Source organism: Bacillus sp. ISO11 (genome assembly GCF_003458115.1).
In the GTDB taxonomy this organism is placed as follows: domain Bacteria; phylum Bacillota; class Bacilli; order Bacillales; family Bacillaceae_G; genus Bacillus_A; species Bacillus_A cereus.
On sequence record NZ_QXCO01000012.1, the window covers coordinates 57672 to 114091 of the forward strand.

Consider the following 56420-nt stretch of genomic DNA (forward strand, 5'->3'; position numbering starts at 1 on the left):
GAATCGTCAGAACAAGTGGAAACGAAGCAAGATGAAGAGAAACAAAAAGAAGCAGAGCAACAAGAAGTAGAACAACAAGAAGTAGCAAATAAACAATTGAATGAAAGAAAGATAGAAACGGAACAGGGAATTATTACAGTAAATAAGCCGGAGCTTAAAGTTGGCGAAGAAGTGCGAATTGCTGTAGAACCAAATGGGAAAAACATTCAAAGTATGAAAGGTATATTGCAGCTACAAAAAAATGGCGAGCAATATGCGCAAGAAAGAATACTATCTTTTGAGTATGATGAAGAAACGAAGAGCTGGGTTGCTAACTATAAAGCAGGGAATTTTGATTTGCAAGGTGATTGGAATCTTCAGCTCGTTCAAAGTTACAAAGAGAATGAGAAAGAAGAAATCGTAAAAAATGAAGTGAAAGTCCCGCTCATTCGTATTAAAAATGAAACGCCAACTATAGATAAAGAATTGCCAAAGTTACAGAAAGTTACTATTGATGAAGTAAAAGAGAACTTAGTTGAACGAAAACAGGGAGATTCTATACATATACGAGTAAAAGCGTCAGATATAGAATCGGTTGTAAAAGAAGTGCGCGTTACATTAAAAGGGAAAGAAAATAAAAAGCTTTCGTTTTTATTAGACTACAACAAGCATGATATGGATTGGCAAAAAGTATTTGAAATAACAGAAGCATTGCCGGCTGGGCCATACGAATTACTTGTAGAGATAATAGATGCAGCAGGTAATAAACTTGTTGAAGAAAGTGAATATACCATTTCTGTTTTGGCGCCAAAAAACGAAGATGATAAAAAGATAGAAGAGAAAGAGAAAGAGAAAGAAGAGAAATTAGATAATAAACTAGAAAATGAATTAGAAGATAAGAAAGAAAATGAGAAGCAAGAAGATTTGAAAGTCAAAAACCCGCTTCTAGAAGAAAAATTGCCGGTTGTTCAAATTCCGAAGCAAGATGAGAAAGTAAATAAGTTTATAAAAGAACCGTTGAAAGAGAAATTTACTTACGTTATAAAAGAGCCGTTCGAAGACAACAAGGAAGTACATAAGGCGAAGGACCAAAAAGAGAAAAATAACAAACAAGTTGTCTCTAAAAAGAAAGAACAAAAAGAAGAAACGAAAGACAAGGAAGAAGAAAAAGGTGAACAGGGAGTACAAGCTTCGGATGTATTTACTATCATGTCAGGTTTGTTCGTACTGTTTTTAGTTTTAAAGAGTAATAAAGAATGGGGCTAATTATTTCATAGTAGTGGAGGCGCTTAAATGGAGATTAAACGTACGACAATTGAAGATAAGACGCTACAACCATTAAAACAGCCTGCAGCTATTTCGGAACATGAAATCCAGAAAGAACGAAAGCGTAGCAATTTAGTGTTTACTGGACAGTCTAAAATTATTTCGAAAAATAATGAGATAGGTATTTTACTTGCAAGTTTAAGTGATGGAAAGATTATGAAGGAAATGCTTTCTAAAGAGATGGATACAGTGTTACAACTTTTTAAAAAGTTACATACGTTATCTGAAGAAGGAAAGCAATCAGAAAAAGTGTTTGAACAAGTAATTAGAAGCCTGCAAGGACTTATTAAGCAGGCGCATATAAAAGAACTTCCTTTGTTAGATGGAACATATGATTTCGCTGAAGTGCAACTATCATTTGGTAGAAAAGTACATATTCCTTTACTAGATGTAAGTGCACTCATCTCTAGAGTGGAAAGTGATTCTTCAGAAGGAAATATAAATTTGATGGTAACGGTTATTACTGCTTATATAACGAAATTGTCTAACGAAACGATTTTAATTAGCGTTACAGACCTCATTGCTAAAGATCGGGATGTAAGTGTATGGAGAGCGCTTGCGGAAATGAACATGACACAATTATCACAGGCATTGAAACAAACGATGCAAGAACATAAATGGTCTATGACGTTTCTTTTTCTCTTCATATGGATTGTCGGTATTATTTTAATTCGAGTTATGTAAAAAGGTCGTCACTCCATTGTGACGACCTCTTTTATATTTTTTCGTAGAAGAATGTATCAAATCGCTGAAGATTGTAACGTTCGGGTGTTAAAATTTGTTCCGTACTACCAACAAATAGCACACCGCCTTTTCGTAAAGAACGACTAAATTTTTCGTAAAGTTTTATTCTTGCTTCTTCTGTGAAATATATCATTACATTACGACAAATAATCAAATCATAATTTGTATCGAATGACTGCATTAAAAGGTCATGTTGTTTAAACGAGACGTTTTGTTTAATGTTTTGATGCAATGAATATAGACCATTCTCTTTTGTGAAATGACGTTCTTTCAAATCAGTAGGTAACTCCTTTAACGAACGTTCTGTATATTGAGCGCGTTTTGCGGTTTCTAAAATATGAAAATCAAGATCTGTTGCTTGAATTTCAAAACGGAATGGAGCTAGATGCTTTGATAAAATTAAAGAGAGTGTATATGGTTCTTCACCAGCAGCGCAAGCGGCACTCCATACCTTTAATTTTCCGCTATTTTGTTCGAGTAATTTTGGTAGTGCTTTCGACTCTAAAGTTTGCCATCGTTCTTTATTTCTAAAAAACTCTGAAACGTTAATTGTAATATAGTCAATAAAATTTAAAAATAAATTTTGATCAGCGCGTAATTTGTTTAAAAAATTAGTGTAGTTTTCGAAGCCTTTTCTCGAAATGAAAGCATCGATTCTACGGCGCATTCTATCTTGTTTATATGAAGCGATGTCCATATTGAATTGTTGTTTAAAACTCGCGATAAAATGATCATAATCTTGTTCAATTATCATATTTACAATGGGCACAATAATGGTATTGTGCCTCCCCCTTTACATCATACGAATTTTTTGTTCAAAGCTTTTTTTCATTTGCTTTTCATGTAATCCTGGTAAATCATAAATGACAGCATCAATACCTGCTTCTTTTGCAACATCGACAGGGATGACAGATGTATGTTTGTCACCATTATAAAAACAGAGAACTAAATCAGTGTCTTCAATAATTTGTTTAACAAAAAACATATAATCTGATCGGTAAATGGAGTCGGAAGGATGATCAAAAGCAACATATTCGGCTCCGTGTTTTTTTAAGTAATCAACGACTTCTTGAAATTCATCTGTTATTGCTGGCAATGGTTGCAGCGTGTAAAGGCATAAATTTTGAGCGAGTCTTTCATTCTCAACGAAAAAACGAAGAACCTCATTTTCAATAGATTTATAACATAATATGTAAATTTTATGTTTGTGAGCATAGTCAGTTAAAAATTTTTTAATTTCTTCTTGATCTAATGCTGTTAATTGATTTGAACCACAAAGGAAAATATTCATAGAATTGTGCCACCTCATGCTAAATTGTAACATATCTTTTATAAAAAATAACTGCAAAATATTACTGTTCAGAGTATAATTATAAATAACTGGATTTTACGATTAAGTTTAGGAAGAAATAAAAAAATAAATAGGTGATATATATGCTACGTTCTATCTCGCATAATCCAATTTTATCGCATATACCGCCTGCTACTCAAATGCCGAAAGAAGCAAATGTCAGGACAGGACTTGCATTTTCGGATAATTTGCATGCAGATCCGAAAAAAGATAAATTGCTAGAACAAATGGAAGCGTTTGTCGATAATATTGGAGAAATTAAAGAGAAAATTGAAATGGAATTAACGCTTGATAATGTAATGGAATACAAAAATACAGTAAAATCATTTTTGAATTTTTACGTTGATAATGTATTGCAGTATAAAGATGTCATGTCTCGTCACCCGCGTTACGGATATTCACAGAAAATGACGATTGTGAAACAGGCAGAAATGGGATTGAATGAATTAGAAGATGTTATGAATTTAATTAATACGAAAACAGGACATTTAGAAATGTTAAATCAAATTGGAGAAATCCATGGTTTAATTGTGAATTTAGTCTTGTAAAAGAAAGGAAGCTATATGTACATACAATTATATGAAAAACTCGTTATTATTCAAAAAGCGTATGAAAATATTCAAGCGCTTGGAGAGCAAATATATGAGAATTTAAAAAATAAAAATGTAAATGCAGTTCAAAAGTTGCAAGTAGAGCAATTGCAGTACATTGATGGTTTAAAAGGGTTATCAAGCTCATTTGAAGAAATGGTTGTTCAGTTCTGTAAAGAACAAGGGGTTGAATCGTTTCGTGTAAGTGCGTTATTTTCGTATTTTTCTCAAGAAGAAATTGAAAAAATGGAAGAATTACAAAAAAACGCAACTGAATTAGAAGAGAATGTAAAAATGATTCTTTTGAAAAATCAATATTACTTAAACGTACTATTAAAAACTACAGAAAGTATTGTGGATTCTGTTTCTGAATATAACTTAGAGCGAAACAATAATTCGCAAATCTTTATGAATGAACTATTGTAAAGGAGAAGTGAAGCTATATGAGATTATCTGATTATAATACACCGCTATCGGGCATGTTAGCGGCTCAAATGGGGTTACAAACAACGAAACAAAACTTGTCTAACATTCATACACCGGGTTATGTTCGTCAAATGGTGAATTACGGATCTGTTGGAGCAAGCAATGGTCATACGCCAGAACAGAGAATTGGTTACGGTGTACAAACGCTAGGTGTTGACCGTATTACTGATGAGGTAAAAACGAAGCAGTTTAATGATCAATTATCTCAGCTCTCTTACTATAACTACATGAATTCAACTTTATCACGTGTAGAGTCTATGGTTGGAACGACAGGGAAGAATTCATTATCTAGTTTAATGGACGGTTTCTTTAATGCCTTTCGTGAAGTAGCAAAAAATCCAGAACAACCAAACTACTATGATACATTAATTTCTGAAACTGGGAAGTTCACTAGTCAAGTAAATCGTCTTGCGAAAAACTTAGATACAGTGGAAGCGCAGACGGCAGAAGATATTGAAGCGCATGTTAATGAATTTAATCGTCTGGCTGCTAGTTTAGCAGAAGCGAATCATAAAATTGGACAAGCGGGTACACAAGTGCCGAATCAACTTTTAGACGAACGAGATCGCATCGTTACAGAGATGTCTAAGTATGCAAACATCGAAGTATCTTATGAATCTATGAATCCTAATATCGCGAGTGTTAGAATGAATGGTATTTTAACAGTAAATGGACAAGATACATATCCACTTCAATTAAATAAAGAAAAAGACCCAATGTCAGTTGAGATTTACGGTTCAGAAATCTCTGTAACTAGCGGAGCGATAAAATCAGCGATTGATACGAAAGCGAAGATTGTTGATTATAAAAAAAATCTCGAAGACTTAATGAGTTCAATGAAAAATCAAGTGAATACAGTGATGGGAAAAGATTTCTTCGTTGGAGATTATGCGAAAGAGATGAAGTTAAATCCAGAATTCCAAAAAGATGTTTCGAAAATGAAAATGTCTGCTGAAACAGCAAATAAACTAGCAGCAGTTACAGATGACGATTATAAAGAAGGTCTTTCTTATAAACAAGCATTAGACCAATTTATAGTTCGTGTTGCATCTGATAAAAGTGCAGTAAATGGTTATCAAAAAATTCATGGCGACTTACTAGAAGGTATTCAACAAGAAAAAATGAGCGTTGAAGGTGTAAATATGGAAGAGGAAATGGTAAATTTAATGGCCTTCCAAAAATATTTCGTCGCAAACTCTAAAGCTATTACTACGATGAATGAAGTGTTTGATAGTCTATTTTCGATTATTCGATAAGTGATAATAATTGATTGGAAATATATAAGGAGGAGATAGAAATGAGAGTATCTACATTTCAAAATGCAAACTGGGCAAAGAATCAGTTAATGGATTTGAATGTGCAACAACAATACCATAGAAACCAAGTAACTTCAGGGAAGAAAAATCTTCTTATGAGTGAAGATCCACTTGCAGCGAGTAAATCATTTGCGATTCAACATTCATTGGCGAATATTGAACAAATGCAAAAAGATTTAGCTGACTCAAAAAATGTATTAACACAAACTGAAAATACTTTGCAAGGTATTTTTAAATCTTTAACGAGAGCAGATCAATTAACGGTACAGGCATTAAATGAGCCAAATGGTGAAAAAGAATTGAAAGCCATCGGTGCAGAGATTGATCAAATTTTAAAACAAGTTGTATATTTAGCGAATACGAAAGAGCAAGGTCGTTATATTTTCGGTGGTGATAGTGCAGAAAAGTCACCATTTACAGAAGATGGTACGTACCAGGGTGGACAAAATGATGTGAACTGGCAACTAAATGACGGTTATGAGTTAAAGGCATTTCGTAACGGAGAAGCATTATTATCCCCGGTTATAAAAACGTTAAAACAGATGAGCGAAGCGATGCAAAAAGGTGACCAAAAAGCGTTACAACCGTTATTAGGAGAAAATAAGAAAAACTTAGATGGCATCATTAACCGTACAACTGAAGTTGGTTCAACAATGAACACAATGGAGACGTTTAAAACAATTTTAAGTGAGCAAAATTTAGCGCTTCAAGAAAACCGTAAAGAAATTGAGGATGTTGATTTAGCGGTCGCAATTTCTGACTTGGCATATATAAATGCGACGTATGAAGCGACACTTAAAGCAGTTAGTACGATGAGTAAAACGAGTATTTTAGACTACATGTAATCTACAAGGAGTGAGAAAAATGGCAGGAACAACGATGACAGGTATTGGTGGTAGACAACAAATTTGGAACCTCGGAAATAATATGATCGATACTTCTAACCTAGTAGAATTAGAAATGCAAGCGTTAGATATGAGAAAAACACCATATACGAAAGAAAAGAACGACCTTACAAATGATAAATTATTATATACAAGTTTGAAGTCAGAATTTAGTTCTTTCACACAAACGTTTAAAAACTTAGCGGCTTTTAAAGGAAATGAGAAAAAAGTAACGACAACACAAGACGGTTATATTAATGTAAAAGCAGATGGTGGTGCGATTGCAGGAACTTTTAATATGACAATTACACAGCTCGCGCAACGTCATCAAATAGCTTCTAATGAAATTAAAGATATAAATGCGAAACTTCCTAAAGATGAAACATTAAAACTAGGCGATAAAGAACTAAAAGTAACAACTGATATGACATATAAAGATTTAATTAACAAAATTAATGATGGAGATTATGGTGTATCAGCTTATACACTTGGAAATAAAATTTTCATGACCTCTAAAAAAGAAGGGGCAATGAATGAAATTAAATTAGAAAAGACACCGCCTAATGTACTTACAGATTTGTTTTATACGAAAGTGGAAGGTACAGATGAGAATAATCAACCTACGACAGAAATGAAATTAAATACTATTAACGAAGCGCTAGATGCAAAATATAGTATTAATGGTGTTGAGGGAAAAAGTGATAGTAATACAATTGACGCATTACCAGGTGTGAAAATTGAGCTATTGAAAGTAACGGAATCAAAGGTGGAAAATAAACCAGAAGATGGAACAGGTACAAATGCAGATCAAAAAGCAAAAGGTATAGATCTAAAATTTACAGTAAATGACTCAAACGTAACAGACGCATCGAATGTTATTAAAAAAATGGTAGCTGATTATAATAAAGCTGTTTCTACAGTAGATATCTTTGCTGGAAAAGGTGGAGCTTTCCAAGGTCAAGCTATTATGCAAAGTGTACGTCAGGCAATGAACAATGTCGTAACATTTTCTCAAGATGGTAATTATTTATTCACATTTGGTATTCAATTAAAGCAAGATGGAACGATGGAAGTTAATGATGAAAAATTAACACAAGCATTAAAAGAAAAACCCGATGCAGCGAAGCAATTTTTCTTTAGTTCTAACGGTTTAGGAAAAATGATGGAAGAACCGCTTGATAAACTATTCGGTGATAAAGGTGTAGTCGGCGAGAGAGTTAAAAACATTGACTCACGTGTAAGTGATTTAGATAAAAAGATTAAAGATATTGAGACGCAAAACTTGCAAAAGCAAGATGAAATCGTGAAGAAGTATCAAAAGCTAGAGAGTACATTGGCGGCGCTTGATAGCCAACTCAAAACAATTAAAGCAATGACAAAACAAAAAAGTGATGATTAATGAAAGTTGAGGAAGTGATCGTATGCAAGCATGGCAACGTTATATGCAAAATGATATTATGACGAGTAATCCGATTAAAAATACAATTTTTATTTATGAAAGATGTATTGTAGAGTTTCGTAATTTAGAAGAACTTTTACATACTTTTAAACTACAAGAAGGGGACGCACTTCTTGAAAAATTAGAACGTATTTTTGAAGAACTAAAGCTTCAATTAAATCCTGAGATTACGAAAGATTTATATGATAGTCTCTATGGTTTATATGATTGGATTAGCATTCAAATTCAAACGATGAAAGTAACGCGTGAAGCGAAAGATATTGATGCAATTGTGAAAGTGTTACAAGATTTAATAGACGGTTACCGCGGAGCACTTGAAAATGAACAATGATATTTATCGGACGTTTGTCAGCTGTTTTAATGAAATCGGTGAATTGCAAGTGTCAGACAGAGAGTTTGCTGAGAAGAGTGAGATGTTAAATCGCTGGATGATGACATTGGATGAAGAAACGCGTGCACAAGTTGCAGCAGAAGTAAGCCCGTTCATTATTAAGGCAGCACAGCATATTCGGGATAAGCAAAAGATTTTGGAAGAAATGATTATGACAAATGATGGGCGAATGAAGGCTAATTCATTTTACGGTAAATATTAATAATAACGTCTGGAAACAGGTTCCCCTTTTAAAAGGGGGTCTATTCCTTCGTTTACATAAAGAACCCGCTGATTGAGGTTTCATTTTATGACTGTGATAAAATAATAATTGTAATCTAAATAATAGAAAAATGGACTTTAGTTTATATATTGAAATGTTCTATAGATTACTGTGTGTATACAGTTTTTTGCATTCTTTTTTATATTTTTATATTTTTCTAAAGACAACAATGAAAAAATGGAATAAAATATGTAAGGGTACATAATAGTAAATATTTTAATAAATGCATATAAGAAAATAAATAATGAAGTGAAACTTCTATCAGTGGATCATTAAGTTAGAAAAGGAAGGGTGTGGAATATGCCAGATTTAGTGAGTGATGTAAGCCATTATATGAATTATTTAGTGACGAAACGAAATACGGTTTCTAGTAATATTGCAAATGCGAATACACCTGGCTATAAAGCACAAGATGTAACATTTGCTGAGCAGATGAATAAAAGTAGTGCATTATATAAAAACAATGCGGCTGATTTAAAGAGTAATCCAGATTTATATCAAACGAATGAAATGCACTTGCCGACAGTAAATACGAAAAATACATATGCAAAGATTCAAACAAAATCAATGCAAACGAATAAAGACGGAAATAGTGTGGATGTAACGACAGAAATGCTAGATTTAATGAAAGCAAATCAGTTATACGGTATTTCAGTTAACGCAATTAATACACAATATGCAATTAACCAAGCGGCACGCGGACGTTAAAAGTAGAAGGAGAGACAACGGATGTTTCAGGCAATTAATGCAAGTGGCTCAGGACTAACGACAGCGAGAAAGTGGATGGAAGTTACTTCTAACAATATTGTAAATGCAAATACGACGGCGGCTCCGGGGGCAGATTTATATGAGCGTCGTAGTGTGGTGCTAGAATCAAACAATAGTTTTGCAAGTATGCTAGATGGGGCTCCTACTAACGGAGTAAAAATAAAAAGTATTGAAGCAGACAAAACGGAAAATTTAGTGTATGATCCGACGCATCCGCACGCAAATGAAGAAGGATATGTACGTTATCCCAATATTGATGTAACTGCTGAAATGACGAATGTAATGGTTGCTCAAAAAATGTATGAAGCGAATACGAGTGTATTAAATGCGAATAAAAAAATGCTTGATAAAGATTTAGAAATCGGCCGAGGATAAGGGGGAAGATAGTAATATGAAAATTCAACCAATGTTACATACACAACCATTTGGAGCAATTCAGTCAATTGGTGCACCGAAAACTTCTCAAACATCTGTAGTTGAGGGGAAAAAGTTTATTGATTTATTGGAAGATATGAATCAAACGCAAAACAATGCGCAAACAGCAGTATATGATTTACTAACTAAAGGGGTAGGAGAAACACATGACGTTTTAATTCAGCAAAAGAAAGCTGAGTCTCAAATGAAAACAGCTGCTCTCGTACGTGATAATCTTATTGAAAATTATAAGTCACTAATTAATATGCAAATTTAGGAAAGTGGACGGGTGTGTTTAAATGGAAAAGATGAAAAATGTTATCCAATCGTTAAAAACGTGGCATAAGTTAGTAATTGGTGCTGCGCTTTTAGCGATTGTAACAGGAGCACTTTTATACTTCACCTTGCCAGATAAATATGTTGTTGTATATCAAAATTTAAATGATACAGATAAACAAGAGATTACAGCAGAATTATCGAAGTTAGGTGTCGATTATCAATTAGCGGCCGATGGTTCGATTCGTGTGCAAAAGAATGATGCTCCATGGGTTCGAAAAGAAATGAATGGGATGGGCTTACCGTTTAATTCGAAAAGCGGTGAGGAAATTTTATTAGAAAGCTCGCTCGGTTCAAGTGAGCAAGATAAAAAAATGAAGCAAATTGTCGGTACGAAGAAGCAATTGGAGCAAGATATTGTAAGAAATTTTGCGACAGTTGAAACGGCAAATGTTCAAATTACATTGCCTGAAAAAGAGACAATTTTTGATGAAGAAAAAGCAAAAGGAACAGCGGCGATTACGGTTGGAGTGAAGCGTGGACAATTGTTAACAGCTGATCAAGTTGCGGGTATACAGCAAATGATTAGTGCAGCGGTTCCTGGTGTGAAAGCAGAAGAAGTAAGTGTTATTGATAGTAAAAAAGGTGTTATCTCAAAAGGAGCAGATGAAGCACATTCTAGTAGTTCCTCCTCTTATGAGAAAGAAGTAGAGATGCAGCACCAACTTGAAGGTAAATTAAAGCAAGACATTGATGCAACGTTAATGACGATGTTTAAACCGAATGAATATAAAGTGAATACGAAAGTATCTGTAAACTACGATGAAGTTACACGTCAGTCAGAGAAGTATGGTGATAAAGGTGTACTTCGTAGTAAACAAGAGCAAGAGGAAAGCTCTACTGCGCAAGAAGGGGCAGATACGAAGCAAGGTGCTGGTATTACAGCTAACGGTGAAGTGCCAAACTACGGTACGAACAATAATCAAAATGGTAAAGTTGTCTACGATAATAAAAATGGCAACAAAATTGAAAATTATGAAATAGATAAAACAGTTGAAACAATTAAGAAACACCCAGAATTAACGAAAACGAATGTTGTTGTATGGGTAGATAATGATACGTTAGTAAAACGTAGAATTGATATGACAACTTTTAAAGAAGCAATCGGAACAGCGGCAGGACTTCAAGCTGATCCGAACGGTAACTTTATAAATGGTCAAGTTAACGTTGTAACTGTTCAGTTCGATCAGCCGAAAGCCGAAAAAGAGAAAGAGCCAGAAAAAAGTGGTATGAACTGGTGGTTATTCGGTGGAATTACAGCTGGCTTATTAGCAATCGGTGGTCTAGTATGGTTCTTATTAGCAAGACGTAAGAGAAAGAAAGAAGAAGAGGAATATGAAGAATACTTAGCAGAAGAGGAAATTGCTGCAAGTAATGAAAGTATCTTGGAAATTCCTGAAGAAAAAATAGTGCCAGAGCCAAAACCTGAACCAGAAGAACCGAAAGAACCAACGTTAGATGAACAAGTGCAGGATGCTACGAAAGAACATGTAGAAGGTACTGCAAAAGTAATTAAAAAATGGTTAAACGGACAGTAAGGGAGGAACAATGATGTTAGATGAAATCTCCTCCAAAGAAAAAGCTGCCATCCTTATTCGTACATTAGAAGAAGGGGTGGCAGCAAAAGTCATTGAATATATGACAGCTGAGGAAAAAGAAGTATTACTTCGTGAAATCGCAAAGTTTCGTGTATACAAACCAGAAACGTTAGAAAATGTACTAGGAGAGTTCTTATATGAACTAAATGTAAAAGAATTGAACTTAGTCACTCCAGATAAAGAATACATTCGTCGCATATTTAAAAACATGCCAGAAGACGAACTGGAAAAATTATTGGAAGATCTTTGGTATAACAAAGATAATCCGTTTGAGTTCTTAAATTCACTTACAGATTTAGAGCCACTTCTTACAGTGCTTAATGATGAGTCACCACAAACAATTGCAATTATCGCTTCTTATATTAAACCGCAACTTGCGTCTCAATTAATTGAGAGATTGCCAGATCATAAGCGCGTTGAAACGGTAATGGGTATAGCGAAACTAGAACAAGTTGATGGTGAATTAATTAATCAAATTGGTGAGTTGTTAAAATCGAAATTAAATAATATGGCATTTAGTGCAATTAATAAAACTGATGGCTTGAAAACAATCGTAAATATTTTAAATAATGTTTCACGAGGTGTTGAAAAAACAGTCTTTCAAAAGCTGGATGAAGTCGATTATGAGTTATCTGAGAAAATTAAAGAAAATATGTTTGTCTTTGAAGACTTACTTGGTCTTGAAGATCTTGCGCTTCGCCGTGTATTAGAAGAAATTACAGATAACGGTGTTCTTGCGAAAGCACTTAAAATTGCAAAAGAAGAAATTAAAGAGAAATTATTTACATGTATGTCTTCAAACCGTAAAGAGATGATTCTAGAAGAATTAGATGGCTTAGGACCGCTTAAGATGACGGATGCTGAAAAAGCGCAGCAAACGATCACTGGTACAGTGAAAAAGCTAGAGAAAGAAGGAAGAATTATCGTTCAAAGAGGTGAAGAGGATGTCCTTATTTAAAAACAGAATTCCGAAGAATTCTGTTTCTTTTTCTGAAGAAACGTATGAATTACAATTTCCAAAACCAGCTTCAGTTCAAATAGAAGAGGAAGAATTACAAGCTGATCATGCAGAACTTCGCGCCCAGCAAGAATCGTTACATATGGAAATGAATCAGCTAAGGCAAGAGAAGCAAATGCTAGAACGAGAGCGACAGCAATTATTACAAGATAAAGAACAATTTCAAATGCATATTCATGAGCAAATGGAACAGATGGAAGCAGCGCGTGTGCAATTTCAAAAAGAACAACAAGAAACAGCATATGAATGGACAGAGTTATTATGGGATCAATCTTTTCATCTAGCAGAAAAAATCGTGAATCAAGCGGTAGATTCACGATTGCTTGATGTGTTACCTATTTTAACCGGCATAGTGCAAACATTGCCAACTTCGTTTGAAAAATTAATCATTACAGTACATCCAGAAACGTTTGAACGTATTCAAGAAGAGAAGGAAAATACGAAAGAATATTGGTTACTACAATTAGTAGAATGGAAATATGATTTCTCCCTGCAGTTTGGTGAATTTGTTCTGGAAGAAGAGAAAGAATTCTTTGAATTTAAATTTGCACCTATATTTGTGAAACTTCGTCAGAAATGGGAAGAAGAGAAGTTATTTGAGGAGCAAAATGTATGAGCCGCCTGTTAATGAATGAGAACGAAAAATGGAATAAGTTCATTGAAACACCGCTGTATACGAAAGTAGGCAAAGTTCATAGTGTACAAGAACAGTTTTTCGTAGCAAAAGGGCCGAAAGCGAAGATTGGTGATGTTTGCTTCGTTGGAGAACATAACGTCTTATGTGAAGTGATTGCCATTGAAAAGGAAAATAATATGCTACTTCCATTTGAACAGACAGAAAAAGTATGTTATGGAGATTCAGTGACATTAGTTTCAGAAGATGTTGTTGTACCACGTGGTAATCACTTGCTCGGAAAAGTGTTAAGTGCAAATGGTGAAGTGTTAAATGAGGAAGCTGAAAACATTCCATTACAGAAAATAAAACTAGATGCACCACCTATACATGCATTTGAACGTGAAGAGATTACCGATGTATTTGAAACAGGAATAAAATCAATTGATTCTATGCTAACAATTGGTATCGGTCAAAAGATTGGTATTTTTGCTGGGTCAGGTGTTGGTAAATCAACTTTACTTGGAATGATAGCAAAAAATGCAAAAGCTGATATAAATGTTATTAGTTTAGTAGGAGAACGTGGCCGGGAAGTAAAAGACTTTATTCGAAAAGAGTTAGGCGAGGAAGGTATGCGAAAAAGCGTCGTTGTTGTAGCGACGTCAGATGAAAGTCATCTTATGCAACTTCGTGCAGCGAAACTTGCAACGTCTATTGCTGAATACTTCCGTGATCAAGGTAATAACGTATTACTTATGATGGACTCTGTTACTCGTTTTGCCGATGCACGAAGAAGTGTTGATATTGCTGTTAAAGAGTTACCGATTGGTGGTAAAACACTGTTAATGGAAAGTTATATGAAGAAGTTGTTAGAGCGGTCCGGAAAAACACAAAAGGGATCTATAACAGGTATTTATACGGTGCTTGTTGATGGGGATGATTTAAATGGTCCTGTACCAGATTTAGCACGTGGTATTTTAGATGGACATATCGTATTAAAGCGTGAGCTTGCAACGCTTAGTCATTACCCTGCAATTTCAGTATTAGATTCAGTAAGTAGGATTATGGAAGAAATTGTTTCGCCACATCATTGGCAACTTGCAAATGAAATGAGAAAGATTTTATCAATTTATAAAGAAAATGAATTGTATTTTAAGCTAGGAACGATTCAAGAAAATGAAGAAAATGCTTATATTTTTGAATGTAAAAATAAAGTAGAAGGCATAAATACATTTTTAAAGCAAGGTCGATCGGATAGTTTCCAATTTGATGATATCGTTGAAGCGATACAGCATATAGTATAAGGCCTCTGCCCAAGAGGTCTTATTTTTTTGTTTTTTAATATTTCACAGATTTTTTTGGAAAAAAACTATATAATAGAAAAAGAGAACGTTATAATAGAAAGGGGCTATGAAAACAGGTGGATAAACAGCAGTACGACACAATAAAATTGCAAATAAACCAAGAAAAAGAACATATTTTAAAAGAAGTGTATGAATTAACAGCTGAAAAAAGAAAAATAGAACAAAAAAAAGAATATGATTTATATGTTGTGAAATCGCGTAGTAAAGTCGTACAAACTGGGCAACGTATTATGGCTGGAATGCTTTCTTCACATACGTTTTCACCTGAAAGAATAGAAGAATGGAATCGAAAAATTAAAAAAACGGAAGGTTTTATTCAAAAAAATGAAAGTCTTTTAGAGCAAGTAAAAGAAAAAGAACGTGTCATTGATGAGATGTATCAAGAAGATTGCAAAAAGCTTGCGAAAGCACAAGAAAAGCTGGAAGAAAAAATGCTTCTGGATTTGAAAATGTGTATGAATGGATGAGGTGAATGTAGTGATACAGTCTGTATTACCGGTGCAACAAAGTTTACCTCCGCAAAAAGAAAAAGGGCTAGAAGTACAATCAAAAAATGAAGATTCTTCATTCGATCGTACGATGAGAATGGAAAATAAAAAACAGCCGCAAACGGAGAAAACGAAACGAGAAGAAGCACCAAAAGAAGAGAGAAAAGATTATATTCTTTCTAAAAAATCGGTAACGGAAGAAGAACCTATTGTAAAGAAAGAAGAAAAAAAAGAGACAGAACAGTTGTTATTAGCTGTATCTGAGCAAATGGTTGCAATTGAGCAATTACATGTGCAGCCGGAATTGTTATATCAATACATACAAAAAATACAAGAGCTATATAAAGAATATGGCAATATTAAACTTAATGAATTACCTGCAGCTGAATTACAACAATTACAAGAACTTCTTTCAAATATGAATATCAAAAATGCTATATGTTTAGAAGATACAATGCAAATGGTATTAGACAAAATGAAGATGCCAGAGCAAACGATGCAAGCATTGAAGGTTGTAGAAACAGAAACTTGTAATATTGCAAAGGAACAAGAAGAGTCTAAAGAGGTAGATCTTCCGAAACTTGAGAGCGATGATGCAAAGGTAGAGTTGCCAGAATTTGATGCATTAAACGATTCGAGCTCTGCAGGTGCAGAATTATTAAATAAAACGACGAGTACCGAACAAATAGGGAAATCAAATAGTGGTGCTGAGAAAGTTTCATTACCTGACTTAGGAAAGAAAATGGAAGCGCAAGTAGAAGCGCTGCAAAAATTTGTAGTGAAACAAGAACGTGTTTTATTCCAGTTAAATCCAGAAAAACTTGGTACATTAACAGTGTTTATGAAAAAACACGGAGATCAAATTGACGTTCACGTAGAAATGGAAAAACACGATGCAAAAAAACGTGTTGAAATCATTTTTGATGAATTGAAATTAAAGTTAAAAGAAAAAGAAATCAATATTCAAATTAGCTATTCAGATAAAGATGAAAATCGTAAAGAACAGCGAGAACAAGAGCAAAGGCAAAAACAGAAATTAGCAAATCCAAATCATGAAAAACAACAATCAACAGAATTTGCGGGATTATTGGAGGAATAAAGAGTGCCAACAGTTGGATTAAATACAACGAGTACAAATCATATTCCATTGCAAACACAGGTGCAAAACAAAGATGCTATTATGGTTAACGGAACAGGGCAACAAGTCCAAAAAGCAGATGGGACGAAATCAGTAAATACTCAACAAACACCTGGTGTAATGGGAAAGGATGATTTTCTAAAACTGTTTTTAAAAAGCTTAGAATATCAAGATCCGTTTAATGCAATGGATATGAATCAAATGATGAATCAAATGTCACAAATGTCTATCATGGAGCAAGTACAAAATATGACAAAGGCTGTAGATTCTCTTCGTACAACAATGCATACGACAGCGATTGATGGAGGAATGAAGTTTTTAGGGAAGTATGTAAGAGGTGTTGATAGTAAAGGCGAGAAAGTATCTGGTCAAGTTGATATTGTTCGTCTTGCTGAAAATAATGAGGTACAGCTTGTTGTTGATAACCATGTTATTTCATTACATTTTGTAGAAAGAGTCTCTGATAAGCCAATATCCGAAGTAAATCCAGAAGATCAGAAAATAGAGAACATAGATAAAACAGAAGAAACTATTATAGAAAAATAATAAGGAGTGTACATTAATTATGATTAAAGCGTTATATACAAGTATTACAGGGATGAATGCAACACAAAATGCATTAAGTGTTACTTCAAATAATATTGCAAATGCACAGACACCAGGGTATAAGAAGCAAAAAGCCATTTTTGACGATTTATTATATAATAATTCCACGGGTTCAAGAGGAAATGAAATGTATGCTGGCACAAACCCAAAAAGTATTGGTAACGGTGTGAAATTGAGTGGAACATCTACGGATTATAGTGGTGGATCTATTACAACGAATAATGGAAAAACGAATGTAGCAATTGAAGGTAACGGTTTTTTTGCTGTAGGTGATATGAACGGTGGAAATGTGCAATATACACGTAAAGGGACGTTTAGCGTATCGGAAAATTATTACCTAACAAATTCAGAAGGACAGTATGTTATGGCATACCCTGGGAACCCTGCTACAGGTGAGGTAGACTTTACTCGTGCACCGGGGCCTGTAAAAGTACCAATGGGAACTGCAGTAGGAGGAATCCAATCAACAAAAGGGATTTTAAAAGGTAACCTTGATACTACAACAAAAGGTGCGACACAAGAGTTAACAGTATTTGATAGTGCGGGGAATGCATTAACTGTGCAATTTGCATTTACAAAAGGGGCTGATCATAACTATTCATATACAGTAAAAGTTCGAAACGATTCAAAAGGGGACAAAGAGTTTAAAGAAATTGATAAAGGAAATTTAGAATTTAATGATGTTGGTCAAATTACAAGTGGACAAACAAAGACATTCCAATTTAATGGAAATCCATCGTTCACACTTGACATGAGTCAAATAACAAATCATCCAACCAAAACTACATTAGCTCCATCAGAGATTGATGGCCAGAGGGCAGCAATTGTTAAGGATTGTCAAATTACAGAAGGTGGTTATGTAACCGCGACATATGATGATGGTAGTAGTAGAATCATCGGCCAACTTGCTGTAGCTATGTACCCTAATGAAGGTGGATTAATGAAAGTAGGGAATGGTAACTATGTGGAAACACCAGCAGCAGGTAACCGTGTAATGGGCGTTTCAGGTCAAAATGGTGCAGGAACAATACGTGCGAACTCGACAGAAGGATCAAATGTAGATTTATCTGTCGAGTTCGTAGATTTGATGCTGTATCAACGTGGATTCCAAGGAAATGCGAAAGTAATTAAAGTTTCTGATGAAGTATTAAATGAAGTTGTAAACTTAATTCGATAATCTATTATAAAGAAAAATTGTAATGAGTGTAGAAAGGGTTTTTTATTCGTATGACAAGACAAGAGCGAATTTTACAATTGCCTTTTTTCGAAAATAAACGTGAACTTGCCGAGCAAGTATTAAAAATAGAACGAGAAGAGCATGTATATTTACCAGATCAATTTGAAATTAAGCAAGTGCCTCCGTATTCATTTGGCGAAAAACAAGCAATCATTGGCCGTATCCATGAGTTTTATTTCATAAGTGTTGGTAGCGATAGTGTTTGGAAGTATCAACTGTTTAAGGATGAGATGAAGTGTCGTGAGTTTTTTGTTATGTTGCCAAATATTACGGATCAGCAGATAGCGTTTTGGTTTAATAACATAGAGTTATTGAAAAGTTCTTAAAAAGATCTTAAAAGCTCTTTTTAGGGTTGGCGAGAGGACCCAGCGTTGTTTTGGAGCGGTTAGTGCCTAATAGGGACTCGACTGGTGTGTAAGGACAGAGTATGGAGAGTTACTAGGGTAGTATAAGAAGAGGTAAGCAAAGTTTAGTGTGGATAAAAAGTTATAATCCAGAAGAGCTCCTAGTTGTAAGAATAGAGCTATGGAGATGTACTGAGATAGTTGGGGATGAGATAATCATTTCATAGTAGGCCAGTGCCTTCTGGATAGTATGTGACGATAGATTTTTATAAAAGGAGAGGTGAGGAGGATGGCGCAAAATAAGTATCGCGTTACATTCATTTCGCCGAGTGAGGTTGAGCAGCGAACTGTAATGGCGGCGAATAGTCTGCCAGATTTAATTCGTAAAGTAGAAAGTATTATCGCAGATCCAAACGGTTATTTTGTGAATGATAAAAAAAATAATTGTTATTTTAAAGTGATTAAAGAAAATGTTACGTTTATTCAATATGAGTTACTATTTTCGGATAAGGAAATTCATATTGAAAAATTAAAACATATAGCACCGGTGGTATTAAAACGATTATTCGAAAAAATAAATGATCCGGAATTATATGCACTCGCGCTACTTGATGTTGATATAGCAACGAAAGAATATGTGCTAGCAGAAATGAATTCTGAGCTGAGAATAAGAGTAGAGAAAGAGCTTTCGAAAAAATGGGAAGCAATGCCGACGGAAATTGTAGGAGCACAAGAAGTTTTATTAGAGGCACTTGCTTCGTTTACACAAGATTAATTGTTTTTTAATAAAATGAATCGTTCGACTATCTATATTTTTTATATAGGTAGTTGACTTTTTCTCTTTTATAAAGCTTAATAATTAGATATACGGAATTAATGGAAGGGGAGCGACACCTTTATGTCACAAGCACAAAGTATTTTATTAGAAAGCGGAACAAATGAATTAGAGATTGTTACGTATACTGTTGGTGAAAACCTATTTAGTATTAATGTTATGAAAGTACGTGAAATCATTAATCCATTCCCTGTTACAACTGTGCCAGAATCTCATCATGCAGTTGAAGGTGTTGTTCAAGTACGTGGTGAAATTTTACCTGTTATTAACTTGGCAATGGCTCTTAATTTAAAGTCAACAAAGCCACTTGATCAAACGAAATTTATCATCTCAGAATTAAACCAAATGAAAGTTATTTTCCGCGTTGATGAAGTGCATCGTATTCAACGTATTTCGTGGGAACAAATTGATGAACCAGCTTCATTATCTATGGGACTAGAAGAAACGACATCTGGTATTGTAAAACTAGATGGCAAAATCATTTTACTATTAGATTATGAAAAAATTGTATGTGAAATTAGCGGCACTGGTTATGACAATAAATCAATTGCAGGGTTAGAACAAAAAACAGATCGAGCTGAAAAAGTAATTTACATTGCAGAAGATTCAGCGATGCTTCGCCAAATATTAGAAGAAACATTATCATCAGCTGGATATACGAAAATGAACTTCTTCAGCAATGGTGCAGAAGCGTTAGCGCAAATTGAAAAATTAGCGAAAGAGCAAGGCGAAAAAATGTTTGAACATATTCACTTGCTAATTACGGATATTGAAATGCCAAAAATGGATGGACATCATTTAACGAAAGTGGTTAAGGATAGTGAAGTAATGAATCGTCTACCAGTCATTATTTTCTCTTCATTAATTACAAATGAATTATTCCATAAAGGTGAAGCTGTAGGAGCAAATGCTCAAGTAAGTAAGCCAGATATTCAAGAGCTAATTGGTTTAGTTGATAAGTTAGTGCTTTAAAAGCTTCTTTTTAGCCGGAATAGAAGCTCTAGCCAAGTGTTGAGCGGTCAGTGCTTAATAGAGCCTTATGCGATTTTGAGACCAGAGATATGGAGTGGTTATAGGTAAGTAGAAGAGCTGGCCATCGAGACTCGGTTTGAAGAGCCGGTGTATAGCACTTTTCTATTTATTGGGAATAGAGGAACTACTTATGTAAGGAAGTTTTCAGTGCCCAATAGAGTCTCGAGCGATGTGAGTTCAGAGGTATGAAGTAGTTTTAGGTAAGAAGAAGTGAGACTTCAAATGAGGTTTTGAAGTCTCGGTTTACAATTCTATTCTTTTAGAGGAGGGAAGGAATTAGCCATGTGTAGCATTGGCTAGTTCCTTTTTAGTATTATATACTTTAAAGTGGTAGAAAAATGAAAGGTTTCTGGGGTGTTTGTCGCTGTATGTGTGAATAATCTTTATTTAGAGATTTTTGATTTAAAAATATAAGCGAACGTATTTTCGGGATTACTTTAGTAACATTTAGTGGTAACGCAAATTTTTTCGGTGAAAAAATATCCAAAATACCATATAATATAATTAAATGTAATTAATATGCAATTTTACATATTAATAAAAAACATTTTCCAAATTTTTATACTTTCTATACATTTTTGTATTTTTATTATTTGACAGATAATTTCGAACTGTTATAATATGGATATGTAAAAATTGCTATTTTCTTAAAAGACATGGGAGTCAGATGAGAATTGTGAAAGGATGAGGGGGAGTGGCACAGATTATGTATCACCACACAGCAATTAATGTATTAGGTCTTTTACAAAACATGTCAAATAATAAAATGAACGATATGCAACTAGAGGCGGAATTTAAAAAAATAGAAAAAGAATTCCAAGTAAAGTATGAAGAATTAGTTGATTTACATAATAGAATGGTATTATTCCAAATAGATATAGAAAAAAACGGCGGGATGCGAGCCTATGAAAAATCAGCAATTACATGGCTGAAGTCTGAACTAGAGCTACTGTATGAAGTGTATCAATTTTGTCAACGTCATGGTTTAAACATTTTAAGTATTTCAAAATACGTAAGTAAAAATGAACTAAATCTTTTTCCAAAAACAGAAAGTCAATTGCAAAATACGTATTATAAATTGAAAAAACATGAAATACCGTTTGAAAATATTGAAAAACAAAAACCAGGACGAAAGCGAAAATATATACCAGTAAAAGAGACAATCGTAGCAAGAAAAAAAGAAAACGAGTACGAATTCAAAGAAGAAATCCAGCACAAAGAGGATGAAAAAAGTCTTGTAACAGTTATATCTGGTATTGTTGATAACTTTGAAACAATTAATCAATGTAGTGAAAGGAAAGAAGACGAACTACATCAGTTTATGGAAGGTATTTATAAGCTTTCTAGCATGGCAGCAGGGCGTTCTAGAGAAGCGAAGAATACACGTAGCTTAGAAGGTGAATTGCAGTCGTTACAACTAGAAAACGAAAGGTTAAAACGAGAGAAAGAAGAGCTTGTGCAAGATATTAAAGGTATGACGCAGCTTTTAATTCATTTCATTACAAGTTCTGATATTGATCAAATTCGTAAATTACCAACTTTTGTACAAGATTGTAAAATGGAATTACATAAACTAGGGCTATATAATGCACAAGACGGAAAAATGAAAATAATGGTTGATCGTAGCGGACAAGTTATGACGGTAACACAGTAATAAAATTTGGGTACAAAATAAAAGGGAGATACATAGTTTATATGTATTTCCCTTTTATTTTGTGTGGAATCGTTTTAAAGAAGGAAGATGAATTCTTACGATTGTAGTAACTTAGAAACTCTTTGCGGAATTTGATTAGTTTGTGAAATCATACTAAGTGCAACTTCAGTTAACAATTTAAACTTTAAAAAATGACTCATCTCCTGTGCCATGTCAGTGTCTTCGATTTGAGAAGCAGCTGAAGCCATAGAAGAAGATTGGCTCTTCAGGTTGTTTATGTTAAAGTCAAGACGGTTTAACGTAGCACCTAGAGTTGCACGGTTAGATGCAATTGTATCTAATGCAGAATCAATTGATTTAATTGCAGCAGAAGCGTTTGGTGCAGATTTTTTAATATCGCCTGCTTTAATCATTGTATCAGGTGCAAAAGTAGTACCGATTGCTTGGGCCTTTGTAAGATCCGGTGCTTCTTCATATGCTTTAATTTTATCTTCAACAGCTTTAACATCTGTGTCAGACATGAAACCTTTAACTTTATCAAATTTTGTTTTAAAGTCATCAACTGCAGTTTTAATTTCTTCAGGAGTTGATCCTGCTACAGGTGCTTTCAATGCACCTAATCCAGTTGCTCCACCAGCAGCTTTAGCTGCATCAATGTCTGTTTTAGCTGCAGTAAGTTGTGCAGCTGTAATTGTTTGCTCACCAGTGCCCTCAATAGATAATTTGTCAATATTTAATGCTTTAGTAGATGAATCAGCAAGATTAATATTGATCTGTTTCGTTGTATCAGCGTTATCTAGAGTTTGAATAGCAATAGATTTGTTATTGCCATTTAATAATTTCTTATCGTTAAACTCTGTGTTTTTAGAAATGTAATCGATTTGATCTTTTAATGCAGCAAATTCTTTATCTAAAGCTTTTTGGTTATCGCTAGTGTTCGTACCGTTTGCAGATTGGTTAGCGATGTCACGCATACGAAGTAAGATGTTAGAAACAGAGTTTAAAGCCGAATCAGCTGTATGGATTAATGACATACCGTCTTGTGTGTTGTTAGCTGCTACTCTTAATCCACTTGCTCTCGCACGCATACGAGTCACAATAGCAACATTCGCTGGATTATCAGAAGCTGTATTTAATTTCTTACCAGTCGTTAATCGTTCTATCGCAATATTCATTCGTCTCTCATTCTCATACAACGAATGTCTAGCATTCATACTTAAAATATTCGTACCAATACGCATAATAGACACTCCTTTTAGATTGATATAGAGTTGGTGTTCTAAAACTAATAAATGGCTAAGAAAAGAAAAAAGGCTTATGCTTATCTCCTATTTGTGTTTTAACATGAGAGGGGATAGAGATAGGAACTGACCGCTACTATACATCGCGGGCGCTCTCTTTCACCTAAAAAAAGAAAGGTTTTACAAATAATTCATTTATATGGAAGAATAAACCTCTCCGCAAGCGGAGAGGTTTATTCAGGAAACTAACTCAAATGGATTATTGTAATAATTTAGAAACCATTTGTGGAGTTTGGTTTGCTTGAGAAAGCATGCTGATACCAGCTTCGTTCAAGATTTTGAACTTAGTCATTTCAGACATTTCTTTCGCCATGTCAGCGTCTTCGATTTGAGAAGCAGCTGAAGCCATAGAAGAAGATTGGCTCTTCAGGTTGTTTACGTTAAAGTCAAGACGGTTTAATGTAGCACCTAGAGTTGCACGGTTAGAAGCAATATTTTTTAATGCTGTATCGATAGATGCGATTGCACCAGAAGCATTAGCTTTAAGATCTGTAGTCTCAAGTTTTGTTAATGTAGCAAATTCTTTACCAAGTGCTTGTGCAGCAGCTTGTGCACCAGCATCATTTGCTTTATTGTAATCTTCAAGTTTCGTTTCAATTTTCTTTACATCGTCTGCAGACATGAATGGTTTAACCTTATCGAATTCTTTCATAGCAGCAGTTACATCTGCAGCAAATGCTGCTTTATCAGCACCTGTTTTTGCTCCAAGATCAGCAAATGCTTTTGTAGTTGCATCATATACTGTTTTTTCTACTTTATCAGTTCCAATAGATAAAGTATCAAGCCCTAATTCTTTAGTAGAAACATTAGATAAGTTGATGTTAATTTGCTTACTTGTATCAGCATTATCTAATGTTTGAACTGCGATAGTTTTATTTGAACCATCTAATAATTTTTTATCATTGAACTCAGTGTTTGTAGAAATATAATCGATTTGCTCTTTTAATGCATCAAATTCTTTATTTAATGCAGCTTGGTTTTCATTAGTATTTGTACCATTTGCAGATTGGTTTGCAAGGTCACGCATACGAAGTAAGATGTTAGATACTGAGTTCATTGCTGAATCAGCTGTACGGATTAATGAAATACCGTCTTGAGTGTTGTTAGCTGCAACACCTAATCCGCTTTCACGAGCACGCATACGAGTTGCGATTGCAAGACCTGCTGCATCGTCAGAAGCGTTGTTGATACGTTTACCGCTTGATAAACGGTCCATAGCGTTGCTCATTTTAGCTTGGTTTTGGCGCATGTACTCTTGAGTACGCATGCTGTTAATGTTTGTATTAATTCTCATGTTAAGAAACCCCCATTTTTTTATATTGACTTTTCTGCAAATTGAAAAACGGTAATATGCGAAAAAATCAATTTCGAGATTTATTGTAATCCTTGCCACAACGGGTGTCAACTAAAAATTCGAATTAATAAATATAAAAAAATAACAGTTTAACAATATATTCATTTTTTTATTACATAATTATTAAAAGGATTATTGCAAACTTTAAAAAAAAACTCTAATATTAGATTATCTTTGTTTACCGAAAAGGTGATAGTATGATAGTTGGAAATATAGTAAAAGAAGTGCTTGCATATAAGAAAGGGCAAATTCAGCAAAAGCTAAGTAGTCCACAAGCATTTGTTAGTAGTCGTTTTCAAGAGAATTTGCAGAGTGAACCTGCGAAGGAGACGAAGGCTACTACGCAGCCGGCAAAAGTAGAAGATATGAGTCAGCCGGTACAATCTACGAAAATAGAAGCGGTTGTTAATAAACCGGCAGAAACTATTAATAAAGTAGAGGAAGCGAGTAAGCCTGAAGAAAAGGCTGAAACGAAGAAAGCAGATGAAGTGCAAGTTGCGCAAAAAGAGTTTGAACGACGTTTCCCAGAAACGAAAAATGAGGCCGCTGATACGTGGGAATTAACGAAGAAGTATAATATTCAAAAAATACGTTCTTCCAATGAAGGCAAGTATGAGGATATTATTGATCGAGTAAGTCGTACATATGGAATTCCAAAAACGTTAATTCAAAAAATGATTGAAGTAGAGTCTAATTTTAATCCGAAAACGGTGTCACATGCCGGTGCGATGGGACTTATGCAGCTTATGCCAGCGAATGTGAAGGAGATGGGTGTGAAGAATCCCTTTTCACCAGCTGAAAGTATTGAAGGTGGCGTGAAAGAGTTAAGCGGTTATTTAAAGAAAAATAACGGCGACTTAGTATTGGCGCTTGCTTCTTATAATGCTGGCCCTGGGAATGTGAGAAAGTACGGAGGCGTACCGCCATTTAAAGAAACGCAAGGATATATAAAAAAAATATTAAATATCGACGTTTCAAAATAGGGAGTTTCATATATAGAGAGAACATGAAATTTTCGTGAACATGATATGGGAGTTGGCTAGATTTGAAATTACAAGATGATATTCCGTTAACAATTTATTTTGAAATCGGAAATACGAAAAAGAAAATTGAAGATCTGCTTCATATTACGAAAGGTACATTGTATCGTCTTGAAAATTCAACGAAAAATACGGTGCGTCTTATGCTTGAGAATGAAGAGATTGGAACCGGAAAGATTTTGACGAAGAATGGAAAGATGTACGTTGAAATCGTTGAATTGAAAAGGTAGGGAAGGGGATTGTCATGAGTGGCGAAAAATTAAGCCAAGAGCAAATTGATGCCCTGCTGAAGGCGGTAAATGAAGGCGAGGAAATGCCAGCTTTCGCACAAGAAGCAGGAAAGCAAGAGAAATTTCAAGAGTATGATTTTAATAGACCAGAGAAGTTCGGTGTTGAGCATTTACGTAGTTTGCAAGCGATTGCTTCTACGTTTGGGAAACAGACGTCACAGACGTTATCAGCGCGTATGCGTATTCCAATTGAACTAGAGCCTTCAACGGTTGAGCAAGTTCCATTTACGAGTGAGTATGTGGAGAAAATGCCGAAAGATTATTATTTATATTGTGTAATTGATCTCGGTTTACCAGAGCTTGGAGAAATTGTTATTGAGATTGATTTAGCATTCGTTATTTATATTCATGAATGTTGGCTTGGCGGAGATAGTAAGCGTAACTTTACGATGCGCAGACCGTTAACAGCATTTGAGTTTTTAACGCTTGATAATATATTCTTGCTTCTTTGTAAAAATTTAGAGCAATCATTTGAAAAGTGTTGTTGCGATTGAACCGAAATTTGTAACGACGGAAACAGATCCGAATGCATTAAAGATTACGACAGCGAGCGATATCATTTCATTACTTAACGTAAATATGAAAACAGATTTTTGGAATACGACGGTGCGTATCGGGATTCCATTCTTATCTGTTGAAGAAATTATGGATAAGTTAACGTCTGAAAATATTGTCGAACATTCTTCAGACAAGCGTAAAAAGTATACGTCTGAAGTGGAAATGAAAGTAAATCAAGTGTACAAACCTGTTCACGTTGCGATTGGTGAGCAGAAAATGACAATGAGTGAGATTGAACAAATTGAAGAAGGCGATATTATTCCGCTTCATACGAAAGTTTCGGATGAATTACTTGGTTATGTAGATGGAAAGCATAAATTTAATTGTTTTATTGGAAAAGATGGAACGCGTAAGGCGCTCCTATTTAAAAGTTTTGTAGAGTAGGAGGATCCATATGAAGCATGAAGTATCTCCCGTGTCATTAATGGGATTAGAAGATTTTGCAGGAAAGCGAAATGAAGCAGGTAAAGCACATATTGATACTGTTTCAGATATTTCGATTGAACTTGGTGTAAAGCTTGGAAAGTCATCTATTACACTTGGTGATGTAAAGCAGTTAAAAGTTGGCGATGTTCTTGAAGTAGAGAAAAACTTAGGACATAAAGTAGATGTGTATTTAAGTAATATGAAAGTCGGCATCGGTGAAGCAATCGTAATGGACGAGAAATTCGGTATTATCATTTCTGAAATTGAAGCTGATAAGAAACAAGCGGCGCTTATGAAAGCGCAAAGTCAAATGCAAGATAAAGAGTAGAGGAGGAGTCATATGTCGTATATGACGACCTTATTTCAAGTCGTTTTACTGTTTGGTGCGCTCGGTTACGGTGCATATTATATGACGAAAAAGACGCGCAAACAGCAGTTTTTTAAGCAGGGTGAAAATGGCCATATTCAAGTAAAAGACGGCGTTTATTTAAATCATCAAACGAGTGCCTTTTTATTTGAAGTGGACGGAAAGCAAGTGTTCACTGTTATTAGTAATAACGGTGTGCAGTCTGTGCAATTAACCGGAACAGGAAATCAGTTTCAACAAGCACTAGAAGACGCGGTGAAGAGTGAAACGAAAAAAGTAGAGGATCCATCATGAGAATAAAGAAACAGTTATCATTATTAGCCGTTATTTTCGTATTTTCTATCGTTTTTTCAATTATTTTTGTAAATCCAGCGTATGCGGCCCCGAACGGTTTTATTAATTTCGAAAATGGAAAAGAGTTTACGAGTAATTCAAGTGTACAACTATTTGCGCTCGTTACCCTTTTATCATTATCTTCTTCTATCGTTCTATTATTTACACATTTTACTTATTTTATGATCGTTCTTGGGATTACACGTCAAGGACTTGGGGTAATGAATTTACCACCAAACCAAGTGCTTGTTGGACTTGCATTATTTTTATCACTCTTTACGATGCAGCCTGTACTCGGGCAACTGAAGAGCGATGTGTGGGATCCGATGACGAAAGAGAAAATAACAGTAAGTCAAGCTGCGGAAACGACAGCTCCTATTATGAAAGAATATATGTCAAAACATACGTATAAGCATGATTTAAAAATGATGCTGAAAGTACGCGGAGAAGAGTTGCCGAAAGATTTAAAGGATCTTTCACTATTTACGCTCGTACCATCCTTTACGTTAACGCAAATTCAAAAAGGTTTACTAACAGGGATGTTCATTTATTTAGCGTTTGTATTTATAGATTTGATTATTAGTACACTTTTAATGTACCTCGGGATGATGATGGTACCGCCGATGATTTTAAGTTTACCGTTTAAAATACTCGTTTTCGTATATTTAGGTGGATATACAAAAATCGTCGACATTATGTTTAAAACGGTCGCCTGAAGCGTTTGATGCTATGTGATAGGAGTCATATAAATGAATACGTCACCAATTATAGATATTTTTCAAACCTTTTTTTATAAAGGGGTTATGATTTTAATGCCGGTTGCCGGCGTAAGTATGATTGTCGTTATTATCATCGCTGTCATTATGGCGATGATGCAAATTCAAGAGCAAACGCTGACGTTTTTACCGAAAATGGCGAGTATTGTCCTCGTTATTATCATTTTAGGTCCGTGGATGTTCCAAGAGTTAACGACACTTATTTTAGATTTATTTGATAAAATCCCCTCGCTATTGCGTTCGTACTAAGATAGGTGAACTGAAATGAATATGGAATTATGGGCGGCAACGTTTTTTGCGTTTTGCCGCATTACTTCATTTTTATATTTTTTACCGTTTTTCTCAGGACGATCCATTCCAGCAATGGCGAAGGTTACAGTTGGACTTGCTCTTTCAATTACAGTGGCTGATCAAGTGGATGTCTCTCACATCAAGACAGTTTGGGACGTTGCAGCTTATGCAGGAACGCAAATTGTAATTGGATTATCACTTTCAAAAATTGTAGAAATGCTGTGGAACATTCCGAAAATGGCCGGGCATATTTTAGACTTTGATATCGGTTTATCACAAGCAAGTTTGTTTGATGTAAATGCGGGCTCACAGTCTACTTTACTATCAACCATTTTTGATATATTTTTTCTCATTATTTTTATTTCACTTGGCGGCATTAATTATTTCGTTGCCACGATTTTAAAGTCGTTTCAATATACAGAGGCGATTTCAAAATTGCTGACGACTAGTTTCTTAGATAGTCTACTCGCAACGCTATTATTTGCGATCACATCAGCGGTTGAAATTGCTCTTCCGCTTATGGGAAGTTTATTCATCATTAACTTTGTTCTAATTTTAATTGCAAAAAACGCTCCGCAATTAAACGTTTTTATGAATGCATACGTAATTAAAATTACATGTGGTATTTTGTTTATTGCGATGAGTGTACCGATGCTCGGTTATGTGTTTAAAAATATGACGGATGTATTACTTGAAGAATATACGAAACTATTTAACTTTTTCTTAACGAAGTAGGGGGACGCGCATGGCAAAGGATAATAAAACAGAAAAGGCCACCCCGCAGAAGCGTAAAAAATCGCGTGAAGAAGGGAATATTGCCCGGAGTAAAGATTTAAATAATTTATTTTCCATTCTCGTATTAGCAGTTGTCGTTTATTTCTTCGGAGATTGGCTAGGGTATGAGATTGCAAATTCCGTAGCGGTACTGTTTGATCAAATTGGAAAAAATACAGATTCAACCGAGTATTTTTATTTAATGGGGATTTTATTATTGAAAGTATCGGCTCCGATATTAATACTCGTATACGCTTTTCATTTATTTAATTATATGATTCAAGTCGGCTTCCTATTTTCTTCTAAAGTCATTAAACCGAAAGCGTCACGTATTAATCCGAAAAACTATTTTACGAGACTGTTTAGTCGTAAAAGTTTAGTAGATATTTTGAAATCACTATTTTATATGGGATTAATCGGTTACGTCGCTTACGTTCTCTTTAAAAAGAATTTAGAGAAAATTGTCAGCATGATTGGATTCAACTGGACTGCATCACTTACTGAAATTATTAGGGAAATTAAATTTATTTTCTTAGCAATTTTAATTATTTTAATCGTTCTTTCTATTATTGATTTCATTTATCAAAAATGGGAGTACGAGCAAGATATTAAGATGAAAAAAGAAGAAGTGAAACAAGAGCATAAAGATAATGAAGGGGACCCGCAAGTTAAAGGGAAACGAAAAAACTTTATGCATGCAATCTTGCAAGGAACAATTGCGAAGAAGATGGATGGCGCAACGTTTATTGTAAACAACCCGACTCATATTTCGGTCGTACTTCGTTACAATAAACACGTTGATGCAGCACCAATTGTCGTTGCAAAAGGGGAAGATGAGCTCGCGTTATATATACGAACGCTTGCCCGTGAACAAGAAATACCAATGGTGGAAAACCGTCCGCTTGCTCGTTCTTTATATTATCAAGTCGAGGAAGATGAGACGATTCCAGAAGATTTATATGTAGCTGTAATTGAAGTTATGCGCTATTTAATTCAGACGAATGAACTTGAAGTATAATAGCGCGTTTGGAGGAGATCTCTTTGTTTAAGATAGATTCTGCAAGAACCTATTTTTCTATCTTTTTAGCAGCGTCATTCGTAGTGGCGCTCTTAATCCCACTTCCACCATTTATACTTGATATTATTATCGTTTTTCTACTAAGTATGTCAGTGCTTATTTATATGCGAGCGACAAGTATTAACGAGTGGGATGAATTAAAGTCATTTCCAACGATGCTGTTATTAATCGGGATTTTCCGCGTATCGATTAACGTTTCGACGACGCGAGCGATTTTGACAGATGGAAATGCTGGTCATGTTATTGAAGAGTTCGGTCAGTTCGTAATTGGCGGAAACTTATTAATTGGTATCGTTATTTTTACAGTATTAATCATATTTCAGTTTATCGTTGCAAACGGTGCGTCTCGTACAGCTGAAGTAGCAGCTCGTTTTACACTTGATTCTTTACCAGGGAAACAAATGTCTATCGATGCTGATTTAAACCAGCGTATTATTTCAGAAAAAGATGCACAAGCAAAACGAAAAAAATTAAATATGGAAACAGAGTTTTACGGGGCGATGGATGGTGCCGGAAAGTTCATTAAAGGGGACGTTATTTTCGGGATTGTCATTTTATTCGTAAACATTATTTTCGGCTTAATTGTCGGAATGATGCAGCAAGGGATGAGCTTTGCGGATGCAGCTCTTCATTATACACAGTTAACTGTCGGTGACGGAATCGTAAACCAAATCGGTTCGTTAATGCTTGCAATTTCAACAGGTATTATCGTAACTCGTGTATTTGACGGTTCACCGGATACAGTAACAGAAGGTATCTTTAAAGAGTTATTAGCGCATGAAGTCGTTGTATATGCGCTCGGTGGTTTATTTATCGCAATGGGTATTTTTACTCCGCTACCGTTTCTACCATTTGCACTCGTTGGCGGAACAATTATCTTCTTAGGTATTCGTAATAAAAATCGAATAAAGAAAGAAAAAGAAGACGAGCTTCAAAAAGAAATAGAAATGATCCAAGGCGAAGATGAGCAACTACAACAAGTGGAAGATTCATTCGGAGTATTTACGGATAAATATCCAATTATAGTAGAACTCGGTTTAGATTTAGCAGCACTTGTAAAGCAGAAAATTAACGGGGAAACAGCGCGTGATAAAGTTGTTCTTATGAGGAAGTCGATTATTACTGACCTTGGTATTAACGTTCCTGGAATTAACTTTAAAGATAATACGAGCTTTAGACCACGCGGACGTTACATTATTCGAATTAAAGGTGCGAAGGCGGCTGAAGGTGTTTTAAAATCAGGTTATTTATTAGCACTGAAAACACCAAACGTAATGGCTGATTTAGATGCAGAGCCAGCGAAAGATCCAATTTTCGGTGAAGATGGATATTGGATTTTAGAGCATATGGTGCAAGATGCACAAATGAAAGGCTATCAAGTGTTAGAGCCACTTAGCATATTAATTACACATTTAGATGTTGTCGTTAGACGTAATCTTCATGAATTAATTCAGCGCCAACATGTAAAAGACTTAATTAACTCGCTTGAAAATGATAATGGCGTTCTATTAGAAGAGATTAAGAAAAAAGAAATTGATTTATCACTTGTTCAAAATGTTATTAAACAACTTCTAAAAGAAGGTATTTCTATTCGTGATTTACCAACAATTATTGAAGGTATTATTGACGGCAAAGAAATTTATCAAAACCACGTGGATGGTGTAACATCATTTGTTCGTGAATGTATTTCAAAAGTTATTTGTGAAAATGCGAAAAATCCGGACGGAAAAATATATGCAGCGCTCTTCTCTGATTCAATCGAGTTAGATGCGGATGTTGTGAATAATTCATATCAAGGTTACTTATTAAACTGGGATTTAGATTTAGAAACACGTGTCGTTGAGCAAGTGCAGCGCGTCTTTAAGCAAGCACGTTTAATGGGAAGAGAACCAGTGTTATTAACACGTAGAAAAGATTTTAGATTTGCGATTGTAAGACTGCTAGAACGTTATCAAGTGGAAGCACAAGTACTTTGTATTAGTGAATTAGCACCAGAAATTGTTGTGGATCAAATTGCCTATATTGAATAGTAGGGGGTGAAGTAATGGAAAGTACAGAAAAGAAAGAAGCGTTAATGCGAATAAAAGCAGCTTCGAAAAATGAATTGTATCGAAAGTTATTTGACCAATATGGTACAGATTATTATTACGTTGTCGATGAAAGTGTAAAACGAAATATACCGTTTTTTTGGAAAAAGGATTATGAAATGTTAGTTGCATTTCCAGAAGAAAAACAGGAAGAAGTGAATGAAGGTACAGCTCAATTTCATGAACAATTAATGGATGTTGTGAATGATCCTTCAGAACAAATTGTGAAGGCGAATGGAATTCAATCAGTACTGCACAATTTAGAAAACGTAACGACTTCTATGTCATACGCGGCGATGCAAACAGGAAATAGTGAAGAATGGGCAAGAAAAAAAGAGAAACTATTAAAGCTGTTTGAAAAAGGAATCGTCGTTGTGAAACCGATGAAAGAAACGGAAGTAACGAAAAAGAAAAAAGTTGTGAAACAAGTCGTTCCAGTAAAGAAAGAAGAAGTAGCTCCAAAGAAAGAAAATCAAGAATCTGTACCGTTTATTATTCAAAAAGTAATTCGGATGCTAGAACAAAACGATGTGGAACAATATTTCATTCATGCATATGCTGAAAAGTTAAAAATAAAGTTTGAAAATGCAACGATGATTACGGAAGAAGAAGTTATCAGGTACATATTGGAAGATATGAAATCTCATTTTAATACGGAAAACGTCTTTGAAAAAGAAGTACAAACAATTGCATTAATAGGTCCAACTGGCGTTGGTAAAACGACGACACTTGCGAAAATGGCATGGCAATTTCACGGTAAGAAAAAAACAGTTGGTTTTATAACGACCGATCATTCGCGCATAGGGACAGTGCAGCAATTGCAAGATAACGTAAAGACAATTGGATCTGAAGTAATTGCTGTGCGTGATGAAGCTGCAATGACAAGAGCGCTTACGTATTTTAAAGAAGAAGCACGCGTCGATTATATTTTAATTGATACAGCCGGAAAAAATTACCGTACGTCAGAAACAGTGGAAGAAATGATTGAAACGATGGGACAAGTAGAACCAGATTATATTTGTTTAACGTTATCAGCTTCTATGAAAAGTAAAGATATGATTGAAATCATTACAAACTTTAAAGATATTCATATAGATGGTATTGTGTTTACGAAATTTGATGAAACAGCAAGTAGTGGCGAATTGTTGAAAATTCCAGCAGTATCATCAGCTCCTATTGTATTAATGACAGATGGCCAAGACATAAAGAAAAATATACATATCGCTACAGCTGAACATTTAGCAAAACAAATGTTACAAACATCGTAGAAAAGAGGTGAAGAATAAGGCGCTTGCCTTATTCAAACGAATATGAACGGTCTTTATATAGGTTCTATGGGCATGATGAATTACATGCAGCGCATTAATGTTCATTCGAATAACGTTGCAAATGCTCAAACGACAGGATTTAAAGCAGAAAATATGACGTCTAAAGTATTTGATGTACAAGACACATATCGCCGCGGAGATGGGGCGGTAACAAATATCGGTTCGGTCGATTACGCTGTAGTACCAGCTGCAACGCATGTGAATTTAGTACAAGGAAATATACAAATGACAAATAGCGCTACAGATTTCTTTTTAGATGACGGCGCGGCCGGCACAACATCATTTTTCGTTACTTCTAAAAATGATGAAACGTTTTTAACGAGAGATGGTAGTTTCACATTAAATAGTGATCGTTATTTACAAACGTCATCTGGTGCTTTCGTAATGGGAGAGAATAATGAGCGTATTCGTATTCCAGAAGGAGCAAAGGTTGCTGTACAAGCAGATGGTACATTATATGATGAAGTAACACAAAATAATATTGCTCGTTTACAAACAAAAACAGTAGATGCAGAAACGAATGCACGTCTCGTGCAACGTGAAAACAAAAGCTTTACACTAGCAGAAGGAAACATTGCTAATTTACCGAACGGAACAGGGATAGTAAAAAATCATATGCTAGAAAATTCAAATGTAGATATGACGAAAGAGATGGCAGATCTTATGACAGATCAAAAGATGATTCAAGCATCACAGCGTGTTATGACGTCATTTGATAAAATTTATGAAAAAGAAGCGAATGAAATATTGAGATAGTGGACTCCTAATAAAGGAGTCTTTTATGAATTTAAAATTTCAGAATTATCAATTGACTTTATGAAGCTTCTTTTTTATATTAGTAGGTATAACTATAACTACTAAAGAGGTGAGAGTATGACAACGGCATTATATTTAGAAGATGCATACAAAACGAGTTGCGAAACAGAAGTGATAAGAGTAGAAGGGAATAAAGTATTTGTAAAAGAAACAGTTTTTTATCCAACTGGTGGAGGACAGGAATGTGATACGGGTGTCATTGTACAAGATGGGTCTGTATTTGAAGTTGAAAAAGTAAAGAAGGAGCAAGGAGAAATAGTTCACTATATAAAAGACGAAGCACAAGTAAAGTTAGGTCCAGTTAAATTAGAGATAAATTGGGAAAGACGTCATAATTTAATGCGTCATCACTCTTTACTGCATCTTATCGGAGCTGTTGTTTATGAAAAGTATGGAGCTCTATGCACTGGAAATCAAATTTATCCTGATAAAGCACGTATCGATTTTAATGAGTTACAAGAGTTATCGAGCGTGGAAGTAGAAGAAATTGTTGAGGAAGTGAATAAACTTATTAAGCAAAATAAAGAAATTTCCACTCGTTATATGAGCCGCGAAGAAGCAGAAAATGCTGTAGGAATGATTAAAACAGCAATAAATCTCCTACCAACTACCATCCAAGAAATCCGCATTGTTACAATTGAAAATTTAGACGAACAAGCTTGTGGAGGCACACATGTGAAAAATACGAGTGAAATAGGAACACTTGTTATTGATAAAGTAAAAAGTAAAGGGAAGCAAAATCGTCGTTTTGAAGTAAGGGCGATTTAGATTGTGAGGGGTTACCGATGGATGAAATTATAAAGGAGTTACAAAAGTTAGGATTTTCCCAGTATGAATGTAAAGCGTATATTGGACTACTAAAACATTCCCCAGTAACAGGCTATGAAGTGAGTAAACAAACAGGAGTACCTCGTTCTATGATTTACGAGGTACTCGGTAAGTTAATGGATAAAGGAGCAGTGCATATTGTACCTTCTGAACCAGTTAAATATGTACCAGTACCAGCTACCGAATTAATGAATCGAATGCGAAAAGACTTTGAAAAGTCCTTTGAATTTTTAGATGAGAAATTAAATTGTTTAGAACAAGAGCGACAAATAGATGTAATTTCGCATATTCGTTCAAATGATCGTGTTTTGAAAGAAATATGCAATATAATTAGTAGAGCTAAGGAAGAGTTATGGGTTTCTGTATGGGAAGAACAAGTGCATGAAATTGAACCATACATTCATCAAAAGGAAGAGGAAGGCGTACATATATTTTCAATCTTATTTGGAGCTCCAGAAACAAAAATAGGAGCGACATTTCACCATAATTATATGACGCCCCACGTTGTTGAAAAGAGAATGGGTGGTCATTTAACTGTTATTGCTCGTGATGGAGAGGAAGTATTAATTGCGAACTTCTCAAATGATAGCACTTCATGGGCCGTTACAACGTATGACCCAGCGCTAGTTCTCGTTGCTACAGAGTATGTGCGGCACGATATTATGGTTGAAGAAATCACAAAGGAATTTGGAGCTGATAAGTTAGATACGTTATGGCGTGAAAATATAGATTTAGTTCATGTCGTAACAGGAAAACGAACTTTAGAAGGAATGGAGGATGATAGAGATGAGTAAAGCTCAGGCACATGTAGCTTTGCAGAGTGACGATACATTTCAGCAAGGAGTAAAAGATTGTTTACCAACTGTATTTGGTTATTTGAGCATCGGTATAGCAGCTGGTGTAATTGCAAAAACAGCTGGTTTCTCCATCATTGAAATTGCGTTTATGTCCACTTTAATTTATGCAGGTTCTGCCCAATTTATATTAGCTGGTATGTATGCAGCCGGTGCTCCTGCTTCCGCAATTATTTTTACTGTATTTTTTGTTAACTTGCGCCACCTTCTTATGAGTGCTGCACTTGCACCGTACTTTACGAAAATTCCTCTATTTAAAAACTTAATCATCGGTTCGCAAATTACAGATGAAACTTTCGGCGTTGCAGTGCAGCATGCTGCGCAAAAAGGATATTTAGGTGAAAGATGGATGATAGGGCTTAATGTAACAGCGTATTTAAATTGGATTCTTGCCACTATCATTGGCGGGCTATTTGGTGAGTGGATACCAGATCCACATACATACGGCATGGATTATGCATTACCAGCGATGTTTATCGGATTATTTGTTCTTCAGCTCATAAGTAGTAAACCGAAACTAGCAATTCATTTAAGTGTTGCAATTGTAGCGATTATTATCGCATACGTTTCACACCTATTTATGCCAGATAGTATAGCGGTTATTATCGCAACCTTACTAGCTGCGACGATTGGAGTGGTGATTGAAAAATGGAAATGAGATTAGATGTATTATTACTTTTACTAGCAGCAGGAGCTGTTACAATCGTGCCACGTATTTTACCTCTACTCGTATTTAGCAAACTACAAATTCCTGACTGGGGTTTAAAATGGTTAAATTACATACCAATTGCAATATTAGCAGCACTTTTAGCACAAGTTTTATTTATGCACGAGACGATGCAGTGGGATTATCTTATTGCAGCAATTCCAACATTTCTTGTAGCGATATATACTCGTAGTTTATTAGGTACAGTATTAACAGGAGTGATTGTGATTATTTTGTTACGTTTCTTTTTCTAAAAAGGATTACGCTCATATAATAGCGAAAAGTGTAATAACATGAAAAATATAGGGGTGGTGTTATGATACTTTTAACGATAGGAGCAATTTTGTTAACGTTATTTATTTTCTTTATTATCGGCTTTATTACGTTTATGATGTTTGTTGATAAGGCGACACCTCAAATATATTATACACCTTGTGAATCAGTGACAGTGAAAACTAAAGGTAAACATAGAAGGAAGAAAAGTTGAACGTTAGCTTTTCTTCCTTCTTCTATTACATCCCGGAAAGAACTAACAACAATAATCCAAATAAAAAACTAGTCAAGGAAAGAAAACCGATACATATGGAGAATACACGATTATTTCCCCATTCACGCCAGAAAGTTATAAAACCTAAAATACAAAGGAAAAACCAAATGGGTAGGAATAGGAACTCACTAATTTTCTCGGGAAGTAACGAATAAAAAGTTGTTACATATAAGATCCAATTAGTAAAAAATAAAAGGCAAACGATAATAGATTGTAAGTAGGGGCGGTTGAAAAATAGCCCTTTTTTTACGGTTTTAAAAATGATAGTTAGCGCTGAGATAAAGGCAATGAGTATGAAAACAAGTAAGAGTAATGTCAGCGTCATTTTGAGTTTCCTGTATAAGATTGTTTTTATCACGCATGGGCAGTAAGACCCACACCTTAAAACTCAACGTAAGAAAAGAGATTAGGTGGGGGATGAACCCCCCCACTGATTGAAGTTTCACTTTACAAGAAATGAATCTATTAAATTGTATGCTTGTTTTGTAGAGTGCCCGTTATATTTTTCAGTGTACGGATTTAGAAATCCATGTTCACCGTGTAGTTGTTTTATTTCTAATAAAGGATTCTTTTGTTGCTGCAATGTGTGAATTAAAGAGGATACTGAAAAACTAGCTTCTTTTTCAGGGAATATAAGTAATGTAGAGCATGTAGGCTTTATGTGAACATAGTCGCGTATACGAGAACCGTAACATCCGATAATAAAATCTATTTTCGGATTGTTACTACATAGCCATGAGATGGTAGCTCCAACACTAAAGCCGATAAGTCCAATATGTGTATAACTACTAGAAAGATGAGAAATGAATTCTTCAATTTGCTTTTTTCCATCATCAAATCCAATATGATTTACAAAATGTTCATATGCTTTTTCTTCATCACTGTAATGAAATGCATGTTGTAAGTGTAGAAGATTAGGACAGAATACATCTATATGAGATGAAGTAAAGTGCTGGGTAACGTGATGCATATGGTCGTTCACACCATATATTTCATGAACAATAACGAGAGCTAATTTTTCCTTCATAGTTATAAAGTACCTCTATGAAACTTAAATTCTTTCTCAACAAGACAAATACGCAGGTGGAAGTTTTCATACCATTGCTCACGACCTCTTTTTTTCGCTTCTTTATGTAAGGTGTTCTTCTTCCAATTTTCAATCGCATCAAGTGATTCCCAATAAGAAATTGTTATTCCGAGTCCAGAATTACCTCGTGCACTTTCTACACCTAAAAATCCAGGTTGTTGCTTTGCAAGTTTCTCCATTTCTTCGGCAACGGTATTATAGTCAGTTGTATTATTTGATAAATTAGAAGTGAATATAACTGCATAATAAGGCTGGTTTTTTTCTAAATTAGATGCCATTATTTTTCCTCCTTAATGTATAGTACGAATAATTAATCCATAGTTTGTATTTTAGCAGGTCACAAAAAGAAAAGAAGTAGAAAATTCTTATTTTTTCAGCTCATGTAAAATAAAGAGTTGAAGAAATTTATAATAAGTAATCTGAAAGAAGAAAAATGCCACTTCAAAAGAGAAGTGGCATTTCTTATATTTCCTCTAAGCTATTAACTGGAACAGTTAATTCGCGTCCTGGGTTTTTTACTTCATATATGCGGGCGGTTTCATTGCTTTCATCGACGTGTTGAATCATAACAGGCATGCCTTGAAAATTGACATTGGCTTGTTCTGCTGACATAGAAAGCTCTATTGCACGTTGTATATTCATTTATATATTCCTCCCATCATTATTATCTTTGCTAAAAAAGAGGAATAATATACCATTTAGAGACATTCTTAAAGTTTTTGTATTATTTGTAATGTTTCTTTAATAAATGAAGTGAATATGGAATCAGGATAGCTATCTATTGCTTGAACGGCTTCTTTTGCCTCTTTTAAGGCAGATTTTTTATCTTGAAGTTCTATATAGCAAAGGGCACGATAAGACCCAGCTGTTAATACCCACGATTGATCAAGTGGATGACTCATATAATCTGGTATGGTAGCGTGTTTTAATATTGCCAAAGCTTCCTTATAACGTTTTAAGCCATACAAAGATTTTCCTTTTTCAAGATAATATAATCCATCGTCTTGAAAGATTGGTTCATCTTTTAGTTTTTCTCGAAATTGTTCTAGATGTTTTAATGCGATTGTATATTCATTAGTAATTGTGTTGTAATAGTATGCTTTTAAAATATCAATAATTGCGATGGATAGAATATCTTCTGTAAAAATGGCAAATTGCTCAGATTTTTTTATGTAATATAAATATTGTTCTTTATCAGCTGTAATGACTTTTTGGTAAGATAAAATCCGGTAAAATTCATCTGTTTTATAATACACTTGATGCTTTTTTGAAAATGCAAGTGCATCTAAAATGACTTTTTCACATTTTTCATAATTGCCGTATGCGAGTAAAATAATGGCTTCTTTTAAGTATAGTTGTATATGTGTAATCAGATCCATTTCTAAATTCTTTGCTTTATATTCATCACGAATTGTAGCAATCATCTGTAAACATTCTTTATATTTTTTACGTTTGAAGAGCATATAGTAAAACAGTAGTTTCGTTTCAGTGCTTTCTCGATATAAAGTATATTTTTCAAATATAGAAACAGCAGTTTCAACGTAATATTCAATATGATAATCGTTCATAATAACTGCTCCTGTTAGGAACTGTTTATATAAGCGAGCTGTATTTAAAGTAGAAGGTAGCTCTGTTTGAACGATAGGTAGTAAAGTCTTGTATACTTCATCGCATTTATTTGCTTTTATTAATGGCTCCATTTTTTGAATGAGTTCTACAATTTCTCCTTCATCTTCTTCTAATAAAAAGCTCATTTCACATTCAAGTTTTTCAGCAACATATTGTAATGTTTTCATAGAAGGTGTAGCTTTTCCATTTTCAATTTGACTAAGCATACTTTTTGTCAGTTCCGAACCTACCAGCTCTGTTTGTGTAAGCTTTTTTTCTTTTCTTAATGTTTTAATTTTTTCGCCAAGAGTTGCCATATTATTGCTCCTTTATATTTAAAAAGTTAAATTATATTTAACTTTATGTTGTGGAAATCGGAAAGTTGATTATATAATAAGTTTAACACAATTTAACTTTTAAGGAGAGAGAGTCAAAAATGGGAGATATAAGTATAGGACAACATGATTCAAGAATGAAGATTGCAACGAGAAACATCATTTTAATGATGATTGGAAAAATGACGTCTTTATTAGGTGCAGGTATTTATACGTTCGCAATGGGGTTATACGTATTAAAGACTACTGGTTCAGGGATGGGGTTTGCAACTACGCTCGTTTGCGGATCACTTCCAAGGATGATCTGTGGTCCAATTGCTGGTGCTGTAGCAGATCGCGTCAATCGAAAATGGCTTGTCATTGGTACTGATTTATTAAGTAGTTTAACGATGCTTAGTATGTTTATTCTTGCTACTATATTTGGACCATCACTTCTTTTTATTTATATTTCAGCAGCATTATTATCAATTTGTGCAAGTTTTTATTCCGTTGCATTAACTTCGTCTATTCCGAGTTTAGTAGATGAAGGACGTATTCAAAAAGCGAGTGCTTTAAATCAAACGGCGGCTTCTTTATCAAATATTTTAGGGCCGATTATTGGCGGAGTTGTATTTGGTTTCTTTTCAATTCAGTCGTTCTTTTTGTTGAATAGCATTACATTCTTTTTAGCGGTTATTTTGCAATTATTTATTGTATTTGATTTATATAAAAAAGAAGTGGCTGAGAGTAAAGAGCATTTCTTGACGAGTATAAAAGAAGGTTTTTCATATATAAAACGAAAACATGAAATATATGGTTTAATGAAAATAGCATTGTGGGTAAACTTTTTTGCGTGTGGTCTAACCGTTGCACTTCCATACATTATCGTACATACATTACATTTATCTTCAAAGCAACTTGGTACTGTAGAGGGAATGTTAGCAGTCGGGATGTTAATTGGTGCGATTGCTTTATCGGTGCGTAAAGAAGTGAATAATCCGTTTCGTTCAATTTATACTGGACTGTTTTTGTTTGCAGGTTTAAGTTTATGTACAGTCTTTCCGTTGTTAGTTATCATTCCAAAAGTAGCAAGTTTTATTTACTATATTGCTTTTATGATGTTAACTGGTATAGCAATTATGATTGTAAACATTCCAATGCAAGTACATATGCAAAAAACGACAGATCCGAGCTACCTAGGGCGTGTGTTTGGCCTACTTGAAACAATTGCGACTGCAATCGCACCACTTGGTATGATTGTATATGGACTACTATTAGATATGTTGCCAACTAGCATTGTTATGATGACAATAGGTGGAGGTTTATTGTTAGTTGTATTAGTTGGAGTAAAGCAACATATGGCGAAAAAACAACTAGATGTGTCCGCTTAAAAATAAGAAAATAATAAAAATTTGACTTATCATTATAAAAATGACTAAATTAGTATTTTAGTTTTTGAAACTCTTTTTCATGTATGTTAAAGTAAAGTGAGCTTGCAAAGAAAAGGAGACAACAGCATGAAAAAATTAAGTTTTGTTATGCTTTTTCTGTTAGTCGTGATGGCTGGATGTAGCAATTATGACACATATATTGAAACAGGTATGCAATCATTGAAAGATGAAAAATATAGTGATGCAGCAATGTGGTTTGAAAAAGCAAAAAAAGAGAAGTCCGGGAATGAAGCGAAATCATATAAAGAAATGGCCGAGAAAATGGATCACGGAGCAACAGCATTAAAAGACGGTAAGTATTTAGAAGCGAAAGACATTGCAAATGAAGTGTTACAAATGAAAAAAGACGATGCACTTGAAAAAGCTGTAACATCAAATGCAGAGAATATGCTTCAAAAAGCAAAAGATGTGGAAGAGAAAGTAAATGAAAGAGTGGCAAAGCGTAGAAAGGTAGAAGAAGAAGGAATCGATAAAATTATTAAAGCTGTCGATAGTATAGATGAAGTGAAAGAAAAAGAGAAGAAAGTATCAGAAGCATTAGATAAGGCTGAAGAGGCGCAAGCAAAAATTGAGGCAAAGAAAAATAAATAGATTTATAGTTTAAAAGGCTGTCGTGCATAACGACAGCCTTTTAATTTTTTGTTGCAAATGAAGTGATGCTCTGTAATAAAAAAGAAATGATTTTAGAATTCCATCTGTCCTCATGATGAATCGTATAAATATTACGCTGAAATTCAAATTCAGGGATTGGTATATAGCATAGCTCATTTCGTTGTATTTCTTGTTCGATAGCAAGTTTAGAAATCAAGGCAATTCCATTACCATATTTTAAAATTTGTTTCATCGTTTCTAATGAATCTAATTCAATTTCTGATTGGAATGTAATGTTGTGCGCTAACGTCCATTGTGTAAGTAAATCTCTTGTTGTAGATGGGTTACGATGCAATAGTATGCGTTCCTTTTCTATATTTTGTAACGATACATTGTCTTTTTTTGAAAAATGATGTTCTTTGGAAAAGGCAAGAACAAGTGTATCGGGCATTATATTCGTTTGTTTTAAAAGTGGTTCATCAAATGGAGCAGCGGAAATTATCCCAAGATCGATTTCGTGATTTTGTAGCATCAATCGAATTTCAGGGGCTGTTTTAACTAGTAGCGTTATTTTTATATTGGGAAATTCACATTGAAATTGATGAACGACTGCTGGCAAAAGATAAGTCGCTGGTACATAACTAGCGCCGATTGTTATAGCACCTTTATGAAAATCTTTAAACTCTTGCGTGACACGTCTAGCTTCTTTCATAAGTGCATCTATTTTACAAGCATAATGGTGCAAAGCCTCACCAGCCTCTGTTAAGAAATACCTTCCAGAACGTAATTCGAATAAAGACACACCGAGTTCTTCTTCTAAGCTTTTTATATGAAAAGTAATAGTTGGTTGTTTAACGCCAAGTTTTTCTGCAACGATTGTAAGCTTTTTGTATTTCTTAATAAGTACTACAATTTCTAATTTTAAGAGATTCATTATGATGCCGCCTTTTTTATTTTAACTATAGAAAAAATCTATAGAAATAAATAGTTTATTAGAAGTTTTTTAATTTAATCTTTACAGTACATTAACATTCAGTATAAATCTTCCCTATAGAATGAAAGCAGGTTAAGAATGAGGGGAGAGAGGTGAGACGATGGATATTAAAATTAATGGATTAGAAAAAACATTTGGAAAAACACAAGCGTTAAAGCCGTTGCAGATTGTAATGAAACAAGGGGAATTCACTACACTTTTAGGACCTTCGGGATGTGGGAAAACGACTTTACTTAGAATGATAGCAGGACTTGAAGAACCGGATAAGGGAGAAATATATTTTGGAGACCAGTGCATGTATTCTGCTACAAAAAAGATAAAGACATCTCCTCATGAACGGAATATCGGTATGGTATTTCAAGATTTTGCTTTATGGCCGCACATGACTGTTTTTGAAAATGTTGCATTTGGTTTAAGGGCTACAAAGCAAACGAATCATTTAAGAGAAAAAGTAGAGGATGCGATAAAGCGAGTTCGCCTGCAAGGTATGGAGAAAAGGTATCCACACGAACTTTCTGGTGGACAGCAACAACGTGTCGCATTCGCTAGAGCAATTGTAACAAAACCTCATTTTATTTTGTTTGATGAACCGCTAAGTGCACTCGATGCAATTTTGCGAGAAGAAATGAGAATAGAGCTTATGGATATCGTTCATTCCATTGGTTTAACTGCACTGTATGTCACTCACGATCAAACAGAAGCAATGTCAATGTCAGACCAAATTATTGTCATGAAACAAGGAGAAGTATTACAAAAAGGAACACCGGAAGATATTTATGTGAAACCGTCTCATGAATTTGTTGCCAAATTTGTTGGTAAGGCGAATTGGCTTGTAGAGGGTGAAAAAATGATTCGTCCAGAGCATGTGAGTTGGACAAAAAATGATGTGTGCGAAATGTATACAGGTGAAATTCAGCACGTTACATACGTAGGAGAGCGTTATGAAGTGAAAGTAAATATGGGGACTTTAGGCATCTGGACAGCCTATTACAATAGTAAGCTAAGCATCGGGAAACCAGTATCGTTATATGTACCCAAAAAATGTATTCATCATATAGGGGGAGAATCGTATGAAGAAATTCAGTTCGCTTAAGTCTTTATTTGTATGTACTTTACTATTTTCTACTGTAGTAACAGGTTGTAGTTCAAAGACAGGTAATGCAGATGCAAAAAGTAAAAATACGAATGAAAAGAAAATTGTTGTATATAGTGCAGGGCCAAAAGGGTTAGCAGAAAAAATTCAAAAAGACTTTGAAAAGAAAACTGGTATAAAGGTGGAAATGTTTCAAGGGACAACTGGTAAAATTTTAGCGAGAATGGAAGCTGAAAAGAAAAATCCAGTCGTTGACGTTGTCGTACTCGCTTCCTTACCAGCGATGGAAGGATTAAAGAAAGAGGGTCAAACGTTAGCTTATAAAGAGGCGAAACAAGCTGATAAGCTGCGTTCTGAATGGTCAGATGATAAAGGCCATTATTTCGGGTATAGTACTTCAGCATTAGGGATTGTGTACAATACAAAAAATGTGAAGACGGCGCCTGAAGATTGGAGCGATATAACGAAAGGAGAATGGAAAGGGAAAGTGAATCTTCCAGATCCAGCACTTTCAGGTTCAGCTTTAGACTTTGTAACAGGATACGTGAAAAAGAATGGACAAGATGGATGGAATCTATTTGAGCAGCTTAAGAAAAATGAAGTTACAGTAGCAGGAGCAAACCAGGAAGCGTTAGACCCAGTTGTAACAGGTGCGAAAGATATGGTCATTGCGGGTGTTGATTATATGACGTATAGCGCAAAAGCAAAGGGTGAACCTGTTGATATCGTATATCCAAAAAGCGGAACAGTTATTAGCCCACGTGCAGCGGGGATTATGAAGGATAGTAAAAATGTTGAAGGTGCAAAAGAGTTTATTGATTATTTATTATCCGATGATGTACAAAAACAAGTTTCTAAAGCGTATTTATTGCCTGGTAGAACAGATATAAAAGCTGAAAATAGACCAAATGTAGAAGAGATTCCAGTATTAAATATTGATTGGAAAACAGTTGAGAAAGAGCAAGATGAAATAGGGAAACAATTTAAGAAAGTATTTCAATAAGATGGTGATTCCATGGTAAATCGATTCGTATCAGTAAGACAAGTTGGAATGACGGTAGCGTTATTACTTGTGGCGATGTTAATCGTCATTCCACTTTTTCTTATTTTATTTTCTAGTGTATATGAAAATAGCAGTTGGAATTTTTTAAAGCCTTTTGAAGTGATGCAGAGTGGTGGATTAGCGGGGATTTTTCTAAATTCGATGCTTCTAGGTGTACTCGTTGTAATAGGTGCTACAATATTTGCATTTCCATTGGCATTTATTATGAGCAAAACAGATGTAGGAAAGTATAGTAAGTTAGATATTGTTTTTATGATTCCATTTATGACACCGCCGTATATTGGATCGATGGGCTGGATTTTGTTCATGCAACCTAACGGCTATTTTGAACAATTTTTCCCGATGCTAAAGACAGTTTCATCATCGTTTTTTAGTTTAGGAGGTATGGTATTAATTATGAGTCTGCATTTATTCCCATTCCTTTATTTCATGCTGAAAAACACGTTACTTCAGATTGGGAGTAGTAAAGAAGAAGCTGCAGCAGTTCATGGCGGAAGTTTTTTCTATCGCTTAAGAAAAATAATATTGCCGTTATTAGTATCAAGTTATGTAATGGGTGCTTTACTCATTTTCGTAAAGACGATTGCTGAATTTGGAACACCGGCTACATTCGGACGTAGAATAGGATTCCACGTATTAACATCAGAAATTCATAAATTTATTTCGAGTTGGCCAATTGATTTCAGTAGTGCAACAGCATTATCTTCTTTATTACTTAGTGCTTGTATGCTCATTTGGTATATGCAAAATGTATTGAATCGAAAGTATTCATATGCAATGGTTAGTGGAAAAGGTGTGAAATCTAAAAGATATACTTTGTCTATATTTACGCGCGTTGTAGCATGGATGTATGTAATTGGTTTATTAATCGTATCAATTGGAATTCCATACTTTTCTATACTTATTGCTTCTTTTTCAAAATTAAGAGGCGGCGGTTTACATGTAAATAACTTTACAACAAGTCATTATGAGGCATTGTTTACAATGGGGTCTCCGGGATTAGAGGCTTTATGGAATAGTTTTCTTTTTTCACTCGTAACAGCGATTATTGCGGTAATGATTGGAGTCTTTTTGGCACTTATGATTCGAAAGGGGAAAAAAACCTCTGAAAAATGGCTTGATATGTGCGGTATGTTACCGAATATGGTACCAGGAATCGTTATGGTTGTAGGTCTTATTCTATTTTGGAATTCACCATATATGCCTATGTCAATTTATAATACACCAATCATGGTTATCGTAACGTATGTTGTTCTGTTTTTACCTTACACGGTGCAATATGTAAAATCATCACTCGGACAAATTGATGATTCTCTCGTGCAGGCAGGAAGTATTTTTTCTGGAAATTATATTTATATTTTTAGAAAAATAATATTGCCTCTTATTATCCCAGGCATTCTTGCCGGATGGGCGATGACATTTACAATTTCAATAAGAGAGTTAGTAGCATCACTTCTCGTATTACCTCCATCAGTAGAAACGTCAGCAACGTTTATTTTTGCTCAATTTGAACAGGGTGAAGTATCTATAGGAATGGCGATGGTCGTTGTTTCTGTTGGACTTACAACAATGTGCTTATTACTGCTGCAACATATGGAGCAAAAGCGAAAAGGGGTAGCATGATGAGAGTGGAAGTATGGGGAGGAGCAGGAGAATACGGTCGCTCTTGCTATTTTGTAAAAAATAAAGAGACGAAAATAGTATTTGATTGTGGTATTAATCGATCTTATGAGGATGGTTATCCAAAAATAGAGAGAGAAGCTGTTCCATTTTTAGATGCGGTATTTTTATCACATATTCATGAAGATCATACGATGGGTTTACCTTTATTAGCGAAGTATGGCTATAAGAAAAAAATTTGGACGACTCGTTATACGAAGGAGCAACTGCCGTTATATTATGAAAAATGGAGAAACTATAATGTGATGCAAGGATGGAATTTACCTTATAGCGACCAACATATAAAAGATTTAAATTATGTATGTATTGATGAGATTAGCAATCCAAATGAATGGTTACAAATTACTCCTACATTGCGGTTTCAGTGGGGGTATAGTGGGCATGTATTAGGAGCTGTTTGGTTTTTAGTTGATATGTGTAATACATACGTATTTTATTCAGGCGACTATTCAGCAGAGTCTAATATACTACGAGCTAATTTACCTGAGAAATTGGGCCACAATATAAAAGTTGCAATTGTAGATGCCGCTTATCACACAGATGATGTTTCGCAAAATGAAAGATTAGACGATCTATGTGCAGAAATTGAACGAGTTATGCAAAATGAAGGAATAGCATTATTACCGCTGCCACAACTTGGTAGGGCGCAAGATATAGTATTGTATTTATATGAACGATATAAAGAATTTCCGCTTATAGTAGATAAAGAAATTTTGGCTGGATTTGAAGAGATGTTCATATATAAAGGTTGGATAAAAAATAATGAAGAACTTAAATGGATTATGGAGAGTTTAAAAAGAAACATAATAGTTATGGATAATGACATTAGTATGCAAAATAGTTATGGAATAGTTGTAATGAGCGATGCGAATATGCAAACGAAACGAGCACAGTTATACTATGAACAGCTTCGGAATGAAAAACGGAATGCTATTATTTTTACTGGGCATATTGTGAAAGGGAGTTTTGCAGAAAGAGTTATGAAAGAACATGTAAGGAGTACATGTAGGGTGAAGCGAGTTCCGTATAAAGTTCACCAAAGTATAAGAGACGTTAAAGAGATGCTAAATACATTATTACCAGAACATACGGTGTTAGTGCACGCTTTGAAAGAGGATACGGATCGATTACAACAAAAGCTAAGTACAGCAGGGTATGAAAATGTATATTCACTTGCAATGGAACGTATAGAAGTGATTTGAAATGTAAAGGGGATAGGTATATGAAAAAAGTATTTGTATTCGTAAGCATTTTCTTTTGTTGTTTCCTTTATAACGTTAAGGAAGGGTTTGCAGCTAGTCCAATGAAACCTAGTTTTGAAGTAAAGTTATTATTGAAGCCAGAACAAGTATTAGGTGATAACAAAGAGATGAAGCAAGAGGTGCTAGAACATTTCCAGGCTGGTACAAAATATGAAAGAATACAAGTGCAATTTTTAGATACTGCGAATAAAAGTTTAAGCGAGGAAGGTTGGTTTGCTAGAATTCGAAAGAAAGAATTTAGTAAAGATTTCGAATTAACATATAAAAAAAGATATCCTATTCCAAATGGTGTAATTCAAGATGCACTAGAAGTAGCTAAAAAAGAAGGATTCGATAGTAATACGGATAGTTATGAGGCGGAAATAGATTGGGGATTTGAGAAGAAAACATTAAGCATTTCAAATAAGAAAAGTTACAGCGCTAAAGGATATGGGATACTTGATTTACCAAATGAACAAGCTGCTCAAAACATGTTAATAGAAAAATTACCAGGGAAAATGAACAAATGGTTGTATACAAATTGGGGAGAGGAAATGTTAAAGAATTCCCGTATTTACGGTCCTGTATTAATGAAACGATATACAGGAGAGTTTGAAAACATAAAAACAAATATTGAAATTTGGCCATTAAGTAATACCGGAAAATTAGAAGATGACTTCGTAATAGAAGTGTCATTTAAAACAAATGAAGAAAGTATTGCGACAAAGCAAAGGGAATTATTAATGGCGAGTTTAGAGAAAAAAGGCTGGTTGTTACCGAAAGATAGTTTGAAGACAGAGCTTATTTTTCAGTAAATGAGAAAAAAGGAATCCATATTTCGTGGATTCCTTTTTCCAATATATGAGTATTAAGCTAAGTCAGCTGACACGAACATATCACTATTTTGAAGGTTTTTAGAGCGTAAACTATAAGCAACTACCTTCTTTTTATATTGTTTTACAACATCAACATGCTCCTCGTGACTATAAATATAAAATGTAAAATTCTTTTTGCCACGTTTTGCATTGATAATTAAAGGCGTACCCTCATTGTGTGGTGGTGCATAATAGCGATCTAAAAATAAACCTTCGTTAAAATCATGAATAATTTTTGATTTCTGTTCGCCTTCTACGTTATTTCCGTGAATTGTAATAGTCACATTCTCTTCTTCAAGTTTTGGATGTGTTTCGTACTTGCTAATAATGGATTCAATAACAGTGTTAGGAAGGCTAGAAACGATAATTTTAAATGCTCCAAATACAACTAACATTACAATAAACCAAGTCGTCATAGTATATCATCCCCTTTATTCTATTTAATAATATAACTCATATGGTAATAGTACATATGGTGAAGTTTTGTATAATTTGTGAAAAATATGCCATTTTCACGAACAAAATGTTAGAAAAATCAATTTTGTTACAAAAAGTTGAAATCGAAGTATTTTAAAAGAAAAAGGTTTATAATAAAAATATAACTAATAACCACATTACTAATTATAAGGAAGTGTAACTATGAGTACTGTAGCAATCGTATATGGTATTATTCTTTCCACAATTATTGTTTTGTTTTTCGTTGGGGTTTCACGTTATATTCATAAATGGAAAGAAGGCGTTGCGAAATTAAATCACATTGAAGAAGAACTTAGTGATTTAATGTTACATCATGGTAAGTAAACATTTATTTTTTAACTAAACAATGTGAAGAATATCACAAAACGTGCTTTCCTAATGAAGGCATGTTTTTTTGTTGTTTAAGAAAAGAAGTGTTTTTGTATAAATAATCTAATTATTACTTAAAAAGGGAAATTTATTTAGTATAATATATAATCTGTTTATTTTAGGGGGAGTATCATGAGGGGATTAAAAGTTGTTGGAATTATAGCTGGAATTACTATAGTAGGCTGTATAGCTTTCTTTTCAGTGAAGGAATATGTCAATTCCAAAGAAGACTCTAATTATGTGCTAAATTACATAAAAGAACATAAGGATGATAAAACAACTTCTTTAATTGTTAAAAGAAATGGTGAAACATTGACATCAATAAATGAAAAAGAAAAATTACCGCTAGCAAGTATGTCGAAAATCGTTATAGCAATTGAATATGCTAAGCAAGTAGCTGAAGGAAAAATAAGAAAAGACGAGAAAATTTCATTGAAAGAATTAGAAAAATACTATGTGAAAAATACTGATGGTGGTGCACACCCTGCATGGCTAGATGATGTAAAAGGTAAAGAGTTAGTGAAGGGTGGTCAAACTTCTTTAGAAGAAGTAGTGAAAGGAATGATCCATTATAGTTCGAATGCGAATGCATCATATTTATTGGACAAGCTTGGAGCAGCGCGGATAAATGAAAGTTTGAAAGAGTTAGGCTTAAATAGTCACGATGAATTTTATCCAACGTATACAGGGGCATTATATATGAGGGGCTATGTTGAAAAAGAACTGCATATTCCTCAAAATAAAGCATTGGACAAGCTACGTAATATGTCTAATGATGAATATGTTAAGCATGTATGGCAAATACATGAATGGATGAAAGACGAGAAAGAATGGACAAAACGCGAGATATCGTTAAAAGCCGATATGGATTTTCAGCGTATTTGGTCAGATCGGTTTATAGGTGCAAATGCTAAGGATTATATGAGTTTATTGGAAAAGATAAATAGCAGAAATTATTTTACACCACAAATGCAAGGTGAGGTTGAGAATATATTTAAAGGAACCGTAGGAGAGGGTATATTCGAATTTGCTGGACAGAAAGGTGGTTCTACGGCATTTGTATTAACAAATAGTTTCTATGGTACTGATAAAAAAGGGGATAAGATTGAGATTGTCTTTATGATGAACAATTTGAGTGAAAAAGCATTTGAAAAACTTCTAAGTAATATGGATTACTTTATTCGAGATATTGTCATAAGTGAGGAATTCAGAAATAAATTATAATGAAATAATTTTATTATGTAAACAAAGGGGCGCTTATGAAAAGTGCTCTTTTGTAATACAGGATTTTCCAATCTTATTATTGAATATAGATGGAAAATAAGAAAGGAGGTTGAAAAATGACAACAATATATTTCGTTCGCCATGCCCATTCTACATATACAAAAGAAGAACGGGAACGACCTTTATCTGAAAAAGGGCACTGTGATGCAGAAAATGTAACGCATTTATTAAAAGATAAACATATTGATGTTGTTATTTCTAGTCCTTACAAAAGAGCAATCCAAACTGTACAAGGAATTGCGAATACATATAAATTATCAATACAAATTGAAGAAGATTTGCGTGAAAGATTATTGAGCACAGAGCCAGTATCAAATTTTAATGATGCTATGCAGAATGTGTGGAAAGATTGGAGTTTTGCATACGAAGGCGGAGAATCAAATACTGTAGCACAAAAGCGCGCTGTAATATGTATACAAAATATATTAAAAAAATATGAAGGTAAGAATATTGTAATAGGTACGCATGGGAATATTATGGTATTACTAATGAATTATTTTAATTCGAAATATGATTTGGAGTTTTGGAAAACACTTCATATGCCTGATGTGTATAAATTAAATTTTGATAAAAATCGTTTCATTTCTGCTGAAAGAATAGAGAAAACAGGTCATCGGTTAAATATTTTGTAAAAGTTTATCAAAAAAAGAGGAAAGAGAGAAGTTATTGTAGAAGTATGACTTTGTAACATAAAAAATATATGTTAAAGGAGGCTGTTTACATGTTTGAGAAAGAGAAAGAAGGGCTTATTGAAGTTCACAACGTATATGAAATTGCACCAGCAGATGGAACAATTATTGGTATGGCAACAGAAGAAGAAATGGAAATTGCTGCTGAACTAGAGCTGCAGTACTATGCCCATTCTCGTTTGCTAGAAGCAAATATTCAGTTAGACGGTTCCTCCTATAAAGAGTTACTTCAGGAGTTCCAGGAGTACGAAAGAAAATCAATGAGCTTTTGGCGAGCAATACATAAGCGTTTAGCTGTGCCATGGGCATGGGTATTACGTATTGATGTTGCGAATGGCCCTATTTATGTAAGTAATGGGAATGCTTATTACGAAGAAATCGATGATGAAGAAGATTATGAATAGATAAGTAAGGAAGCAACTTTAGTTGCTTCCTTTTTTTATTTATAGAGATTGAACAGCCCCAATAATAATATCAGGCCGATCAATTTCGATTCCGTGACCAGCATGTTCGGCAAGTATATATTGGCTATGTATTGAGAGTTGTAATTGTTCATGGATCAGTTCTTGCCACATTGCTTCAAGTTGTGTTGCTTCCTCTTTTGGCATGCCACCATTAGTCAATTGAGTAATAGAATATTGAGGATCTCTACCGATAACGATTAATGGTATTTCTAATGTTTTACATAGCTCTTTTAGTGAGAGAGCACAGTTTTTCCACTCCGATAGTTCAGAAGCTGTCGCTTTATATAATGAAGGCGAGGTAGAGAATCCAATTTGCTGTTTTGATTGATCGGTGAGAATAGGTTTTAGTTCATTATAAAGTGTGTCTACATCCATTTTGGAGTATGTATTATATTTTTCAAGCCACATATCATCCGAGTCAGTTTGATCAGAAATTGGTAAATGAAGTTCATCTAAACGGTGTAAGTTCATCGAAGTAGAATCAACTAAAATAAGTGCTTGCAGCTTATCTTCATGTAACATCGCAAAATGTTGTGCACATAATCCTCCATAGGAATGACCGATTAGAATAAATGGCTCTTGAATAGCTAGTTTGTTTAGTAACATATGCAGCTCTTTTGTAACTTGCCTTATTGTACGTGGTTGATTTCCTAGCTCACTTTTCCCGTAACCTGGGCGATGGTATGAAACGACTGTAAAGTGCTGTGAAAGCTTTTTTATAATAGGAAGCCAATCATAAAATGAGCAACTCATTCCGGTTTGAATGACTACAGTTTGTTTACCACCTCCTTTTATATGTACTTCTATATTTTGCCCCATTATTTCTACAAATTTATGAATGTTAATTCCCCCTAAGCTTGAAATAATTTTTGAAAAGCAAAAACGATACACCAAACACCCATACCGAGTAGGACAGATGTACTAAGTGTAAATGAATTTTTTAAACCAATATAGACGATAAATAATAGTAGTGCTGATGCGGGGAATCCATATAATACCCCTAAAGCAAATTGACTCAATTCTTGTTTATTCCCGCCTTCAAATGAAATCCAAAATAGACTAAGTAAACTCACGAGAGGAAGGGCAGCAATAAAGCCACCTATCGTACTGTAGTGTTTAGCGACTTCAGTGATAACGCCGATAATAAGTGCCGAAACGATTACTTTAACGAGGAAATGCATATTTTGCCTCCTTCGCTAATAACGAAAATGCTTTTTCAATTAATTGTTGTTCTTCTTTTGATAACTGTGATTCTAATATTTTTATCTTTTCTTTATCTAGTAAAGTATGTTTTTCTAATACTTCAATTCCTTCAATTGTTAATGTAAGGTTTACCACTCTTTCATCTTTTTTATTTCTCTCTTTAACGATGAACCCCTTTTGAATAAGGCGCTTTATATGTTCAGATGCTGTGTTATGAGAAAGACTAAGCTCAGTAGCGACTTTTCCAATTGTTATATCTTTCTCACGAGAAACGATTTGTAAAATACGAATTGCTTGGTGGGAAAGGTTGTCCTCGTATTCGTATCGTAAGTGATAATAAATGCTCTCCCAATGTTGATTAATGTTGTTCATAATAATAAATCCCCTTTTTTATATCGTATAGTAAGATATATTCGTCATTTTAGAAATAAAATCCTTTTATTTGGATAAAAAATGTTGAAAAAGTTTATTTTTATTGAAATATAAGGTAATCTATGTGTAAAGGTATACATTTAGCAAGAGAGAGGATGATAGTTGTGAATACATTCAAATGGATGAGTCATGAACAGATGTATGTAGATGAAATACATGTTGAAAAATGTGGTCCTCTTTCAGTCGGCGTATATGGGGGAAATCAAGAAAGTGATGCATATGAACGAGGAGATGCGGTACTTGCTTGGTGGGACCCTGAATTACAATTTGAATTTGTTATGATTTTTGATACACACCACAAAACAAAAAATATTGATTATATAATAGAAGCGATTTCAGAAAGAAAAGAGAAATTAAAAGAGTTATTTTCCTATCCAATACATTTAGCTTTTCATCATACACATATGTACTTATTAGCGTTATTTACAGATGAGTTATTTATTAAAAAGTGTGATCAAGATGATGAGGAACTCGCTTGCTTAATTTGTTTACGAAAAGGCGAATTTTTATATTGGTTATCAGTTGGTGATTGTTTCGCGTATTTATTCCATTCTGAGAAAACGAAAAATGGAAAAGGACGATTAAATAAACGGAAAAATTACGAATATATTGGCAGGAAAAATATTTTTGCAGCAAATACACCTTGCTTTACGTCAGGTGTAAGAGGATTAGAAAAAGGAATGAATCACATTGTAATGGCAACGGACGGTATTTTAGAGTGTGACAAACGAAGGTTTGATGATGATCAATCTTTAGTAGAAATATTACACGACGGAAATAGCTTGCAGATTGAGCCCGTATTAACAAATGTACTGCAGTGGAAAGGTAGAGACTGTGCCACGATTATTGGATGGTCTATTGATACTGATAATAAACAATGTGCTAATTAATATAAAAGGAGTTCAAGGTTTTTATCCTTGAACTCCTTTTTGTTAAGCAATATGGATGTGATATGTTTTCAACCATTCATTTACTTGTAGCATATACTCCATGGCACTTCTTGCTTCAAAATTGTTAATCACTTTATTACTTTGATCAGCAATTGAAAGTAAGATGGAATGGTTAATAAGTGAGAAAATAGGATTGTTTTTATTGTTACACATATCAAGTGTTAAATTACGGATTGTTTGTAAGTAGTGTGGATCTTGTGAAGTTGGATAAGCGCTTTTTCTTCTATTGCGTACATCGTCAGGTAAAGCTGGTTGTAGTGCTCTACGTAAAATGCCTTTTTCGATATTATCAATACTTTTTATGTTGAAAGGAACATTCCATAAATATTCAACTAATCTATAATCGCAAAACGGTACACGAACTTCAAAGCCAACAGCCATACTCATACGATCTTTACGGTCAAGTAAGAAAGGAAGGAATCTTGTTAAAAATAAATAAAACATTTGACGTTGTTTCGCGGATTTTTTACTTTCGCCTTCAAGAGTAGGTACTTCAAGTATCGCTTCTTGGAATCGTGTATCAATATAGTCTTCTAGATTACATTGGTTACTTACTTCATTTAGTAGA

68 protein-coding genes and 1 pseudogene (2 of these 69 cut by a window edge) are annotated in these 56420 nt (G+C 34.4%); 54 read left to right on the forward strand and 15 right to left on the reverse strand.

Annotated features, from left to right (window positions below):
* Positions 1-1245: the 3' portion of a transglycosylase gene (locus D1166_RS14850; protein ID WP_097856430.1), read on the forward strand. The gene continues 147 nt to the left of window position 1, outside the view; the window shows 1245 of its 1392 coding nt (coding positions 148-1392); the start codon falls outside the window, past its left edge; its stop codon occupies positions 1243-1245.
* Between the two features lie 27 nt (positions 1246-1272).
* The gene (locus D1166_RS14855) at positions 1273-1989 is read left to right on the forward strand and encodes a hypothetical protein (RefSeq protein WP_097856431.1); all 717 of its coding nucleotides are present in this window, start codon (positions 1273-1275) and stop codon (positions 1987-1989) included.
* 31 nt (positions 1990-2020) lie between these two features.
* On the opposite strand, the gene D1166_RS14860 is transcribed toward D1166_RS14855, so the two are convergent.
* Together D1166_RS14860 and D1166_RS14865 are read right to left on the reverse strand one after the other, a co-directional pair.
* Positions 2021-2803 (reverse strand): CheR family methyltransferase, encoded by a 783-nt coding sequence (locus D1166_RS14860; protein ID WP_000582874.1) that lies wholly within the window; start codon positions 2801-2803, stop codon positions 2021-2023.
* A gap of 39 nt (positions 2804-2842) precedes the next feature.
* Positions 2843-3340, reverse strand: coding sequence for a hypothetical protein (locus D1166_RS14865; protein WP_001020105.1), 498 nt, complete (start codon positions 3338-3340; stop codon positions 2843-2845).
* Positions 3341-3483: 143 nt separating this feature from the next.
* Here D1166_RS14865 and D1166_RS14870 point away from each other — a divergent pair, with 143 nt between their 5' ends.
* From D1166_RS14870 to D1166_RS14975, 22 genes are all read left to right on the forward strand, one after another.
* The gene (locus D1166_RS14870) at positions 3484-3948 is read left to right on the forward strand and encodes a YaaR family protein (RefSeq protein WP_000946323.1); all 465 of its coding nucleotides are present in this window, start codon (positions 3484-3486) and stop codon (positions 3946-3948) included.
* 15 nt (positions 3949-3963) lie between these two features.
* Entirely contained in the window at positions 3964-4416 is a 453-nt protein-coding gene (locus tag D1166_RS14875; RefSeq protein WP_097856432.1) for a hypothetical protein, read from the forward strand.
* 17 nt (positions 4417-4433) lie between these two features.
* On the forward strand, positions 4434-5732 hold the full coding sequence (gene flgK, locus D1166_RS14880) for a flagellar hook-associated protein FlgK (protein WP_001239711.1): 1299 nt from the start codon (positions 4434-4436) through the stop codon (positions 5730-5732).
* Positions 5733-5773: 41 nt separating this feature from the next.
* Positions 5774-6637 carry a flagellar hook-associated protein 3 gene (locus D1166_RS14885; protein ID WP_001266405.1) on the forward strand — a complete coding sequence of 288 codons (864 nt, stop codon included), beginning with the start codon at positions 5774-5776 and terminating at the stop codon, positions 6635-6637.
* Between the two features lie 19 nt (positions 6638-6656).
* Positions 6657-8075 carry a flagellar hook-associated protein 2 gene (locus D1166_RS14890; protein WP_097856433.1) on the forward strand — a complete coding sequence of 473 codons (1419 nt, stop codon included), beginning with the start codon at positions 6657-6659 and terminating at the stop codon, positions 8073-8075.
* A 22-nt stretch (positions 8076-8097) separates the two neighbouring features.
* A complete protein-coding gene (locus D1166_RS14895; RefSeq protein WP_001149516.1) occupies positions 8098-8466 on the forward strand; it encodes a flagellar export chaperone FliS in 369 nt (122 codons plus the stop codon).
* The gene (locus D1166_RS14900) at positions 8456-8728 is read left to right on the forward strand and encodes a hypothetical protein (protein ID WP_001058088.1); all 273 of its coding nucleotides are present in this window, start codon (positions 8456-8458) and stop codon (positions 8726-8728) included. Before D1166_RS14895 ends, D1166_RS14900 begins: the two co-directional genes overlap by 11 nt.
* Before the next feature lie 360 nt (positions 8729-9088).
* The gene (flgB, locus tag D1166_RS14905; RefSeq protein ID WP_001113109.1) at positions 9089-9496 is read left to right on the forward strand and encodes a flagellar basal body rod protein FlgB; all 408 of its coding nucleotides are present in this window, start codon (positions 9089-9091) and stop codon (positions 9494-9496) included.
* A gap of 21 nt (positions 9497-9517) precedes the next feature.
* Positions 9518-9931, forward strand: coding sequence for a flagellar basal body rod protein FlgC (gene flgC / locus D1166_RS14910; protein WP_000484680.1), 414 nt, complete (start codon positions 9518-9520; stop codon positions 9929-9931).
* Between the two features lie 16 nt (positions 9932-9947).
* Positions 9948-10247, forward strand: a complete 300-nt coding sequence (gene fliE / locus D1166_RS14915; RefSeq protein WP_000701672.1) for a flagellar hook-basal body complex protein FliE — start codon at positions 9948-9950, stop codon at positions 10245-10247.
* Between the two features lie 22 nt (positions 10248-10269).
* The gene (locus tag D1166_RS14920; RefSeq protein WP_000413953.1) at positions 10270-11844 is read left to right on the forward strand and encodes a flagellar M-ring protein FliF C-terminal domain-containing protein; all 1575 of its coding nucleotides are present in this window, start codon (positions 10270-10272) and stop codon (positions 11842-11844) included.
* Positions 11845-11857: 13 nt separating this feature from the next.
* Positions 11858-12862, forward strand: coding sequence for a flagellar motor switch protein FliG (gene fliG, locus D1166_RS14925; protein WP_000883364.1), 1005 nt, complete (start codon positions 11858-11860; stop codon positions 12860-12862).
* Positions 12849-13538: a FliH/SctL family protein gene (locus tag D1166_RS14930; protein WP_097856434.1), complete on the forward strand. Its 690-nt coding sequence runs from the start codon at positions 12849-12851 to the stop codon at positions 13536-13538. The genes fliG and D1166_RS14930 overlap by 14 nt, the downstream gene beginning before the upstream one ends.
* Positions 13535-14839, forward strand: a complete 1305-nt coding sequence (gene fliI, locus D1166_RS14935; RefSeq protein WP_000088693.1) for a flagellar protein export ATPase FliI — start codon at positions 13535-13537, stop codon at positions 14837-14839. The genes D1166_RS14930 and fliI overlap by 4 nt, the downstream gene beginning before the upstream one ends.
* Positions 14840-14955: 116 nt before the next feature.
* On the forward strand, positions 14956-15366 hold the full coding sequence (locus D1166_RS14940; RefSeq protein WP_000360855.1) for a hypothetical protein: 411 nt from the start codon (positions 14956-14958) through the stop codon (positions 15364-15366).
* 10 nt (positions 15367-15376) lie between these two features.
* Positions 15377-16486, forward strand: a complete 1110-nt coding sequence (locus D1166_RS14945) for a flagellar hook-length control protein FliK (protein WP_118043346.1) — start codon at positions 15377-15379, stop codon at positions 16484-16486.
* Positions 16487-16489: 3 nt separating this feature from the next.
* Positions 16490-17071: a flagellar hook assembly protein FlgD gene (locus tag D1166_RS14950; protein WP_097856436.1), complete on the forward strand. Its 582-nt coding sequence runs from the start codon at positions 16490-16492 to the stop codon at positions 17069-17071.
* Positions 17072-17090: 19 nt separating this feature from the next.
* Complete coding sequence (locus D1166_RS14955) at positions 17091-18308, forward strand: flagellar hook protein FlgE (RefSeq protein WP_097856437.1); 1218 nt, start codon at positions 17091-17093, stop codon at positions 18306-18308.
* Between the two features lie 50 nt (positions 18309-18358).
* Positions 18359-18694, forward strand: a complete 336-nt coding sequence (locus D1166_RS14960; protein WP_000198167.1) for a DUF3964 family protein — start codon at positions 18359-18361, stop codon at positions 18692-18694.
* Between the two features lie 307 nt (positions 18695-19001).
* Positions 19002-19487 (forward strand): LysR family transcriptional regulator, encoded by a 486-nt coding sequence (locus tag D1166_RS14965; protein WP_097856438.1) that lies wholly within the window; start codon positions 19002-19004, stop codon positions 19485-19487.
* 123 nt (positions 19488-19610) lie between these two features.
* Positions 19611-20519, forward strand: coding sequence for a chemotaxis protein (locus D1166_RS14970; protein WP_000075943.1), 909 nt, complete (start codon positions 19611-19613; stop codon positions 20517-20519).
* A 766-nt stretch (positions 20520-21285) separates the two neighbouring features.
* Complete coding sequence (locus D1166_RS14975) at positions 21286-22233, forward strand: DNA-binding domain-containing protein (RefSeq protein ID WP_118043342.1); 948 nt, start codon at positions 21286-21288, stop codon at positions 22231-22233.
* A 95-nt stretch (positions 22234-22328) separates the two neighbouring features.
* Here the strand turns inward: D1166_RS14975 and D1166_RS14980 are convergent, their stop codons facing one another.
* Both D1166_RS14980 and D1166_RS14985 read right to left on the reverse strand, forming a co-directional pair.
* Positions 22329-23474, reverse strand: a complete 1146-nt coding sequence (locus D1166_RS14980; protein ID WP_097856440.1) for a flagellin N-terminal helical domain-containing protein — start codon at positions 23472-23474, stop codon at positions 22329-22331.
* 259 nt (positions 23475-23733) lie between these two features.
* On the reverse strand, positions 23734-24828 hold the full coding sequence (locus D1166_RS14985) for a flagellin N-terminal helical domain-containing protein (RefSeq protein ID WP_078994759.1): 1095 nt from the start codon (positions 24826-24828) through the stop codon (positions 23734-23736).
* Between the two features lie 257 nt (positions 24829-25085).
* Here D1166_RS14985 and D1166_RS14990 point away from each other — a divergent pair, with 257 nt between their 5' ends.
* From D1166_RS14990 to D1166_RS15070, 17 genes and pseudogenes are all read left to right on the forward strand, one after another.
* Positions 25086-25871 carry a lytic transglycosylase domain-containing protein gene (locus tag D1166_RS14990; RefSeq protein WP_097856441.1) on the forward strand — a complete coding sequence of 262 codons (786 nt, stop codon included), beginning with the start codon at positions 25086-25088 and terminating at the stop codon, positions 25869-25871.
* 62 nt (positions 25872-25933) lie between these two features.
* Positions 25934-26158 carry a flagellar motor switch protein FliN gene (locus D1166_RS14995; protein ID WP_000775712.1) on the forward strand — a complete coding sequence of 75 codons (225 nt, stop codon included), beginning with the start codon at positions 25934-25936 and terminating at the stop codon, positions 26156-26158.
* A gap of 14 nt (positions 26159-26172) precedes the next feature.
* Positions 26173-27160: pseudogene (gene fliM, locus D1166_RS15000) on the forward strand (flagellar motor switch protein FliM).
* Positions 27161-27170: 10 nt separating this feature from the next.
* The gene (fliN, locus tag D1166_RS15005; RefSeq protein WP_000680010.1) at positions 27171-27530 is read left to right on the forward strand and encodes a flagellar motor switch protein FliN; all 360 of its coding nucleotides are present in this window, start codon (positions 27171-27173) and stop codon (positions 27528-27530) included.
* 12 nt (positions 27531-27542) lie between these two features.
* Positions 27543-27863 (forward strand): hypothetical protein, encoded by a 321-nt coding sequence (locus D1166_RS15010; protein ID WP_000121176.1) that lies wholly within the window; start codon positions 27543-27545, stop codon positions 27861-27863.
* Positions 27860-28618, forward strand: coding sequence for a flagellar type III secretion system pore protein FliP (locus tag D1166_RS15015; protein WP_001220582.1), 759 nt, complete (start codon positions 27860-27862; stop codon positions 28616-28618). Before D1166_RS15010 ends, D1166_RS15015 begins: the two co-directional genes overlap by 4 nt.
* Before the next feature lie 33 nt (positions 28619-28651).
* Positions 28652-28927 carry a flagellar biosynthetic protein FliQ gene (locus D1166_RS15020; RefSeq protein ID WP_001098085.1) on the forward strand — a complete coding sequence of 92 codons (276 nt, stop codon included), beginning with the start codon at positions 28652-28654 and terminating at the stop codon, positions 28925-28927.
* A 15-nt stretch (positions 28928-28942) separates the two neighbouring features.
* Positions 28943-29704: a flagellar biosynthetic protein FliR gene (locus tag D1166_RS15025; RefSeq protein ID WP_001055718.1), complete on the forward strand. Its 762-nt coding sequence runs from the start codon at positions 28943-28945 to the stop codon at positions 29702-29704.
* Positions 29705-29714: 10 nt separating this feature from the next.
* A complete protein-coding gene (gene flhB / locus D1166_RS15030) occupies positions 29715-30761 on the forward strand; it encodes a flagellar type III secretion system protein FlhB (protein ID WP_001030111.1) in 1047 nt (348 codons plus the stop codon).
* 23 nt (positions 30762-30784) lie between these two features.
* Entirely contained in the window at positions 30785-32851 is a 2067-nt protein-coding gene (gene flhA, locus D1166_RS15035; protein WP_000472534.1) for a flagellar biosynthesis protein FlhA, read from the forward strand.
* A gap of 14 nt (positions 32852-32865) precedes the next feature.
* Complete coding sequence (flhF, locus tag D1166_RS15040; RefSeq protein WP_000446169.1) at positions 32866-34176, forward strand: flagellar biosynthesis GTPase FlhF; 1311 nt, start codon at positions 32866-32868, stop codon at positions 34174-34176.
* Between the two features lie 42 nt (positions 34177-34218).
* Positions 34219-34992 carry a flagellar basal-body rod protein FlgG gene (locus D1166_RS15045; protein WP_001013934.1) on the forward strand — a complete coding sequence of 258 codons (774 nt, stop codon included), beginning with the start codon at positions 34219-34221 and terminating at the stop codon, positions 34990-34992.
* 117 nt (positions 34993-35109) lie between these two features.
* Complete coding sequence (locus tag D1166_RS15050) at positions 35110-35820, forward strand: alanyl-tRNA editing protein (protein WP_000205398.1); 711 nt, start codon at positions 35110-35112, stop codon at positions 35818-35820.
* A gap of 17 nt (positions 35821-35837) precedes the next feature.
* Positions 35838-36674 carry a TrmB family transcriptional regulator gene (locus tag D1166_RS15055; RefSeq protein WP_000343362.1) on the forward strand — a complete coding sequence of 279 codons (837 nt, stop codon included), beginning with the start codon at positions 35838-35840 and terminating at the stop codon, positions 36672-36674.
* On the forward strand, positions 36667-37392 hold the full coding sequence (locus D1166_RS15060) for an AzlC family ABC transporter permease (RefSeq protein ID WP_000030479.1): 726 nt from the start codon (positions 36667-36669) through the stop codon (positions 37390-37392). The genes D1166_RS15055 and D1166_RS15060 overlap by 8 nt, the downstream gene beginning before the upstream one ends.
* Positions 37383-37694 (forward strand): AzlD domain-containing protein, encoded by a 312-nt coding sequence (locus D1166_RS15065; protein ID WP_053514205.1) that lies wholly within the window; start codon positions 37383-37385, stop codon positions 37692-37694. The genes D1166_RS15060 and D1166_RS15065 overlap by 10 nt, the downstream gene beginning before the upstream one ends.
* Positions 37695-37756: 62 nt before the next feature.
* Positions 37757-37927, forward strand: a complete 171-nt coding sequence (locus tag D1166_RS15070) for a DUF3951 domain-containing protein (RefSeq protein WP_000602236.1) — start codon at positions 37757-37759, stop codon at positions 37925-37927.
* A gap of 25 nt (positions 37928-37952) precedes the next feature.
* Here D1166_RS15070 and D1166_RS15075 read toward each other — a convergent pair whose 3' ends face one another.
* From D1166_RS15075 to D1166_RS15095, 5 genes are all read right to left on the reverse strand, one after another.
* Entirely contained in the window at positions 37953-38312 is a 360-nt protein-coding gene (locus D1166_RS15075; RefSeq protein ID WP_002133070.1) for a hypothetical protein, read from the reverse strand.
* Positions 38313-38429: 117 nt separating this feature from the next.
* Positions 38430-39014 (reverse strand): dienelactone hydrolase family protein, encoded by a 585-nt coding sequence (locus D1166_RS15080; protein WP_097796712.1) that lies wholly within the window; start codon positions 39012-39014, stop codon positions 38430-38432.
* Between the two features lie 2 nt (positions 39015-39016).
* Entirely contained in the window at positions 39017-39352 is a 336-nt protein-coding gene (locus D1166_RS15085; protein ID WP_000157887.1) for an antibiotic biosynthesis monooxygenase family protein, read from the reverse strand.
* Between the two features lie 184 nt (positions 39353-39536).
* Positions 39537-39716 (reverse strand): H-type small acid-soluble spore protein, encoded by a 180-nt coding sequence (locus tag D1166_RS15090; protein ID WP_001025731.1) that lies wholly within the window; start codon positions 39714-39716, stop codon positions 39537-39539.
* A gap of 68 nt (positions 39717-39784) precedes the next feature.
* Positions 39785-40999, reverse strand: a complete 1215-nt coding sequence (locus D1166_RS15095) for a helix-turn-helix domain-containing protein (protein ID WP_097856442.1) — start codon at positions 40997-40999, stop codon at positions 39785-39787.
* A 119-nt stretch (positions 41000-41118) separates the two neighbouring features.
* Here D1166_RS15095 and D1166_RS15100 point away from each other — a divergent pair, with 119 nt between their 5' ends.
* A complete protein-coding gene (locus D1166_RS15100) occupies positions 41119-42387 on the forward strand; it encodes an MFS transporter (RefSeq protein WP_000502481.1) in 1269 nt (422 codons plus the stop codon).
* 126 nt (positions 42388-42513) lie between these two features.
* A complete protein-coding gene (locus D1166_RS15105; RefSeq protein ID WP_097856443.1) occupies positions 42514-43038 on the forward strand; it encodes a COG3014 family protein in 525 nt (174 codons plus the stop codon).
* 40 nt (positions 43039-43078) lie between these two features.
* Here the strand turns inward: D1166_RS15105 and D1166_RS15110 are convergent, their stop codons facing one another.
* The gene (locus tag D1166_RS15110; protein ID WP_097856444.1) at positions 43079-43972 is read right to left on the reverse strand and encodes a LysR family transcriptional regulator; all 894 of its coding nucleotides are present in this window, start codon (positions 43970-43972) and stop codon (positions 43079-43081) included.
* 160 nt (positions 43973-44132) lie between these two features.
* Between D1166_RS15110 and D1166_RS15115 the strand changes: the two genes are divergently transcribed.
* From D1166_RS15115 to D1166_RS15135, 5 genes are read left to right on the forward strand one after another with little or no spacing between them, the layout of a single operon-like run.
* Positions 44133-45125, forward strand: coding sequence for an ABC transporter ATP-binding protein (locus tag D1166_RS15115; RefSeq protein ID WP_097856445.1), 993 nt, complete (start codon positions 44133-44135; stop codon positions 45123-45125).
* On the forward strand, positions 45103-46128 hold the full coding sequence (locus D1166_RS15120; protein WP_097856446.1) for an ABC transporter substrate-binding protein: 1026 nt from the start codon (positions 45103-45105) through the stop codon (positions 46126-46128). Before D1166_RS15115 ends, D1166_RS15120 begins: the two co-directional genes overlap by 23 nt.
* Before the next feature lie 12 nt (positions 46129-46140).
* Positions 46141-47811, forward strand: a complete 1671-nt coding sequence (locus tag D1166_RS15125; protein ID WP_097856447.1) for an ABC transporter permease — start codon at positions 46141-46143, stop codon at positions 47809-47811.
* Positions 47808-49070, forward strand: coding sequence for an MBL fold metallo-hydrolase (locus D1166_RS15130; RefSeq protein WP_118043343.1), 1263 nt, complete (start codon positions 47808-47810; stop codon positions 49068-49070). The genes D1166_RS15125 and D1166_RS15130 overlap by 4 nt, the downstream gene beginning before the upstream one ends.
* A gap of 20 nt (positions 49071-49090) precedes the next feature.
* Positions 49091-49924: a hypothetical protein gene (locus D1166_RS15135; RefSeq protein ID WP_097856449.1), complete on the forward strand. Its 834-nt coding sequence runs from the start codon at positions 49091-49093 to the stop codon at positions 49922-49924.
* Between the two features lie 53 nt (positions 49925-49977).
* On the opposite strand, the gene D1166_RS15140 is transcribed toward D1166_RS15135, so the two are convergent.
* Entirely contained in the window at positions 49978-50400 is a 423-nt protein-coding gene (locus D1166_RS15140) for a YfmQ family protein (protein WP_000214592.1), read from the reverse strand.
* 41 nt (positions 50401-50441) lie between these two features.
* Between D1166_RS15140 and D1166_RS15145 the strand changes: the two genes are divergently transcribed.
* The 5 genes from D1166_RS15145 to D1166_RS15165 all read left to right on the forward strand — a co-directional run bounded on the left by D1166_RS15145 (position 50442) and on the right by D1166_RS15165 (position 53207).
* Positions 50442-50558: a hypothetical protein gene (locus D1166_RS15145; RefSeq protein ID WP_012593193.1), complete on the forward strand. Its 117-nt coding sequence runs from the start codon at positions 50442-50444 to the stop codon at positions 50556-50558.
* A gap of 65 nt (positions 50559-50623) precedes the next feature.
* Positions 50624-50785 carry a hypothetical protein gene (locus D1166_RS15150; protein WP_000108701.1) on the forward strand — a complete coding sequence of 54 codons (162 nt, stop codon included), beginning with the start codon at positions 50624-50626 and terminating at the stop codon, positions 50783-50785.
* Between the two features lie 177 nt (positions 50786-50962).
* Complete coding sequence (locus D1166_RS15155) at positions 50963-52054, forward strand: serine hydrolase (protein ID WP_046945481.1); 1092 nt, start codon at positions 50963-50965, stop codon at positions 52052-52054.
* Between the two features lie 116 nt (positions 52055-52170).
* Complete coding sequence (locus tag D1166_RS15160) at positions 52171-52746, forward strand: histidine phosphatase family protein (protein WP_074625470.1); 576 nt, start codon at positions 52171-52173, stop codon at positions 52744-52746.
* Between the two features lie 89 nt (positions 52747-52835).
* Positions 52836-53207, forward strand: coding sequence for a hypothetical protein (locus D1166_RS15165; protein WP_000461766.1), 372 nt, complete (start codon positions 52836-52838; stop codon positions 53205-53207).
* Between the two features lie 39 nt (positions 53208-53246).
* Here D1166_RS15165 and D1166_RS15170 read toward each other — a convergent pair whose 3' ends face one another.
* From D1166_RS15170 to D1166_RS15180, 3 genes are read right to left on the reverse strand one after another with little or no spacing between them, the layout of a single operon-like run.
* Complete coding sequence (locus D1166_RS15170; protein ID WP_114159456.1) at positions 53247-54158, reverse strand: alpha/beta fold hydrolase; 912 nt, start codon at positions 54156-54158, stop codon at positions 53247-53249.
* Positions 54119-54448: a DUF3147 family protein gene (locus tag D1166_RS15175; protein ID WP_000545642.1), complete on the reverse strand. Its 330-nt coding sequence runs from the start codon at positions 54446-54448 to the stop codon at positions 54119-54121. The genes D1166_RS15170 and D1166_RS15175 overlap by 40 nt, the downstream gene beginning before the upstream one ends.
* Positions 54432-54842: a MarR family winged helix-turn-helix transcriptional regulator gene (locus D1166_RS15180; protein WP_001059785.1), complete on the reverse strand. Its 411-nt coding sequence runs from the start codon at positions 54840-54842 to the stop codon at positions 54432-54434. The genes D1166_RS15175 and D1166_RS15180 overlap by 17 nt, the downstream gene beginning before the upstream one ends.
* 122 nt (positions 54843-54964) lie before the next feature.
* Between D1166_RS15180 and D1166_RS15185 the strand changes: the two genes are divergently transcribed.
* On the forward strand, positions 54965-55792 hold the full coding sequence (locus D1166_RS15185) for a PP2C family serine/threonine-protein phosphatase (protein ID WP_001999549.1): 828 nt from the start codon (positions 54965-54967) through the stop codon (positions 55790-55792).
* A gap of 42 nt (positions 55793-55834) precedes the next feature.
* On the opposite strand, the gene asnB is transcribed toward D1166_RS15185, so the two are convergent.
* Positions 55835-56420 carry the 3' portion of an asparagine synthase (glutamine-hydrolyzing) gene (gene asnB / locus D1166_RS15190; RefSeq protein ID WP_097861573.1) on the reverse strand. 1238 nt of this gene lie beyond the right edge of the window, so the window shows 586 of its 1824 coding nt (coding positions 1239-1824); the start codon falls outside the window, past its right edge; its stop codon occupies positions 55835-55837.

What these genes read in the sequence shown, in the direction of transcription:
- D1166_RS14855 (WP_097856431.1), top strand. Translation starts at nt 1,273, where the DNA reads ATGGAGATTAAACGTACGACAATTGAAGATAAGACGCTACAACCATTA.
- D1166_RS14860 (WP_000582874.1), bottom strand. Translation starts at nt 2,803, where the DNA reads ATGATAATTGAACAAGATTATGATCATTTTATCGCGAGTTTTAAACAA.
- D1166_RS14865 (WP_001020105.1), bottom strand. Translation starts at nt 3,340, where the DNA reads ATGAATATTTTCCTTTGTGGTTCAAATCAATTAACAGCATTAGATCAA.
- D1166_RS14870 (WP_000946323.1), top strand. Translation starts at nt 3,484, where the DNA reads ATGCTACGTTCTATCTCGCATAATCCAATTTTATCGCATATACCGCCT.
- D1166_RS14875 (WP_097856432.1), top strand. Translation starts at nt 3,964, where the DNA reads ATGTACATACAATTATATGAAAAACTCGTTATTATTCAAAAAGCGTAT.
- flgK (WP_001239711.1), top strand. Translation starts at nt 4,434, where the DNA reads ATGAGATTATCTGATTATAATACACCGCTATCGGGCATGTTAGCGGCT.
- D1166_RS14885 (WP_001266405.1), top strand. Translation starts at nt 5,774, where the DNA reads ATGAGAGTATCTACATTTCAAAATGCAAACTGGGCAAAGAATCAGTTA.
- D1166_RS14890 (WP_097856433.1), top strand. Translation starts at nt 6,657, where the DNA reads ATGGCAGGAACAACGATGACAGGTATTGGTGGTAGACAACAAATTTGG.
- D1166_RS14895 (WP_001149516.1), top strand. Translation starts at nt 8,098, where the DNA reads ATGCAAGCATGGCAACGTTATATGCAAAATGATATTATGACGAGTAAT.
- D1166_RS14900 (WP_001058088.1), top strand. Translation starts at nt 8,456, where the DNA reads ATGAACAATGATATTTATCGGACGTTTGTCAGCTGTTTTAATGAAATC.
- flgB (WP_001113109.1), top strand. Translation starts at nt 9,089, where the DNA reads ATGCCAGATTTAGTGAGTGATGTAAGCCATTATATGAATTATTTAGTG.
- flgC (WP_000484680.1), top strand. Translation starts at nt 9,518, where the DNA reads ATGTTTCAGGCAATTAATGCAAGTGGCTCAGGACTAACGACAGCGAGA.
- fliE (WP_000701672.1), top strand. Translation starts at nt 9,948, where the DNA reads ATGAAAATTCAACCAATGTTACATACACAACCATTTGGAGCAATTCAG.
- D1166_RS14920 (WP_000413953.1), top strand. Translation starts at nt 10,270, where the DNA reads ATGGAAAAGATGAAAAATGTTATCCAATCGTTAAAAACGTGGCATAAG.
- fliG (WP_000883364.1), top strand. Translation starts at nt 11,858, where the DNA reads ATGTTAGATGAAATCTCCTCCAAAGAAAAAGCTGCCATCCTTATTCGT.
- D1166_RS14930 (WP_097856434.1), top strand. Translation starts at nt 12,849, where the DNA reads ATGTCCTTATTTAAAAACAGAATTCCGAAGAATTCTGTTTCTTTTTCT.
- fliI (WP_000088693.1), top strand. Translation starts at nt 13,535, where the DNA reads ATGAGCCGCCTGTTAATGAATGAGAACGAAAAATGGAATAAGTTCATT.
- D1166_RS14955 (WP_097856437.1), top strand. Translation starts at nt 17,091, where the DNA reads ATGATTAAAGCGTTATATACAAGTATTACAGGGATGAATGCAACACAA.
- D1166_RS14960 (WP_000198167.1), top strand. Translation starts at nt 18,359, where the DNA reads ATGACAAGACAAGAGCGAATTTTACAATTGCCTTTTTTCGAAAATAAA.
- D1166_RS14965 (WP_097856438.1), top strand. Translation starts at nt 19,002, where the DNA reads ATGGCGCAAAATAAGTATCGCGTTACATTCATTTCGCCGAGTGAGGTT.
- D1166_RS14970 (WP_000075943.1), top strand. Translation starts at nt 19,611, where the DNA reads ATGTCACAAGCACAAAGTATTTTATTAGAAAGCGGAACAAATGAATTA.
- D1166_RS14975 (WP_118043342.1), top strand. Translation starts at nt 21,286, where the DNA reads ATGTATCACCACACAGCAATTAATGTATTAGGTCTTTTACAAAACATG.
- D1166_RS14980 (WP_097856440.1), bottom strand. Translation starts at nt 23,474, where the DNA reads ATGCGTATTGGTACGAATATTTTAAGTATGAATGCTAGACATTCGTTG.
- D1166_RS14985 (WP_078994759.1), bottom strand. Translation starts at nt 24,828, where the DNA reads ATGAGAATTAATACAAACATTAACAGCATGCGTACTCAAGAGTACATG.
- D1166_RS14990 (WP_097856441.1), top strand. Translation starts at nt 25,086, where the DNA reads ATGATAGTTGGAAATATAGTAAAAGAAGTGCTTGCATATAAGAAAGGG.
- fliN (WP_000680010.1), top strand. Translation starts at nt 27,171, where the DNA reads ATGAAGCATGAAGTATCTCCCGTGTCATTAATGGGATTAGAAGATTTT.
- D1166_RS15010 (WP_000121176.1), top strand. Translation starts at nt 27,543, where the DNA reads ATGTCGTATATGACGACCTTATTTCAAGTCGTTTTACTGTTTGGTGCG.
- D1166_RS15015 (WP_001220582.1), top strand. Translation starts at nt 27,860, where the DNA reads ATGAGAATAAAGAAACAGTTATCATTATTAGCCGTTATTTTCGTATTT.
- D1166_RS15020 (WP_001098085.1), top strand. Translation starts at nt 28,652, where the DNA reads ATGAATACGTCACCAATTATAGATATTTTTCAAACCTTTTTTTATAAA.
- D1166_RS15025 (WP_001055718.1), top strand. Translation starts at nt 28,943, where the DNA reads ATGAATATGGAATTATGGGCGGCAACGTTTTTTGCGTTTTGCCGCATT.
- flhB (WP_001030111.1), top strand. Translation starts at nt 29,715, where the DNA reads ATGGCAAAGGATAATAAAACAGAAAAGGCCACCCCGCAGAAGCGTAAA.
- flhF (WP_000446169.1), top strand. Translation starts at nt 32,866, where the DNA reads ATGGAAAGTACAGAAAAGAAAGAAGCGTTAATGCGAATAAAAGCAGCT.
- D1166_RS15045 (WP_001013934.1), top strand. Translation starts at nt 34,219, where the DNA reads ATGAACGGTCTTTATATAGGTTCTATGGGCATGATGAATTACATGCAG.
- D1166_RS15050 (WP_000205398.1), top strand. Translation starts at nt 35,110, where the DNA reads ATGACAACGGCATTATATTTAGAAGATGCATACAAAACGAGTTGCGAA.
- D1166_RS15055 (WP_000343362.1), top strand. Translation starts at nt 35,838, where the DNA reads ATGGATGAAATTATAAAGGAGTTACAAAAGTTAGGATTTTCCCAGTAT.
- D1166_RS15060 (WP_000030479.1), top strand. Translation starts at nt 36,667, where the DNA reads ATGAGTAAAGCTCAGGCACATGTAGCTTTGCAGAGTGACGATACATTT.
- D1166_RS15065 (WP_053514205.1), top strand. Translation starts at nt 37,383, where the DNA reads ATGGAAATGAGATTAGATGTATTATTACTTTTACTAGCAGCAGGAGCT.
- D1166_RS15070 (WP_000602236.1), top strand. Translation starts at nt 37,757, where the DNA reads ATGATACTTTTAACGATAGGAGCAATTTTGTTAACGTTATTTATTTTC.
- D1166_RS15075 (WP_002133070.1), bottom strand. Translation starts at nt 38,312, where the DNA reads ATGACGCTGACATTACTCTTACTTGTTTTCATACTCATTGCCTTTATC.
- D1166_RS15080 (WP_097796712.1), bottom strand. Translation starts at nt 39,014, where the DNA reads ATGAAGGAAAAATTAGCTCTCGTTATTGTTCATGAAATATATGGTGTG.
- D1166_RS15085 (WP_000157887.1), bottom strand. Translation starts at nt 39,352, where the DNA reads ATGGCATCTAATTTAGAAAAAAACCAGCCTTATTATGCAGTTATATTC.
- D1166_RS15090 (WP_001025731.1), bottom strand. Translation starts at nt 39,716, where the DNA reads ATGAATATACAACGTGCAATAGAGCTTTCTATGTCAGCAGAACAAGCC.
- D1166_RS15095 (WP_097856442.1), bottom strand. Translation starts at nt 40,999, where the DNA reads ATGGCAACTCTTGGCGAAAAAATTAAAACATTAAGAAAAGAAAAAAAG.
- D1166_RS15100 (WP_000502481.1), top strand. Translation starts at nt 41,119, where the DNA reads ATGGGAGATATAAGTATAGGACAACATGATTCAAGAATGAAGATTGCA.
- D1166_RS15105 (WP_097856443.1), top strand. Translation starts at nt 42,514, where the DNA reads ATGAAAAAATTAAGTTTTGTTATGCTTTTTCTGTTAGTCGTGATGGCT.
- D1166_RS15110 (WP_097856444.1), bottom strand. Translation starts at nt 43,972, where the DNA reads ATGAATCTCTTAAAATTAGAAATTGTAGTACTTATTAAGAAATACAAA.
- D1166_RS15115 (WP_097856445.1), top strand. Translation starts at nt 44,133, where the DNA reads ATGGATATTAAAATTAATGGATTAGAAAAAACATTTGGAAAAACACAA.
- D1166_RS15120 (WP_097856446.1), top strand. Translation starts at nt 45,103, where the DNA reads ATGAAGAAATTCAGTTCGCTTAAGTCTTTATTTGTATGTACTTTACTA.
- D1166_RS15125 (WP_097856447.1), top strand. Translation starts at nt 46,141, where the DNA reads ATGGTAAATCGATTCGTATCAGTAAGACAAGTTGGAATGACGGTAGCG.
- D1166_RS15130 (WP_118043343.1), top strand. Translation starts at nt 47,808, where the DNA reads ATGATGAGAGTGGAAGTATGGGGAGGAGCAGGAGAATACGGTCGCTCT.
- D1166_RS15135 (WP_097856449.1), top strand. Translation starts at nt 49,091, where the DNA reads ATGAAAAAAGTATTTGTATTCGTAAGCATTTTCTTTTGTTGTTTCCTT.
- D1166_RS15140 (WP_000214592.1), bottom strand. Translation starts at nt 50,400, where the DNA reads ATGACGACTTGGTTTATTGTAATGTTAGTTGTATTTGGAGCATTTAAA.
- D1166_RS15145 (WP_012593193.1), top strand. Translation starts at nt 50,442, where the DNA reads ATGGTAATAGTACATATGGTGAAGTTTTGTATAATTTGTGAAAAATAT.
- D1166_RS15150 (WP_000108701.1), top strand. Translation starts at nt 50,624, where the DNA reads ATGAGTACTGTAGCAATCGTATATGGTATTATTCTTTCCACAATTATT.
- D1166_RS15155 (WP_046945481.1), top strand. Translation starts at nt 50,963, where the DNA reads ATGAGGGGATTAAAAGTTGTTGGAATTATAGCTGGAATTACTATAGTA.
- D1166_RS15160 (WP_074625470.1), top strand. Translation starts at nt 52,171, where the DNA reads ATGACAACAATATATTTCGTTCGCCATGCCCATTCTACATATACAAAA.
- D1166_RS15165 (WP_000461766.1), top strand. Translation starts at nt 52,836, where the DNA reads ATGTTTGAGAAAGAGAAAGAAGGGCTTATTGAAGTTCACAACGTATAT.
- D1166_RS15175 (WP_000545642.1), bottom strand. Translation starts at nt 54,448, where the DNA reads ATGCATTTCCTCGTTAAAGTAATCGTTTCGGCACTTATTATCGGCGTT.
- D1166_RS15180 (WP_001059785.1), bottom strand. Translation starts at nt 54,842, where the DNA reads ATGAACAACATTAATCAACATTGGGAGAGCATTTATTATCACTTACGA.
- D1166_RS15185 (WP_001999549.1), top strand. Translation starts at nt 54,965, where the DNA reads ATGTGTAAAGGTATACATTTAGCAAGAGAGAGGATGATAGTTGTGAAT.